This window comes from Candidatus Nitrospira neomarina, assembly GCF_032051675.1.
Taxonomy (GTDB): Bacteria; Nitrospirota; Nitrospiria; order Nitrospirales; family UBA8639; genus Nitrospira_E; species Nitrospira_E neomarina.
The window spans coordinates 1,786,633-1,844,303 of record NZ_CP116968.1; the positions used below are offsets into that span (position 1 = coordinate 1,786,633).

A 57,671-nucleotide genomic window follows, 5' to 3' on the forward strand; every position below is an offset into this window, starting at 1 on the left:
TTCGCAAGATCACTCTGTGCCCGCAGTCGCAGTGAGCGAAGCTCGACCAGATAGTCCTGATAAAAGACCTGATCCCACGAATAATGAGCCTGCGATTCCCCGGCATGGGTTTCGAGTCTGGTTAAAAAAGCATCCATTTTTTTTTGGAGCGAGGTTGCCGTCCGATCCATTTCCGGATCATAAGAAGAAATTAACGTGACGTGGCAACCAACCAACCCCAGTTGCAAACAAGCCAAAACCCAGAGAACCCATCGAACAGCAAAAGCGGAGGGAAATGTCATTATGTCAGATACCATTGATAATTCACCTTCTGTTGAGATTCCAGATGGGAATCGCCCGCCGAACAGATTTTTTTGGGCCCCGGTCCGTTCCTCTCAGATTCACGACCTTGTCAGGCCATGAACCAGTTGGATCTGAATCTATTGTACCCACATGTGTCCATTTGTCTAGCAGGCTCCGATGACAAAACCGACCCTCACTTAACTCTCGTCAACGACAACCCAGGGTTGGCGTGTTCGAGGCCACCGCAAATGCTATACATGATTCTGTCAATGATTGAGTGCTCTCCATGGCCCCGAATGGCTCCCTCCCCTTCGCACTGGCGACTCTATTCGAGTCGGATATTATCCACGTACAGGGAAAATTTTTCCGGTGGGCGTATGGCAAAAAGCATCACATTCTTGATCGCGCCGAGATTCAATTCCCGTCCAAGCGGGGCGTGGCGTATGTCATCCAAGAGGATATGAATATGGTTGAGGCCTGGCGAAATGAGGACGGCCCGATTAAACCGATCCGCATATTCGTGATTATGGTGAGCATCATGAATTCGAATGGTCAGCGATTGTGCGACGGGCAATTCGGAATACACCTCAACGCGGAAATGCGAAAACCCTCGCCAATCCGGATAGGGTTCGTCAATTCGAATGCCAGGATATTTCTCCGGGTAAAACATGACATGGCCCACTGTATCGTTCCGGGATTTGTCCCAGCCTACCGGCGGAGGAACAATCCGGAGTTCACTATCCGTCGCCTGAACGAACATCATTTCCCACACGGAAGAAAATTGACAGAGCGATGGGAAGCGCGCGGTTCGGTCCCAATACGCATAAGACCACGTGAACACAGGACTCAAGGCGATCACGATGAGCAACCCGACTCCGGCGTAGACCAGGTGTTTTCGTGGAGCCTGCTGCCACACGACCCATTTTCCAACGAGATGGCGATCGAGCGTGAGAAAAACCCCCAGCGCACACACGGCCCCCACCACATCACGAAGAAAATCCGCCAATTCTGAATGCCGACTCGGCATCCATGCTTGGATGCCTTCGCTCACCACACCCAGCAGCACCACTCCTATAACAGCGATGGTATATTGGCTGACCAGAGACCACCCCCGTGGTTCACCAAATTGCCGTGCAAGAAACAATAAGATGATAGCCACGCCGCCATACAGTGGAACATGGCCAAAGTCATTGAGGGCTTTCCAAAGACGAGTATCGGAGGGTACGGGAATCCAAGGGAGAGCCAGCAGTCCCAAGAGGACCAATACCAGACCCGGGACCAGGAACCGGGATACCATGGATCCCTGATTGAATTTCTGGTCTGTCTGGTCTGTCACAACACGCTCGATCAAGCCAGACTCACGACGGAGACGATATCGGCAGACGGCACACCGTTGCGGAAAACAATCGGTTTCGAGGTGTGGGCAGAGATTCGTTCGCCCGGCAAAATGATGCCGACCAGATTTAACGGATCGGCGGCCGATAGACGAATCTCTTGCGCCCCGGCTTGAATATCACGGCGTACCGCCCGCAACGATTCTACCGCCTCCGGCAATGCGAACTGTTCCCCCGTAAAACCATTGACAAACCGGCCACCCCGCATCTCACCCCGCCATTCCAGCTTTCGGTATTGGACTAACAGTTCCCGCCAGGTCACCGGCAATGATTCCCGTTTGAGCAGATCACGAAAGACCACGCCATAACGATGTGCCAATTGCCTGGCCCACTGCTCATGTGGATGAGGACGAACCTGCGGTTCCTCATCATGTGCCCCGGGATCGCCCTGGAACAGATCCCAACGCCCGACACTGTGCCCCGGCCGTCGCGCGCGATCCTTGCCCTCGGCCCGCCGACGTCGAGGATCAAGCAGAGCCCGCATGGGATCAAACCCGTCAGCGGTTACCAACCCTGTTGCCACAAGTTCCCACAGGGCCTGCTCCACTTCCGCGGCCAGGTGTCCCGTCCGACCGGTCAGATCCGCAAAAAAACACGCGCCACGACGATCCAGACAATCCCAAACGGCTTGTGCCACACCACTCAGATGCACCCCCCCTCCAAGCGCCCCTGCAGATGTTCCAGGTTTGGCCACACCCAAAATCCAACTTACATCCTGCCGTCGCAAAAAACTAATGGGAGCCAGTCTGGTCGGAGTCAGTGGCCGGAATGCCGGAACAGCCGCACCAGCATCTAGGGCCGAGGTGTCTGTTCCCTGTCGTGTCTCTATCACAGGTAAGAGGGGGCCCTTGCTTTCCGGAGGGGTCAGGCGTCCCCAGGCCACTTCCCCCCGCAGACACAAATGATCCAGCCATTCGGGTTTGTAGTGAGCCAGGCGGGTTGTGAAAAGTGAAGATTCCCACGTTGAAGCCGGCGCTTCAAATCCTGCCAACTGGTGAATCACTTCACGTAACCCGGCTTCTCCGTGCAATTGTGTTCCAGGAGCCCGATGCTGCCATCGAAAGAGAAACCGCATAAAATCCGATGCGGCGACCGGCTCGATTTCCCGGCGCAAAGACGTGACCGTACGCCGATGAATACGAGCCAGAAGACTGCGATCACACCATTCTTCTTCGACGACATGGTTACCAATCCTCTGCTCTTCTCTCGTCGAGGAGCCGGCCAAAGAATCCATCCGGGAGGAAGAACGAAAATGACCTCGAAGAACCTGACCTTCTCCTTCCAATTGCAAGAGAGCTTGCTGCACGAGTAGCGCAGGCACATTCAATTTCCTGGACAATTCATCAGCAGTCACCGGACCGACGTGCGGCATCCAGCCTTGCACGATATCACGTGCAGCAGATGCCGACGTGGCCGATTCCTCTCCCACAGATAAGGCACGTGAATCCATGAGACCCGCCACCACCTTTGCCTCCGGAAACAAGGCCTGAAGACGCGTCAGATGTTCTTTGGTGGTCCAACCCTCAACGGCTACCGTTTCTGGAAGTCCCTCAACCGGCACCCGCAACACCAGGAGACGGCCACACGACAGTAACGCATCCCCCATCTCATGCCACGACTCACCCATGGCGAATGGCAACCATCCCAGAACCTGAAGCACGTCGAACAGTTCATCGGCATCACGAACCAACGGCCAGGCTTCCTCAACCACCGCATCAATCGCTGCCGCATCCAATGTCCCGATATTCCCGTCAAAGGCAGAGGGCGAGGTCCGCCGAAGATTCACGGCACGCGCACGTCGTTCTTCCAGGGGCGCATCATCCAGGAATGCATAGGGATTGGCATTCAAAATCTCATGGGCGAACAACGAAGGCACAGGTGATTCCACCACCCGCACCTGGATCTCCTGATTCTCGATCCGCTCAAGCACCTGACGCAGGCCCGCCAGATCCATGGCCTCCGTCAAACAATCATGCAGCGTTTCCTGGACCAACTGATGATCCGGCACCGGAATATCCCCAACATGGTTATCGCCACAGGCGGCCGCCATCGGAAACGCGGCCGCCAATAAATCTTCCGCCCGCATACGTTGAAGATGCACCGGCACACGTTTGCCCTGTTGAAATCGCAACAGAGCCAACGCACGGGTCACATTCCATCGCCAGCGTGTGAGAAAAAGCGGAGTCGCCAGCGTGGCTTGGATGAGCACTTCCCGCACCGTGTTGGGATGCACAAATCCAAAAATGGCCTCCAGAGGAAAACTATGCTGCTCACCAAGCGACAGCACCAACCCGTCATCGGTAGCCGCCGCCTGCAATTCAAAATCAAAATTCACACAAAATCGTTTGCGTAATGCCAGCCCCCATGCTCGGTTGAGTCTGCCACCAAACGGCGCATGCAGCACCAGTTGCATCCCTCCGGCTTCATCAAAGAACCGTTCCGCAATCACACAGGTCTGCGTCGGGACACCTCCAAGAATCTGTGTCCCTCCGGCTACATAGGCCAGCAATTGATCGGCACCCGCCGCATCAACTCCGCATGCTTCATACAACCAAAGGCGCGCGTTCTCATCTCCGGGAGCGGCACCCTGTTTAAGTAACTGAAAGATCTGCTCTCGCACGTCGGCCACGGCCTGAGATAACTCCAGCGATCGGGACGGCGCTTCCCCTCGCCAGAAAGGAATGTTGGGCGGAGCACCATGGGCATCTTCCACACGAACCTTCCCCGTTTCAATTCCACGAATACGCCAGGAGGTCGTACCCAGCAGCATGATATCTCCAGCCAGACTCTCAATCGCGAAGTCTTCGTCTACCGTCCCCACCACGGTTCCATCAGGTTCTGCCACGACCTGATAGGTCGCCGTTTCCGGTATCGCTCCACCGGAGGTTAACGCAGCCAACCGGCCTCCACGTTTCGGCCTGAGCCGGCCTTCATGACGGTCATAGCTCATTAACGCATACAGCCGTCTGCGCCCCGGCACAAATCCTTCGGCCACCAACTGCAACAAGGACTCAAAGTTCTCCCACGTTAACTCCCGATACGGATAGGCCGACCGGCACAATGCAAAAAGATCACGTGCATCCCATTCCTGCGCCGCGACTTCCGCGATAATCTGTTGAATCAAAATATCCAGGGGGGCGAAAGGAATCTCAATGGTTTCCAATTGCCCCTGCCGGATCGCCCGGACCACCGCCGCACATTCGACTAATTCATCACGGGTCGTACAAAACAGTCGTCCCTGGGGAACCGCCCCCACCTGATGCCCTGCCCGCCCCACCCGCTGAAGACAGGTGGCAATCGCGCGAGGCGAGCCAATCTGGCACACCACATCAATACAACCGATATCGATCCCCAACTCTAAGGACGCGGTCGCCACCATCACCTTAATCCGACCCGTCTTTAATCGCTCCTCCACATCCAAACGGAGCTTGCGTGACAAACTGCCATGATGGGACGCGACCTGATTCTCGCCTAAACGTTCTTCCAGATGATGCGCGACACGTTCTGCCATCCGGCGCGTATTCACAAACACCAGGGTCGAACGATGCGGGCGGGCGATGTCGGCAATCCGATCATAGATCTCCGACCAAATGGCATTCGTGGCAATCGCACCCAATTCATCTTTCGGGACTTCCACTTGCAGATCCAACGTCCGACGATGGCCGATATCCACAATGTGGCAATGGGAGGAGTCAAAGAGAGAAGGTTGCTGAGCCTTCGCGCGATGCGCGGGTTCACCCAATAGAAATTGTGCCACGGTGTCCAATGGTCTCTGCGTAGCGGACAGGCCGATGCGCACCAACCGCCGGGAGGTCACGGCATCCAACCGCTCAAGAGACAACGTCAGATGCGCGCCGCGTTTATTGGGGGCGAGGGCATGGATTTCATCAACAATCACCGTATGCACGCCGGTCAACAGTTCGCGACTCCGCTTGGCCGTCACCAGGAGAAACAACGACTCCGGCGTGGTCACCAAAATGTGAGGCGGGTGCTTAAGCTGTTGCTGGCGTTGCGCGGGAGGCGTATCTCCGGTTCGGACCTCTACCCGAATCCTCGGCCCCAAAAATCCGGCAGAGAGAGCCAACTCGCTAATCTCAGCCAATGGCAGTTCTAAATTTTTGTGAATGTCATGACTCAGTGCCCGCAGGGGGGAAACATAGACGACCTGGATGCCGTCCTCCAATTCTCCGCCAATCGCCTGCCGCAGTAAATGGTCGATGCATGTGAGAAAGGCCGCCAGCGTTTTCCCGGAGCCGGTGGGTGCGGAAATCAACGCATGCTGTCCGGAATGAATGGCGGGCCAGCTGGCCCGTTGCACATCGGTCGGTGCCCCGAGCTTCGTCGTAAACCATTCTTGTACAACCGGATGAAAAGCCTTCAGCGGCATAGAGTCACCCATGTCCTTAAGCGGTGGACTTCACAGATTGAGTAGAAGGGAAAAGCATATTGTATCTAGGCATTTCCAGCAAGAACAAACATAAGCCGGGATGACGGAAGGCATAGGTGAGACGGGACCACGAAGCACATTATGTCACGTGCTAAACCTTCTTCCAAGGCGCAGTACGAAGGATCTCTCTCCCGCATTGGACACCCCAAGCTGAGCGAGATCCTTCGTTACTTTCAGAATGGCAAAGATTCGTAACGGGCAGGCATGTCGGAGATCGTTATCATCCGAAATTGCAATGATTACGGGTGCTCGGTCGATCCGGCCCACCCTCTCACATGAAGAATACTTGCATGAAAGAGGTTTTCATACGCTGTTTCGTACACCCAGGGAAGTCACCGATAGACAATCATCGGAGCAATGACAGTCTGGGTGCACAATCCACTCACCATCTATATGGGTAGTGAACCATCATCAAAGGGGTGAGCTGTGGTTCTGGAAATAATCATTTCAAGTCTGCGGCAAATGGGGATCATCCAGCTTCTGACCCAGGTGAGTCCTTTTTTATCAGGAAGGCGAACCCATCAGCCGTCAGGCTTGGAATATGGTTCCAAGACCGACTCCTTCGCGATTACACGGAACCATCTCGACGACGACAACCTTATGACATTTTCACACGTGCTTCATTTCCCCCCAAAAAGCCTGGAAAGCATTCAATCGCCCAGGTTCCGACTTGGTCTAGGCGTTACTCGCCGACGATATGGGGATTGGACATTTTCTCATGGTGTTTTGAGGAATACTCTTTATAATAAGGTAGATGGAAGTCCGGAAACATCAATGAAATAATGATCAAACAAAAATCTGTATTGCTATACATCCTTTTAGCATGTTTGGTGTATGGCAGCATTGAAGGCATTTCCTACATCGGCTTGTGGCTCCTCCAAGGCAAGGGAGTGAGCTATCAACCCCTAGCTTCCCGTCTTTCTCAGGAACAAAAGCAACTTATTCAACGACGCCTTGAGGACAACGTCCCTCTCAGTGGGCACCACCCCGTTTTGGGCTGGGCACCCAAACCGCATTCTCACTCGAAGGACGTCAGAATTAACTCCCAAGGCCTCAGAGCAGATCACGATTTTGCTCATGTTATTCGTCCGGGAGTCGTCAGAGCATCGGCATTCGGCGACTCCTTCACCTTCGGAGAGGAAGTCGCGAACGAGGATACATGGGAGCATCAATTAGAAGAGCAGGATCCTCGCATTGAGGTCCTGAATTTCGGCGTCGGCGCGTATGGGTTGGATCAGGCGTATATGCGGTATATGCAGGACGGAATCTCGTTTAATTCTGATATCGTCTTCATTGGGTTTATGTCTGAAAACATCTATCGCAATTTGAATGTGTTTCGTCCCTTCTACCATTCATCCTATGCGTCGAATTTCTATACCAAACCACGATTCATCCTTGCGAACGATAGCCTTGTACTTCTCGACAATCCCTTAATGACCACCAGCGATTATTGGCGCTTTGTCAGAAACGATGAGGCCGTGCTCCGAGAAATCGGGAACCATGATTATTTTTATCAAATAAAATATACGGCGGGACCAATGGATCTGCTGCCCTCCATACGCCTTCTAAAGATTGCCACACGGAGTGTGAAGGAAAAGCTCAACCCGGTGGTGACACCGGAAGGGTCTTACGCCGTCAATTCAGAAGGCTTTCGCCTCACCACAAGACTACTTGAGGAGTTTTATTGTGCGGCGCTCCAGCATGAATCCTTACCTATGATTATCATCTTTCCCGACCTGGGCGATTTCAGTCGGCATCGCAGCCACCGTGCGAAACGGTATGAACCACTGTTGGAGCAATTACACAGAAAAGGATTTCGTGTTCTAGACATCTTAGATGCATTGGTTGCCTTTGACTCTGCGCTGCCCACAGATCGACTCACGGTTGGAAAGTGGGGACACTTCTCCCGCCTCGGGAATTCGATTGTCGCCACCTCCATTAGAAATTATATGAACAATGAGGAAATAGTAAAAAGAAACCAGGTCAAGTCTCTCGTTCGCGCAGCCTGCACCACAAACCATTGCTGTCTGCACTCCGCTCCACGAAAATTCACTACAGCCGATTGACCAGCTTCTGAAACATCTACCAGTCTGATCTTGATAGGTCCGCTAAAAGCGGATTCATGTTTTGCAAATGTGACCCTTCTAGCCGGATAAAAACAAAAAAATATTCTCAAAGAGTCCTGTCGGCCGAAACAAGCCAAACATTCCTGGTGAACGTCATTTCGATCGCTGCGCTTCGCGGGCGATACCTCTTATCATTCCGCGAAAGACCAGTTCATGCACCGGCCAAATCCCATACCAATACAACAACCCGCTCAATCCAATGGGATCGAAACTGGCTGTTTGCGTAATTTTTGAGCCGGCGCCATGAGGTTCCACGAGAAATTCGAGCCAGGCACGTCCCGGCAACTTCATTTCGGCGAAGAGCCGGAGACGCACTCCCGGCTCAATGGCTTCCACCCGCCACCAATCCACCACATCGCCTACGCGCAACTCTTCCGGGTTACGCCGGCCACGACGAAGGCCTACCCCTCCTACCACTAGATCCAACCAGCCCCGGAGTGTCCACAGCCAATCGGCAAAGTACCAGCCGGTCCGCCCGCCGATCCGTTGAATCGGGCGAAACGCGTCAGGGGTGGAGACAGGCACCTGCACCGTACGCACATCATGCAGCCGATTGCCGAATCGCACCCCCCCATACTGCCGCACGTCCCCGGACGCGGAAAGCGCATCCGACCAACGCGATTCCGCAAGCTCCCGTTCTTCATTGCGTAACGCGTGCGCGATGGCCTCACGCACACTGATGGGTTCGATCGCAAACAAACGTCTCGCAGAAGGGTCGCGGACCACAGTAGGGTATTTGATGCTTTGGATGAGCTTACGCCCGACACGCGCATACAACGGTGTCACTAGGCCAAGCCATAGGCTCGACAGTCGCGGCGTGAGAACAGGCACCGGAATCATGATCCGCCGCAATGCACGCTGGCGAGCATACTCCCGCATCAAATCCCCATACGACACAATATCGTCCCCACCGATTTCTACAATCAGGCTTTCCATCAGCGGTACATCAAGAGAGGCGATCAGATAGGCCAGCACATCATCGATCGCGATGGGTTGGGCGGGAACATGAACCCAGCGAGGCGTCAGCATCACCGGCAACCGCTCAACCAGGGCGCGAATCATTTCAAATGACAAACTGCCGGAGCCGATCACGATCGACGCACGCAATTCGACCACAGGCACACCGGATTGACGAAGGATTTCCCCTACCTCATGCCGGCTCCGCAGATGAGGAGACAACGGTTCACTGTCGTCCCCAAGCCCCCCAAGATAAAGCAGGCGCTTCAGGCCGGCGGACCAAGCGGCTTCGCCGAAATTCCGCGCGGCGATACGGTCAGTTTCCTCGAAACCTCCGGACGCTCCCATGGAATGCACGAGGTAATAGGCCGCTTCCACGTCACTCATAGCGGTCGCTAAGCTGGCCGGGTCAAGCAGATCACCGGCAATGACCTCCGTGCCGGGACCGACCCCTTCTTTCAAAAACTCGGGCCGTCGCGCAAGGCACCGTACGTGCCGGCCATGCCGCTCCAGCTGACCTAGCAGTCTCCCGCCCACATACCCTGTCGCTCCTGTTAGAAGAATTTTCATTTTCCCCCGTTGAGCAGTCACTCTCATATCAGAAAATATGACATCTCATGATAAGAAGAATAAGGCACCAGCACAATCCTGCCATTAAAAGCATAAAACTGAGGTGAGGGGCGATCAAGAACAAGATGCTCTTCATGGCACGGCGAAAACCTTCGCTTCTCACATGGTCACAAAGCCGAGGATAAATCCTTGTCTACTATGGGACACGTCAGACCTTCTTCGACCGAAAAAGAATTCCGCCGTGCATAGGAGGAAGAAGCGAGCTATAATAGGAATATTCCACTGAGACAAATGGCACTTGGCCATTCAACGATAAAGAGGTTTGGAACATGGCAACCAAACTCTATTCGACGCAGGACACGATCTTTTCCCCCCATTCCGCCCGCCCGGTTGTGCACACCAAACCAGATCAGTTAGCGATCGAAGAACCGCTTGAAATTCGACTGGAGTATTGGGTCAACGAGCAGCCTCATCGGAAAAGTGTTTCGATAACCATGCGGACTCCCGGACAGGATAGGGAACTGGCCGCGGGATTTCTGTTTACCGAAGGGATTATTGCCGGATGGGACGACATTAAAGAAATTCGCCCATGTGGACCAATCGTCGAAGGGCAGAATTTTCACAATATTGTGCGAGTGAAGCTGCACCCTCACGTGTCGGTGAAGACCGCCACGATGGACCGGAATTTTTATACCACTTCCAGTTGCGGGATCTGCGGCAAAACGTCCATCGAGGCCCTTAAAATCAACAACCAATTCGGCCAAACGATTAAACATCTTGCCTCCCCTTCCGTCACCCAAGACATGTTATTCTGTCTGCCGGAACGCATGGCCGCCGAGCAACAACTCTTTCAGAAAACCGGGGGCTGTCATGCCTCAGGCCTGTTTGATGAAAGGGGCGCTCTGCTCTGTGTGCGGGAAGATGTCGGACGGCACAATGCGTTGGATAAAGTCTTGGGATGGGCCCTGATCAATAACCACCTTCCTCTGGATCATCATGTGGTGCTCGTCAGCGGTCGGGCCAGCTTCGAACTCATGCAGAAAGCCTCTATGGGCGGTATCCCGTTTGTTGCCGCCGTGGGCGCACCCTCCACACTCGCGGTGCAAATGGCACAAGAATTCAACATCACCCTGGTGGGGTTTTTAGACCATCAACGCATGACGGTCTATCACGACTCCGGACGAATTCAAGCTCACCAGGCTCAACAACTAGAGGACACAGGTGGACGAACAACGCGACATACCGGAAGCCCCGTCAACACCGACGTGGGAAATCCCGATCGAAGATTCTCACGACCTTCATCTTGACGCGCCCTCCAGGAGCGCCGGTGGCATTCCCGCCATTCTCACTTCCCTCAAACACACCACGCACGAACCCGGCATTCTGCGAGGTGGCCAGGCCCTTCTCACGGTCAATCAAAAGCAAGGGTTTGATTGCCCAGGGTGTGGCTGGCCTGATCCCGATGGCACGCGCGCCATCACTGAGTTTTGTGAAAACGGCGTCAAAGCTGTCGCCCATGAAGCCACCACCAACATCATCACCAAAGAATTCTTTCAACGCTATTCCCTGGAGCAACTGGGCAGACAATCGGATTTCTGGCTAGGACAGCAGGGACGCCTTATCCGGCCGATGATCAAGCGGAGCGAGGATACGCATTATCATCCCATTTCATGGGTCAAAGCCTTTGAAACCATCGCCGGTCACCTGAATGACCTCAACGATCCCAACGAAGCCATCTTCTATACATCCGGGCGCACCAGCAACGAAGCCGCCTTCCTCTATCAACTCTTCGCGCGACTCTACGGCACCAACAATCTGCCCGATTCCTCCAACATGTGCCACGAGTCCAGCAGCGTGGCGTTAAAAGAAGTCATTGGCATCGGCAAAGCCACCGTTACGCTCGACGATTTCGATAAGGCCGACGCCATCTTCATTCTGGGACAAAATCCGGGCACCAACCATCCGCGTATGCTCGCCACTCTTCAGCAGGCCGCACGGCGAGGCTGTCAAATTGTCAGCATTAATCCACTTCCGGAAGCCGGGACCACCCGGTTCATTCATCCCCGGGAAGTCACCACCTGGTTGGGCAAGGGGACCCCGATCGCCACGTTGTTTCTCCCAATCAAAATCAACGGCGACGTGGCCCTGCTCAAAGGCATTATGAAGGAACTGCTCATGCGGGAAGCCAGGCAGCCGGGCTCCATCCTCGACCTGCCGTTCATTCAACAATACACCGAAGGGTTCGACCACTTCGCCACCGTCCTCCTGAATATGTCATGGGAGAAAATTGAGGAAGGCAGCGGCATTTCCCGCGAAGACATTCAAAAAGCCGCGGATATTGCTGAACAAGCCAAAAGTATCATCTGTACCTGGGCCATGGGCATGACCCAACATAAAAACGCCGTGGCCAACATGCAGGAAATCATCAATTTCCTCCTGCTGCGGGGCAACATCGGAAAACCAGGCGCAGGCCCCTGCCCCGTCCGTGGGCATAGCAATGTGCAGGGCGATCGCACCATGGGCATCACCGAAAACCCCTCTCCTGAATTTCTGGATCGCCTCGAAAAGGTCTGCCACTTTCAGCCACCCACCAAAAGAGGTCATGACGCGGTGCGAGGCATCAAGGCCATGCATGCAGGAAAGGCGAAGGTCTTCATCGCCCTCGGCGGCAATTTCCTCTCGGCCACGCCGGATACAGCCTATACCGCGCAGGCGCTTTCCCGCTGCCGCCTCACCGTCCACATCTCCACCAAACTCAACCGGGCCCACCTTGTCACCGGAACCGAGGCCTTGATCCTGCCCGCGCTTGGACGCACCGACAAGGATCTTCAAGATGATATCCCCCAATATGTCACCACGGAAAACACCATGGGCGTCGTCCAGACCTCGCAGGGACGACTCGAGCCGGTATCTGAATTGCTCAAAAGTGAAGTCGATATTATCGCCAGCCTGGCGAAGGCCACCTTCGAGAATAAAGATGGGCCAGGGAATCACATCAACTGGGACGTACTTATTCACGATTACGACGAGATTCGTCATCTCATCAGCCAGGTCGTCCCCGGGCACGAAAACTATACAACACGGGTCAACAAACCGGGCGGCTTCTATCTCGCCAATCCGATCCGCGATGCCCGGCAATTTCCTACTCCGTCGGGTAAAGCGCGGTTCACCGTCCACCCGATGCCGGACATACACCTAGGACCGGATCAATTGCTCATGATGACCATTCGCAGTCACGATCAATACAATACGACCATCTATGGATTGAATGACCGCTACCGGGGCATTCAAGCCGGACGGCGGGTGGTGTTCATGAATGAGCGTGATATGGAGGAGCGTCACTTAGCGAAAGGCGACCTGGTGGATATCGTCAGTCACCACAAAGGTCAGACCCGAACAGCACCACAATTTGTCGTGGTCCCCTACCCCATTCCCCGAACCTGCACGGCGACCTATTTCCCCGAAGCCAATGTCCTCATCCCCATCGACAGCGTGGCAGACAAAAGCAACACGCCGACCTCCAAATCCATCGTCGTCACCATCCATCCCACCAGGCTCACTCCTCCTCCCCACACGTAAACGGTTAAATAAACAGAAGCATTTCAAAAGACTTTCATCCTGACCCATTCGGCAAAGCTCAGGGCAGGGGTTTCCGAAGGACCTGGCTCAGCCCTAAACGGTTCGCATTGTGCAAAGGTTTTTATAAGCCGGAAGTAGATCCGTTACGTGCGGCCGAACGGAGATGTATAATTTTGGTGACCTCATCGATCACGAAATCGACCTCGTCTACAAAACCCAAGAAAAAACTTCTGACTCGTACTGAAGGTCATCCTCCTCCTTGGTCACTTCCATGCGGGGGTATTCACGGAAGACCTGTTTCAGCACCGGTTTGGTTTCACTCAAGGGAGTGTTGAATAAAACAAATTTCCAAAGGCATATTGACCCACAGGCACGTTGCATATTAGAGGCCTCGGGGCGGTTCAAAAAAGTTCGTCCAGCAAGGCCGTAGTCATTTTTGCGCGCAGAGCGTACTTCCAGTACGTGAGCACGGAAAAATGGCGAGAACGCCGCTGGCGGATTTTTTCAACAGCCCCTCAAAGATGTGTGATTCCGATAGGGTGCTATCGCAATGATTTCCCCCGCAGCCTCCGTGGAGATGCTGGTAGGACGGCTTGAGCATGGGAGGAGAACCCTATTTCCTACCAGCAATGCTTCCTATCTCACCCCCTGGGCAATGACTGTCGGAACAAGGAGTAACAGGACCAGTATTTCTAGCGGAAGTGTGTCTTCGCCCGGCATGGTTGGACGGCGCGCAAGGGACTGATAAAAAATGTCCTTTGAGCCATGCGGTTAATCGCACCCATGTGGGGCGCTTCCTATTTCTTTTTCCTCGCCTTGGAATTCGTGGGTGAGCCGTTGTTGGAAGACAATCCCGCCTTCTCCATGAGTTGATCTTTCCGTTTCATGACCTGCTCGTACAATCGGTCCCAATTGATATCCCGCTTTTCTGCTTTGGGCAGCATTTCTTCCTCTTCTTCTTTAATATGATGTTTGCACAATTCACCGAGTACGGTTACCTTGGCGTCATAACGTTCGGCGGCGGGTTTCATTTTTTTAAGTTCTCCGATCACACTATGCACGACATGGTGCTCTTCGATGGCCTCATCCATTAGATCTTCGTCATTAATTTTCGGGCGAATGGCCGGATAGATGATTTTCTCTTCCAACTCCGCGTGGATTTCCAGCTCCGTCAATATCGTGTCGAGGATCTCTTGTTTCTCTTGAGCATTATCCGTTTTTTCAAATTTTTTAAAAAGCCCTTTGACTTTTTTGTGGTCCTTTCGAAGCATGTCGGTGATTTGTGCTGCCTGAGCTTTCAGAGTCTTTGTGGCCATGGACGACTTCTCCTTTTATGAATATTGTGAATTCATTGCTCCCGCTATCTTCCGTATTGATCTATAGCAGGAGAACGTCATCCGCCCAATGTATAAAACGCGCGAGGTTGCCTATCTTTTGTTCAAAGGCCTTTAGGTCTACAATTCCCGAAAGCGAATGCTTTGCGGGAGGTGGGTCTCTTTCGTCTGCGTGAGGTGGTGCATTGGGAAGAATAGCGCCTCTCCCCACCCTTCAATTTCTCTTCGAAATAAAACATCCTTTATAAGGGATGGGATCCAAGATTAAGGAATGCATTCACAATCACCATACCGTTTGTCTATACTGTGCGGATGGCGCTTCCTTCCGATTTATCCTTTTCCGATTCCCTGAAGAGTGATCGGCGACAGGCTTTCTACGAACACCATAAGCGTATCGCTCTGGCCATGATTCTTATCGTGTTTTTGCTCCCCTTGATCGGGGTGTTCATGAGCGGATTGTCCGGAGCCATTTCAGGGGTCGTGATTTCCGTGTTGTCCTTTTATCTGACACCCTACGCCTTATTGAAACTGGGGCAATGGTTCGTCCACTCCTGATGCCCGGTCCAACTGAATAGAGGTGCGGATTCTCAACAGTAAAAAAACTCGGCAGGGTCGGGCACAGTCGATGTTCTGCACCCGGATTGTTGATCTGGTGGTTTGAGAGGAGATTTTCAGTTTCCCCTTCCTGACCTTTACGCAGGAGGGGGGGTAGGAGACTTCAATGAGCCTGCGCCTGGGCTTTGCGTGCTGAGATAGCGCGTCGTTTCCTGTTTAATAATCTTTGCTAATAACAACAATCCGATGAGATTCGGAATGGCCATCAGGCCGTTCATGACATCGGACACATTCCAAACCAATTCCAACCTTGACGTGGCACCGAGCAGGACCACCGCCACAAAGATCACGCGGTAATACACGATCGCCTTCGTCCCCATCAAAAACTCAATGGCTTTCTCACCATAATAATTCCAGCCGATCAAGGTGGAAAAGGCAAAGAGAGTAATCGAGAGGGTGACAATGATTTCTCCTGTGTGGCCGAGGGTTTCCCCGAAACTGGCGCTGGTGAGTTGAGCCGCATCGACACCGTGTGTCCATGGAGTCGCGGTCAGGATAATCAACGCCGTCATACTGCAGACGACCAGGGTATCAATGAAGGTCTGCGTCATACTGACCAGGGCCTGCCGGACGGGATCGTCGGTCCGTGCCGCGGCGGCGGCAATGGGCGCGGAACCCAAACCCGATTCATTCGAAAACACTCCTCTGGCTAACCCATAGCGCATGGCGGCGGCCATCGTGGCACCCGCAAACCCGCCTCCTGCCGCAATCGGATTCCACGCATGATAGACGATGCTCATCAAAGCCTGTGGAATCTCCGTCACATGCAGAGCCAGGACAACCAAAGCTGACGTGACATACCCCACAATCATGAATGGCACCAGCACCGAAGTAAACCGGCCGATGGATGTGATGCCGCCCAATATCACAAGCCCGGTCATCCCCATCAACACCACGCCGGTGATCCAGGGTTGGATCTGAAAGGTCGACTCAAGAATGCCGGCCACCGCATTAGCCTGCGTCATGTTGCCGATGCCAAACGCCGCACAGGCCGTGAACAAGGCAAAGAGCCAGCCTAACCAGGGCAATCCGGCACCCTTGGCTAAATAATACATGGGCCCGCCACGCATGCCGTATGCCCCCTGCTCACGGTATTTCACCGCCAGCACGGCTTCGCCATATTTGGTGGCCATGCCCACCAGCCCGGTCATCCACATCCAAAAGACAGCTCCGGGCCCACCGAGCGTAATCGCGGCTGCCACGCCGACAATATTCCCGATGCCCACGGTGGCTGATAAGGCCGTCATGAGCGCGGCGAAATGACTGATGTCCCCATTGCCACCCGGTTCTTTGTGAAAAATTAATTTCAGAGCATGCGGGAGGACACGAAACTGCAAGCCCTTCAGCAAAATGGTCAGATACAACCCGGTGCCGATCAACAGAAGCAACATGGGCGGGCCCCACACCCATCCGGCTACGGTCGCTACGAAGGATTCAAAGGAGTCCATGGGGCCTGATTCTCCAATGACGAAAACTTCTGTAGGGGTTCGAAGGAATTCTCATCAACAATGGAATGTCCACCTCTGACACGACAAAGGCGGCGGAATGGTTTGCAGGAAATGAATGGTGAAACGTCGTGCGTCGAACAGCTGGAAAAGGGAAAGAGGATAATTGCGAGGCACCGCTTATTCTACCAATGAGGTGCATTATGTAAACAGGCCTGGTGCGAATCGACGTGGTATGGCTCTTCATGGGTCTGTTGAAAAAAGCCGCCAGTGGCGTTCTCGCCATTTTCCCGTGCTCACGTACTAAGAGTACGCTCCGCGCGTAAAAACGGCTGAGGCCTTTCCTTCGAGGGGCCTCAGGACAGGACTGGACGGACCCTTCGGGAAGACTCAGTGCATGCTTTTTTGAACCGACCCGTAGCCTTTGAGGAGTAATCTCATCCTGCGCAAATTTGCCCTTGAACATCCTTATCATTCAACACTCCCCTTCATAGAAATGAGACGTGACCCATGCAGGGTAAAACCTTCAAGGGGACATTCACACGTTTTGACACCCCCCACCAGGCAAGGCCCTCGCCAGCTTGACATGCTGAGCCCATGACGAAGCATCTGCGCAAAAATTGACGATGGCACGGCTCAGCGAGATCCTTCGTTCCATTCAGGATGATAACGCTCATGGAATATCGGGATGGTAGGTATGATCAGAACGGGTAGATCAACAATTATCTTCTATCGAATTCGTTTAGGGTTGGCGCAAAAGTTGGAGACGAACGAGAATGGGAATAGTTTTGAGAAGATGTGCACCATCATCCCTTTGGCTCCTAGTGAACGGCAGCCATCACATACAAAGCTTTGATATTTTGGGGTCGGCAAAATGCAGACCATGGCAAAAACAATTCATCCCCAAATTTTGTGTATAACCTGGTGAATACTGTCATGCATCGAGTGTTTTTCTAAGGAATAAAAAGGAAATGAGCAGATTGCCTCTGTTTTAAGCATTGTATAAAGATTTTTTTATGCCCCTACAGGAAGTGGTGTAGGTTTTTTGGCGTAGGAGTAAAGGTAGAAATAGGACTTTTTTTCTTGACATGCGTCTCCATACCGATGCCCATTGATGTCCGTGAAAAAAAATACGCTGTCAATGATTTTCTTATCCACAGAATTTCTTTAAAGATGTTGATAAGACGGCCATGAGGTCTGAAATTTCCAGGCCTTCGGTGAGAATTCCTGTCAATCAGAACAAATCCAAAACGGAGTCGAAGTCTGCACCCGACTCCGGGACACCGCCAGGTCGGCATGAGAAAGAATGAAGTCTTTGAATCCTCTGATGAAACTCGGTAAGGTATGCCTCCTCTCACTGAAAGCAGGAGATAGCACATACAGCCATTTTTGAACGCGGAGCGATCACCATGAAGGTCAGTGCCCTTGCAGGAAATCCCACCCAGCCGTCCATGCTCGCCAACATTCCCCGACTGGTCACCGCCTATTACACGGGACGGCCTGACCCTTCCGTGCCGGAACAACAGGTCGCCTTCGGCACATCGGGCCACCGCGGCTCCTCCTTGAAGCTGTCCTTTAATGAAGCCCATATCCTGGCGACCACACAGGCCATCTGCCTCTATCGGCAGCAACAGCATATTGACGGGCCTCTCTTTCTAGGCATGGATACGCACGCGCTTTCGGAACCTGCCCTGGCAAGCACGCTCGAAGTGCTCGCCGCCAATGATGTGGTCGTGATGGTAGACCGGGACAACGGATACACCCCGACGCCGGTTATTTCCCATGCCATCCTGACCTACAACCGTGATCGAAAAACGGGATTGGCCGATGGCATTGTTATCACGCCCTCGCATAATCCGCCTGAAGACGGTGGCTTCAAATACAATCCCCCCCATGGCGGGCCGGCTGATGCCGACGTGACCACCTGGATCGAGAAACAGGCGAACCAGTTGCTGACCCATGACCTGCGCGGGGTCCAGCGCATGTCTTATGAGAAGGCACGGCGTGCCTCAACCACACACAAGCATGATTATGTCGGCTCGTATGTTGGTGACCTTGGCGCGGTGATCGACATGGCGGCGATCCGCGACGCGAGGTTGTCCATTGGAGTGGATCCGCTCGGCGGAGCAGGCGTGGACTATTGGGGACCCATCGCCGAACGCTACGGATTCCCGGTCACGGTCGTGCATGAAGGCGTGGATCCGACCTTTCGCTTCATGAATCTGGATTGGGATGGAAAGATTCGCATGGACTGTTCCTCACCCTACGCTATGGCCGGACTGATTGCCTTAAAAGACCGTTTCGATATTGCCTTTGCCAACGATACCGACCATGACCGGCATGGAATCGTCACGCGCACATCTGGGCTGATGAATCCCAACCACTATCTCGCGGTGGCGATTTCGTATCTCTTTACCCAGCGCTCCGGCTGGCGGAAGGATGCCGCAGTCGGAAAGACGGTGGTAAGTAGCAGCATGATTGATCGGGTAGCCGCCAAGATAGGTCGGCGTCTGGTTGAAGTGCCGGTCGGGTTCAAATGGTTTGTGGATGGGCTGCTTGACGGGTCCGTCGGATTTGGGGGAGAGGAGAGTGCCGGCGCATCCTTTTTGCGTCATGACGGAACCGTGTGGACGACCGATAAAGACGGCATCATACTCGATCTGTTAGCCGCAGAAATGTTGGCCAAGACGGGACGTGATCCAAGCCAACTCTACCTCGACCTCACCAAGGAACTGGGCGTCCCGGTCTACCAGCGTATCGATGCCCCGGCCACATCCGCGCAGAAGGCCATTCTGAAAAAACTGGCACCACAGCAGATTCAGGCATCCGAACTCGCAGGAGAAAAGATTACTGGCATTCTGACCTCGGCCCCGGGAACAGGCAGTGCCATTGGGGGGCTGAAAGTCATGACGGAGAACGGGTGGTTTGCCGCCCGCCCGTCCGGAACAGAGGATGTCTATAAAATTTATGCGGAGAGTTTTCGAGGCGACACGCACCTTAAGCAAATCCAGGAAGAGGCGCAGGCCCTGATTACCAAGGTCCTAGGAGCGGCAACCTAGTCCAGCGGAATCCCAAAGGATAACCACAGCTTGGCCCAGGTTCCAGGCAACAATCGTTGTCATCCTGAGGGAACCGAAGGATCTCGCTGAGCGGTGGCACCGCCAACCCGGGCACAGATCCTTCGCCGAAGCGCTCAGGATGACCTCCTGGCGAGGGTTTCACCGTTTGAACTATTCTCGCATTTTGATGGTCTCTCACTGTCATCCCACCCGACTCACTTCCACTACTGTCCAATGAGCTGCATATTTTACTGGCGACCCATGATGACCGCACCCCTATGACAAGCAACCCCTCAGAATAAGCGATCCAATGACCAACCCGACGAACCAAGAGTCCCGCATTCAGGGACTGGCATTCTTTTCATACGGATTTCGACCCTTTTTTCTGTGTGCCGCCGTCTTTGCCGGCGTGGCACTCCCGATCTGGGCCATGATTCTTTCCGGAGCCGACAACACCCATTTCCTGTATGTCCCGCGAGAATGGCATGTGCATGAAATGATTTTCGGTTTTCTTCCGGCCGTGATCGCGGGATTTCTATTCACCGCCATGCCCAACTGGACGGACCGTCCTCCGATCAAAGGATTACCGCTGATGATGCTGTGGGCATTGTGGCTGGCAGGCCGCCTGGTCATCGCCATACCCTGGCCTCCACCCTCTGTCTGCGCCATCGTTGACGGAGCCTTTCTCATTGTCCTGGCCATTATTGTCTGGCGGGAAATTGCCATCGGGAACGCGTGGGAGCGTTCTCCAATTGGTGTATTGATCAGTCTCTATGCCATCGCCAATCTGCTTTTTCACGTCCGCGCTCTAAGCGACGCGGCGACGGATCTCCCCGAGCGGATGGCGCTCTCGATCATCATCATGTTGTTAGCGCTGATCGGTGGGCGGGTCATTCCCGGTTTTACACTCGATTATCTGAGCGAGGGCGGCATGCCCCAACAACCTTCATCCTTTTCCCGTTTCGACGGTGCGTCGATCCTTCTTGCAGCCATCGCGGCTATCGCCTGGACGGCCCAGCCGGAAGCTCTGGTCACCGGCTGGCTTTTGATCCTAGCCGGATTGGTACATCTCATACGTCTGTTGCGCTGGTACGGCTGGATCACCTGGCGTGAACCCTTGGTGCTCATCCTGCACGTGGGTTATGCGTGGCTGGCGATGTCGCTGCTTATCCTGGGTGCGGCGATTCTAGGATTTGGATTGCGCCAGGAGGAGGCGGTGCACGTACTCACGACCGGAGCCGTGGGTTCGATGACTCTGGCCATCATGACCCGCGCCAGCCTGGGTCATACCGGGCGCCCACGGCATGCGGGTCCTATGACGGTTTTGATCTACAGTCTCGTGAACCTGGGTGCAATGCTACGGGTTTTTGGTCCGGGCACCGATCTCTCGACATCTCTGGTGCTTGGCCTATCGGCGATGATCTGGAGCGGCGGGTATCTGCTATTCGCTGTTATTTATGGACCATTTCTTTTTCGCCCTAGTCTCGACGAGGAGTAAGGGCATACGTCGTAAAAACCTTCCTTTTGTGACAACGTGATGTTCCATGTTGCCGGGTTTCGCCCTGGCAGGCGAGGTCCTTTTGTTTCGGCAAAAGGACCCAAAACCATTGACACCCCGTCTGGCTTTATTAAAGTGTAGGGACGCAGGAGGGCGGACCAACTCGCCGGGCCTGTCCTGAGCTTTGTCGAAGGGCTCAAACAAGGCTCGCCAGCAGATGAGAGCGTCCCTCCGTTGGGCCAGCCGGCAGGCGTCGTAAGGTAGAAGAATGGTCACCAAAATTCGCTCTCATGGAAAAGGTTTGACCCTAAATACTCGCATAAATTTAGGTGTCTTTGCGGAGTTATCCAGCTTGACTAATTTCGTCAATTGACCAAGAATCACTGTTGGTTAATCCAATCCAGTGAAAGAACTTTGATGGCTAGGAAGAGGGAGTTATGCCGATCCGCATACGATGCCACAATAAATTGACCTTTAGACGCGACTCATTGAAGCGGCGACAATTGGCATTTTGCACGGAACATTCAAAGGTGTGTTATACGGACAAAAATTGGCAGATCCGGCGCTTTTGCGGATCCGCCTAAATATCGTTGGCCGGTTCTGAGATCAGGCATGCGCGATTTACTCACATTTACGCTCCTGATGGCGGTTGGGCCGTTGGCTTCCACTGCCGACGATGAAGGCGGTAGGCTTATGTCCCGCTTGCTGGATCTGTTGAAAAAAGAAGCTGCAACACCCTCAGAATTGGTACCAAGTATGACAGTGAGAGGCTCAGAGGTTGAGATCGCAGGACATCGCCTTCGTATTACACCTGTCTCAGAGCGAGTGCTTAGAACCGAGGGACAGTTCATATCTGCCGCTCGCTTTGAGATCGCCCTGGATAGTAGGAAGCAGAACGAGTTGATCGCCGGATCCATTGGCATAAGCAGCGATTCAGCCGACAACGCCACGAGCAATGCTGTTGTGGAATGGTATGTCGCGTTCGGATCGCCGATTCTCCGCAGTATTGCGGACCGCTCCCCCGATCTCACAGTAGGAAATTTTCGGGTGTACACCGGCGCTCTTCTTGTACGGGGACAGGCACCGGACGAACTTATTTCCGGACAGGTCATAACACCCGACAAGGTCCTCAAAGCAATCTCGGACACCCTTCCTCGCGTTAATGCAAAAGTCCATTCTGTTCAGATCATGGTAGTCGTCGCTCCAGATGGACCCATAACGGGTGAGTGCAGAGTTGATTCGCAGCTTTCGGCTATAGCCTTTGCTTCACTCCAACAGCTGAGCTGGCCGAAAGGTCTTACGCCCTACATGTACAAGCAATCATATGTCCTTAGGTGACACATCCACAGCTAACAAGTGGCTCGAGAGGAGCGCCCAACACCAGGCTCTTGCTGGCGCTTGGCTATCCTCCTCAATGCACTCGTCCGCCCCGCCTCAATCCCAGCCTTAGATTGCAAAGGAACGCTTGTGACTAGTGTTCGCAGTGCGATTAAGAGTTCTTTTGCGATTATAACCCGCTGAACCTGGGTGCGATGTTGTGGGTCTTTGGGGATTCTGGCCCTACAAATTGGCAATGTGTATCGGGAATCCATCTTGGAATTGGCCGAAGAAACGCACGGGCAGACTTGCACATCGCACTTGTGCACCAAACTTTGGTAGCAACATGATTTTCCGTGTTGCCGGGTTTCGCCCCGGCAGGCGAACTACTTTGGTTTCGACCAAAGTAGTCAAAACCATGGACGCCCCGTCTGGCCTCATTTAGAGCGGATGGACGCCAATTCCTAGGAGGGCGGACCAACTCGCCGGGCCTGTCCTGAGCTTTGTCAAAGGGCTCAAACAAGGCCCGCCAGCGGATGAGAGCGTCCCTACGTTGGGCCAGCCAGCAGGCGTCGAATCATGAGAGACGAATGCGTACCAGGGTTGGCTCCCATGGACAAAGCCTGGGCATCACCACTCTCCTCAAATTCAGGGACCTTTTGAAAGGTTGCCAAACTTGACTAATTTCGTCAATTGGCCAAAAATTATTCCGCCTAAATGGAAAGAAATGGGGGCAATAAAAGTTATTAATATCAAAACCTAAACAATATTGTTCGTTAGAGAGGAACGGACCATGAATCCAAACCAAGCACTTTGGGAAAAAGGGGACTTTACGCGCATTGCCGACACCATGCGAGAAAGTGGTGAGGCACTCGTCCAGCGATTCGGCATCACACAAGGGCTCAAGGTTCTGGACCTTGGATGCGGGGATGGCACGACGGCCTTGCCAGCGGCAAAACTCGGAGCGGAAGTGTTGGGCGTCGATATCGCGAGGAACCTGGTTGAGGCCGGAAACAAGCGGGCCAGGGAATATGGCCTCACCAATTGCACGTTTCAGGAAGGCGATGCGTCCAATCTACACCAGTTGCCGGATCAGACGTTTGACCTCGTCGTGAGTATCTTTGGTGCAATGTTTGCGCCGAATCCGTTTGAGGTGGCCAAGGAGAAAGTACGCGTGACCCGGCCGGGTGGTCGGATCGTGATGGGTAACTGGATTCCTAATGATCCGACCTTGGTCGCCCAGATTTTGAAAATCAGCTCCAGCTACACGCCGCCGCCACCGGAAGGCTTCGTTAGCCCGATGACCTGGGGAGTCGAGTCCCACGTGATCGAGCGATTTACCGGTGCCGGAATTCCAGCAGAGCAGATATCTTTTGCACGCGACACGTTCACGTTCAACTATCCCATGGCACCCTCAGCATTCGTCGATGAATTCAGAAAATACTACGGGCCAACTATGAATGCATTTGAAGCCGCAGAAAAAAATGGCCGAGCCGCTGACCTGCAAAAGGAACTGGAGGATTTATTCAATAGTCAAAACAAAAGCGGTCGCAAGGATTCCACATCGATTCCGGCAACTTTCTTGCGCGTGACAGTTGAACTCTGAAAAGTTTCGGCAGAGGAACGAAAGGGATGGTGATCCGGGCCTGAACCTAGGCAGTTTGATGATGTATATCGGGAATTCAATTTTGGGGCATGCCTGGGAAAAAGCGCTAGCAGGTTTGCACATCTTACTTATATAGCTAATTTTCGTGGCATTGTGATGTTTTGTGTTGCCGGGTTTCGCCCCGGCAGGCGAGGTCCTTTTGTTTCGGCAAAAGGACCCAAAACCATTGACGCCCCGTCTGGCTTTATTAAAGTGTAGGGACGCAGGAGGGCGGACCAACTCGCCGGGCTCAAACAAGGCCCGCCAGCAGATGAGAGCGTCCCTCCGTTGGGCCAGCCGGCAGGCGTCGGACAATGGAAGACCGATGTTCACGCATCCCACGCTCCTTTTGGAAATGAGCAATAGTCATCAACAAACACTCGACACCCCCCGCTCCCTTTTGTAGGCCCACAACTTGACTTCATTCGTCAATTGACGAAAAATTCGTCTGCATTATTCTGGCCCGGTTCATGGGCTTTGAGTGCTGAAAGACGGTTGTTATGGCGATCAGAATAAATTGTCACAATACGAAACCCCTTAGGCGAACGACTATAAAACGGCGCCAAAAATGGTATTATGCTTAGCAAATTCGATGGAGAGTTATAAGCACAGAAATTGGTAGATCCGACTCATTTGCGAACCTGCCTAAACATTGTTAGAGCAAGGAGAGAGAACATGGGATGGAACATCAAGTGCACAGATTCAAGTTGCGGTCAGCAGTCGTGGGCTAACAACATCGTTGACCTCATCGCAAATCACAGAGACGGCGCTGGCTGGTTTCTCTGCTCATGCGGAAAGCACGGCTTCATAAAAAGATCTTTAGGCTGCAAGAGATTGGCGAATTTTGGGAGCCGTACTTGCGCGGCGTTATACCGCTCGGCAAGACCAGTGACATTTATCAACCTTTCGTCTTTCTCGTTAGCTACGAGCCGAGCAGCGAAGCCACAGACATCTGGTTTTCTTACTACAAAGACCTCCGTAGCTCCGGTGGACGCTTGAAGCTCGGTTATGGCCCAGGTGGGCCACCTGTTCTGGGCAAAGTCAGTTTCCTGAATCTGCTGTCTCAGCTAGTAGCAACGCAATGCCTCACGAAGCAGGAGGTTGTAAGCGCCGTCAGTTAATCCGCGCTCTAACATGCTTGGGGGAAGGTCTTTCAATATGAAAGCAAATGGTCAGACCTTAGGATCTTGAGCGGAGCCGGGAACGGATTGCATGATTGCAAAACCCGACATCCACGACAAATCGAGGTTCATTTCTGACGGCAGCTAACATTCCCACTCCACCGGAACGCTTCTTTCCTCGCGCACTCTAAGCTAGCTTTTTAGATACCATGAAAATCGCTTCGACCAATGCCACAGTTGCAGCCCAATCAGATGCTCAAGGCTTCTGGCGCTTCGCGGCAAACTACCTTCTTGCTGCGCGCACAGTCGAAGTGAAGATACACGGGGAAGGTCAGCTATTCTATCCAACGCTCCAGCTCTATGGCATAACAATCGAGCTAATTCTCAAGGCATTTCTGCTCAAGCGCGGTTTAAAGCTAGACCAAATGCGTACCCTTTCGCATAACTTAGAAAAGACTCTCATATTGGCTCGGCGGCGGAAGCTCGGGCGAGAGGTAAAGCTTGATCCCAGGGAAATCGCCGCAATCCACGTCCTGAGCATAATTTACTCAGGGAACCAACTTCGATATATAGTCACCGGCAGCACGAAAGTACCGCAACTTGTATACATAGGGCGGGCGGCAAAGGAACTCGTCGTGGGGCTCGAGTATTTCTGCACAGGAACAAGTGGAAGACTTACCCATGCTGTCTAACAACAGCATGCAGGTTCCCAATGCCGATCATACTCTAAAGTCCGGTGAACGTGGGTACAATGATATGGGTCTCTGGGGATCAAAGAGAATTTATGGTTCTGGCCTCACGGATTGACAATTTATAAAAGGAATCCATCTTGGAGTTGGCCGGAACAAAGTCGCTGACAGGTTCGCACATCGCTTTTGTGCAACTAACTATCGTGTCAACGTGATATTCCGTGTTGCCGGGTTTCGCCCCGGCAGGCGAGGTCCTTCTCTTTCGGGAAAAGGACCCAAAACCATTGACGCCCCGTCTGGCTTCCTAGGATCGGAGGGCCGCCAATTCCTATGAGAGCGGACCAACTCGCCGGGCCTGTCCTGAGCTTTGTCGAAGGGCTCAAACAAGGCCAGCCAGCAGATGAGAGCGTCCCGCTGTTGGCCAGCCGGCAGGCCTCGGATAAAGGAAGAAGAATGTTCACCAGGATTCGCCCTTCTGAAAAAGGCCCGGCCATTTGAATATACGGGCAGAAATCTACAGATTCGGCTCTTGTGCGGATTCTTCTAAACCTTATTAGACCGCCTCAGTGAACCGGACAGACTTTTCAATGGAGATTGGACAATGAACATAACCGACAAGAGGGGAAATCCCGTTTCATACGGATCGCAGAAGGCGATCGAGCGTCTGGACGGAGTATGCGACATGATGCACGCCTATCAGGCAGACCCCTTGGCCGAGGTCGATGCCATCATCGCCGAGTATCCAGACTTTGCGCTGGCGCACGCGTTCCGCGCTGGTGCACTGGCGACCGCAACCGATAAAGCGTTCGAGCCGGAGCTGATCAAGAGTCTGAACGCGGCTGAAGCACTCGCCAGGAAGGCAAACGAACGTGAGCGCTTGCATATCGCCGCATGTCGCGCCTGGCTCGACGGCGAATGGGGGCGCGCTATCGAGGCATGGGGCCGAGCCTCGACCGAGTATCCGCGGGACTTGCTGGCGCTGCAGTTTGCGCACCTCGGCGATTTCTACCTGGGACACTCGCACTTACTCCGTGATCGCATTGCGCGCGTGTTGCAGCATTGGGATCGCAGCATTCCAGGTTATGGTTTCGTCGAGGGCATGTATGCCTTCGGGCTCGAAGAGTCCGGCGAATACGCAAAGGCTGAAGAGCGCGGTCGCAGGGCCGTTGCCCTGAACGGGCAGGATGGATGGGCCGTTCACGCAGTGACGCACGTGATGGAAATGCAGGGCCGCGCCGACGAGGGCGCCGACTATCTGGCTGCATCTGCCGAGGATTGGGCGCCGAACAGCATGTTTGCCTTCCATTTGTGGTGGCACCAGGCACTGTTCCGGATCGAGGCGAACGACACGGTTTCCGCATTGAAGCTGTTTGACGAAAGCGTATCTGCCGGCGGCTTCGGTCAGGCACTCGAGCTCGTCGATGGCTCGTCGCTACTGTGGCGGCTGTGGCTAATCGGGCAAGATGTCGGCGACCGGTGGACAGATCTTGCTGACAAGTGGGAGGCGCGAGCCGAAGATGCGTACTATGCTTTCAACGACGTGAACGCGATGATCGCATTTGTTGGTGCGGGCCGCGCCGACACTCAGTCGAGATTGATCTCAGCCGCCAAGCGTGCAGCTGCCGGTCAGGGCACGAATGCGATGATGAGCCGCGAGGTCGGGGTGCCCGCGTGCGAAGGCCTCGCAGCGTTCGGTCGAGGCGATTATGCGCAGGCGATCGAATATTTGCTGCCTGTTCGCGGTAAAGCCAACCGCATGGGCGGCAGCCATGCGCAACGCGACCTGTTCTCCTGGACGCTCACAGAAGCGGCGATCCGCCTTGGCGATCGCGAGCTGACCGACGCTTTCGTCGCTGAGCGACTGTCCTGGAAGCCGGAGAGCCGGATCAACCGAGCGTGGGCGACCCGGTCCGAGCAAATACAACGCAAGCGTTCCGTCTAACCCCCCGTTTCAGTCGATTGTCCTTTTCGTCTACCGAACGAGAACGTTAACCCCTATTACCCATACACGTAATTCTCGTTCCCACCAGGTACATAGATTTTCGATCATCTATGCACCGCCAGACTTGGCCATACAGAAGATTATCGTGTTCTGAGGTTCATGCAAGCGGTCTTGCGATCTCATTCGCTGTTCGACACATGGCATGCTCCAGAACCGGACGGGTCATGGGCGTGTGTGGCGTTGAGTCCAACAGGGGGATCTCTCTCCCCTGCTCGATGCCCTGCGGGACGTCATCCGGCCAGAATTGTTCTCTTCTGATTTCCCGGCCATTTTTATCCCGATAGACCAGCTCATCGGTAACCAGATCGTATTCCGGTATGTCGGTCTGTTCCCATCGTTGCATGAAATATTGATAACACAACGTATACAGCCCGTGGTCGTTTGCGTTGTGCCGCAGCACGTATTCCGGCATCTCCTGAATATCCAGGTCGGTATGGTAATGCTGCATCCAAAGATAGTCCCCAAGAATGACCAATTTCAGAAGGGGAGGATCCGAATAGAGTTTCAGTTTGACGGATTTTCCGACCCCTTGAAGCCTTTTGAGCAATTCAATGCTTTGCCTTACGCCCGCTCGATATTTCTCAATCGACATCAATGGATCCGCAATCGCCCGGATACGTGCACTGGCACCCTGGCTAAAGGGGTTCACCAGCATGATGTTGGCTCCCAGGCATTTATCCAGAATGGTCGATAAGTCCCCCACCTGATCACGCAAGGTGTCATACCCGCTTGACCCGATGACCAGGACGGTCCGGCCACGCCCCTGGGTCTGCCGAAGTTTGCGAATTCCATCCTCAGCCCGCCGGGCCCGTTTGGGGAAAAATGACACGAAGCCGGCATCGATCGCCATTTTGGCCAGCTTCCGGTCCTGCCAACTCCGCCGGATATAGGTCATCACCACAATCAGTAACGCCGCGACACCTATTTCCAACGCCACGATCGACATTTTTTCCTTCTCCACCCTTGTCCAATAGGTCAGAAAACTTCTGGCCACGGTAGGGAGCGATATCGCAATCCCCGCACTCAGACACAGGATTACAATATGATAGCCAATGTCGGAGGCATTCTTGATACCCTCACCAATTTTGGCCACAATTTTTTTTACTATCTTTACCATCACGTATTCTTCTTTCTTTTCACGAGAACACCACAAATAATTTACGCACACGATTCAACCTATTCAGGTATCGGCTCAATCGGACAACCTTGGCTGCCCTATCACACAACTCCTGGATCCTTGTGGGATTGTTCCTGCTTGCAGGAGGCCACGGAAGGTTCGCACAAAAAAATCGTGCAAGTCTCTGTTTCCATCTCGAGGGGTCTGTCGCCCCGGAAAAAGAGGTCTTACACGATAGGCTTTACGGTATCATACCGTTTTCACTCCGACAAGCGAGGCATGGGAATGCCTGCCTTATTTTTTCTCCTACGATCACTCCTTCGAATGATGAACATTACTGAGATTCCCCGGCTCATCTACCGAAGCTGCAAGTGACGACAACCACTCACAGCCACTCTGTTTTCACTTTTTTTAATTTGGTGGTACCAGATTAAAACGAGGTAACGCCAGATACTCTATCGGAGCAACAGCGTCGGAACTTTAGCGGAACGCAACAAATCGGAGGTTTTGCTGCCGAATACCAAACTGCGAAGCGGAGAATGGCTATACGCGCCCATGATCAGCATATCGATGCCCTGCTCATGGACAGCTTTGGCAATGACGCGTTCCGCGTCGCCGGGAATGAGTGAAGGAGAAACATCAAAGCTTGCCGCCTCCAATGTGGTCTTGGCCCATTCAAGCTGTTTGGGGGCACTCTGACTTTCTTTGCCTGACATCAGAAGGTACACCGGCAGGCCACGGAAGAGAGGGCTGGCTGCCACCATTTCTACCCCTCGTCGGGTGACGATCCCCCCATCGAAGGCGATCATGACCCGGCGGGGCTCGGTGAAGCTATCGGTGACCGCGAGAATCGGTTTGTGCAGGGCGCGCACCACCCGCTCAACATTGCGTCCCAAATCACGCTGGGTCGCCTCAGCCGAGACACCCCGGCGACCCAATACAAACAGACGCACCCCTTCTTCCTGCTCCACCAAAGCCTCTTCCAACACGCCGTAGCGCTGGCGAACATCAGGAGCTTCAACCCCCGCCACAATGGCCCGCTCCCGTAAATCGTTCAAGAAGATCCGGCCACGCTCACGGGCCGCCTTACTGCGGGACTCATCCTCATTGGACAGTTCGTTCAACAAGACTTCCTGGGCATCAAACCCGATGGCACCACTATGATCGTAGCCGGTCGCAATCTCAGGATGCCGATCGATCACATGCAGAAATTCCAGTGGTGCCGCCATGCGGCATGCCGCCCAGGCCGCATAGTCGGCCACGTAATCGGCAAAATGCGATTGATCGACACAGGCCAGCACCTTATTCTCGTTCTTGATGACCCGCAATTTTTTCACGTTTTTCACCAGATGTGTTTCTCTCAGTGGCCCATCACTTGTTCCACGGCATCGGGTTTGTCGTGGACGGCGAAGCGATCCACCATCGTGGCGCTGGCTTCGTTCAGACCAATGACGTCGACCTCCGTTCCCTCGCGGCGGAACTTGAGGATGACTTTGTCCAACGCGCTGACCGCGGTTATGTCCCAGAAATGCGCACGGCTCACGTCGATTCGAACCTTTTCGATCACTTCCTTGAAATCAAAAGAATTGACAAACCGCTCAGCCGAGGCGAAGAAGACCTGGCCCGTGACGGTGTACGTGCGTAGGCGGCCGCTGTCTTCAGACTTCCCACCGACATGCAAAATTTTCCCGACCTTGTGCGCAAAAAAGAATCCCGACAACAGCACGCCAACCAGTACGCCTTTTGCTAGATCATGCGTGGCCACGACGACGACGACGGTCGCGAGCATCTCCACAGTGGAACTTTTCGGATGTTCCCGCAGGTTACGGATCGAGGCCCAATTGAAGGTACCGATCGACACCATGATCATGACGGCCACCAATGCGGCCATCGGGATACGGCCCACCCAGTCACCGATATATACCACCATCAATAGCAGAAACACTCCGGCCGCGAGGGTCGAGAGCCGTCCTCGTCCGCCCGATTTCACGTTAATGACCGACTGTCCGATCATGCCACATCCAGCCATGCCGCCGATGAAACCTGAGGCAATATTGGCGATGCCCTGTCCCACACACTCGCGATTTTTGTTGCTCGAGGAATCTGTCAGATCATCAACGATGGAGGCCGTCATCATGGATTCCAACAGTCCCACTACAGCCAGTGTGGCTGACACCGGGAAAATGATCCACAAGGTTTCCCAACTCAACGGCACATCCGGGATCAGGAATATCGGAAGGCTGTCAGGAAGTTGGCCCATGTCGCCCACCGTGCGAATGTCCAATCCCAGAACGACGGAGATCCCTGTCAGGACCACGATGGCCACCAGTGGGGACGGCACGGCCTTTGTGAGATATGGAAACAGGTAAATAATGGCCAAGCCCCCTGCGACCATTGCATAGACCTCCCAGTTCGCACCGTTCAGCTCTGGTAATTGCGTCACAAAAATCAAAATGGCCAGCGCATTCACAAAGCCGGTGATGACGGAACGCGCGACAAAGCGCATCAGGGAACCAAGCCGGAGCCAGCCCGCCACAACTTGCAGGACTCCAGTGAGCACCGTGGCCGCCAGCAGGTATTGCAACCCATGGTCTTTGACCAACGTCACCATCAGGAGCGCCATCGCTCCCGTGGCAGCCGAGATCATGCCCGGCCGACCGCCGGAAATGGCAATAACGGTGGCGAGGCAGAATGAGGCGTACAGGCCGACCTTGGGATCAAGCCCGGCAATCAGGGAAAAGGCAATCGCTTCGGGGATGAGTGCCAGTGCGACGACAAGACCTGCAAGCAGATCGTTCCGGATATTCATCCCTTCACGGATTTTGGCCACTATCTCTTGTATCATCAATGATCCTTGTTTTGATTCAGTCAGACATGTTTCCTGAAAAACACACGCCAAGGGGCCCTAGGAGTGACGGCACCAGCCGACACCCTTTCTGTCCCATCACACAACTCCCGGATGCTTGTTGGAATGTTCCTGCTTTCAGGAGACCAAGGAGGGTTCGAACAAAAAAAATCGTGTAAGGCCTTACTTCGCTTTTGAGGGGTCTGTTGCCCCGGAAGAAGAGGTCTTACACGATGCAAGCGACAATATCATAGACTCTTCACACGCACAAGCGGCATGATTGGAAGAGTGGGAAAACGATGATGGCGAACACGCCTCCCGATCACGGAGGGGCGGAAAGTTCATCCTGGGCTACATGGCCGCGCATGGACTTCTCCGTAATATTGTCCTGGATTTCCCGGGCAATGACCCGTGTCAAGATTTCAACCGGCAGGGCACCCATGGGGAGCCCTCTCGTCTTTTCAAAAAAAGGATCATCAGGCGAGGCCGATCGGTGAATATTGATCAACACCGTGGCCGGTTGAATTGTTTTGTTTTGTTCGCCTAATGTGATGGACTGCTCTTTGGGGACCACCCTGGTTCGCGTGGCCCAATCCCGATTATGAATGTCCGCGAACGCGACATTCCAGATTTTGCCATTAAGGAGACTCCTCACCGCCTTCGGAGTCTGTTCCTGAAAGTGTGGCTCCCGCACAATGTTTTGCAGGGCTTCACGCACCCGAATGTCATACAACTTGGTGGTGGAATCCGGTTGGGCGGGGGGAATCCGTGTGGTGGAACCGGTTTCATAATAGGATTGCCCCTCCAAACTGTTATACCGGTCGGTGGTGGTTAAATAGGTGCGAAACAATGCTTGAAGCAAATGTTCACGGTCCTCTCCTGCCAACTCTGCAATCTCCTGATTGGTCTTGATCGGGACCTGTTTGAGGTCGCTGGGGAGCACCTTCGCCTGACGTTTCGGCGTCGTGTCGCTTTTGCTCACCACCCACTGAAATTCTCTGGCCAGGACCGGCACCAGTTGTTCCGGATGATTGAGATAGCCTTGTTCTTCGAGCCCGGATGCGCTGATGAGGAGGTTGACCTGATTGGGTTGTGAAGTGCGGGCCACCAGCAATAAAAACTCTTTCCCCTCCCGGTTTGCGACCTTCGGTTCAATGATGACTTTTTGGAGCGCCTCTTTGGCCAGGGCTTCTTCAAATCTGGCATAGTCAGTCCGATGTTCCATCATGTAATTGAACGCCCCAATAACCGTCTGGAGCGCGTCATCGGCTCTGGTTTGTTCCCGGCTGCCTTGTTCATCCGTCCCGGCTCCCTCGGAAAGATAAATCTGAAACGGCGCACCCGCAATAGCATGTCCAACGGATTTTTCGGTTCCGGAATCCGAAACCACGTGGTGCTCTTCGGAACCTTTATGGTTGCCCATGGCCAACGGAACGACCGCTCCCATCCATAGCAATCCCAGGAAAACACCTGCAAGGCTACTTGCCCGGGATCGTCTAATGGCGTGGGATCCGATTCGGTGAATAGGTCGTAGACCACAAAAGAGCTCTTGCCCCATGCCAGCCGACCGATATGCTTGTGAATCGAGGGGGGGTCCGAGAAATTCGCTATGGTGCTTCACTGCCTTTTCCTCCCTTTGTGTTGTCTTGACTGGAATGACAGACCAACTCTTTATTGATACTTTACACCCTCAAGATGGGGTTAGGCTTTTCTCCCGTTCCATCAATCATGAAGACCCTTTAGGTTTTTTGATTCGGGGGTGACCTCTCCCCCCTTGAGGAAACCAGGATGGTACCATCCCGCCAGAACCAAGGGAGACGTTTTTGTCTGACCTCTCAAATCCGTTGAATCTGAGATTCGTCCGCAACCACCTCAACCGGGGTCCTCAACATGCTATGGCAAGTCCTGGCTGAATTGGTCCTTCTCATCCACTTCGCCTTCATTGTCTTTGTCTTGTTCGGGGGAATTCTCACTATTTGGTGGCGTTGGATCCCCTGGGTTCATCTTCCTGCCGCACTGTGGGCGGCAGCCTTGGAATTCGGGGGGTGGATCTGCCCTCTTACCCCCCTGGAAAACCAGCTACGACAGGCCAGCGGTGAGGCGGGATATACTGGAGGCTTTCTTGAGCATTATGTCCTGCCCGTCATTTACCCCCATGGCCTTACCCCGGATATGCAATTCTGGCTGGGCTTCGTCGTCGTCCTTTTTACGCTCGTGACCTATGGGTTTGTAGGATGGCGAAAAGCCTCAGGTATTTAATTTCTCTCAGCCAATCCTCAGCGTTTACGTTGAAACATTCATAATCCCATCATCATATTTCTTTAAACATTTAGGATCTATCTCAAGCCCATTTCGACTGAGATAAAAATTAAAGCTATTCATTATTTTTGACTTTAACTACCTAGAATTAAAAATGGTTATTTGCCGCTTCCATAAAGGTGAATGTACATTTCCATGATATAATAATTTAAGTCATTTGTATGAGTACTCAATCGTGTGCACCCACACGGCAATTTTCGTTCAAAGAGATCTCCAGCAAAACAACTTAAAGTTAAAACTAAACCATTACATTATATTCATGGAGACAAAAACTGACCGTGGCCTTCTGTCCTTCTGTCCTGCCCCCCTGTTTTTATGGCGTCCCCCTCCCCGTTAAGCAGTCTGTTCGATGTGTGGCAGAAATTTTCCATTCCAAGTCATGACGACACGGTCCTCTCCTTTGTCACCCTTTATCTTTTCAACCGTGAGCTTAAAATCAATCGCCGACATAATCCCATCACCGAACTGCTCGTGCATGATATCCAGAATGGACTCCCCATAATGGGCGCAAACCTCTGTCATGCGATAAATATGTGGCTCCTGCAGGACCGACGGATCATAGGATCGCATGGGAAACTCCCGCATCGCTTCAAGCAAATCCCCGGTGAGTCCTGGAACCAGTTTGACTAGCTTTACTTCTGCCTCCTTCTTGAGTTGCGCCTGCAATCGGAATAACTGGGCAACATAGACATTACACAGCCCGAGGGCTGCTGCTAGCTGATCGTAGGTCTTTCCTGAGGCTTTTTTCGCTGCAAGCAACTGGGCAACAAGTTCCTTTTTATTCATTTTCACTCTCTCCTCCTTTCAAGCCTCCGAATGATTGATATTCGCAGGATTCTCCTTGAGTTGGGACACTCTTTTCTGGCTCATGTTCGACAATACGACAATACGTTAGGCGGCGAATATGGACCTGTCAATCCAACATTCCCGCATGAGTATGGTTTTGTACGTGCCAGAGAGACCATGAAGCCTGGCCGGATTTCCTTCTTAAGGGGGAAACTCTCCAACAGCGGTTCAAGGAGTTTCCGTCTACCATTTCCCATTACCATCCCCGATGCCCTGCTCATGTTTTAGGCAATCCATGAATTCATTCATCTCACATCCCCATTTGCCCCGAAATCCTTCCCTCCGCTACCCCACGGTCTATATAAGGAAAAAAGAGCATAAATACAGAATTTATAGCACCCTGACCCCTCCCTATTTGACCAAGGTTCTGGTAGGTTAGGATCTTCTTTTTGGAGCAATCTATGGCAGCGCGCGTGGTCATTACCGGGCTTGGCATCGTCTCCCCTATCGGGGTTGGCGTTCCTACGTTTTGGAAGTCCGCCCTTCAGGGCAAAACAGGGATCACGGCGATCTCATCTTTTGGGGACTTCCCCATGGAGTCCTATCGCTCCAGGGTTGGGGGGCAGGTTTCCGATTTTCGCCTTCCGGATCCTTCAGAAGATAAATTCTCATCGCGCGTGGACCGCTATGCACAATTTGCTCTTGCCGCCACACGGGAAGCCATACAGGATAGTGGACTGGACCTTGAGAAGGAGCCGGCTGAACGGATGGGAGTCATGGCCGGGGTTGGCATGGGGGGCATGATGATGGGGGAACGTGAACTCACTACCCTCTATCAGTCCCGTAAGCCACATCGGGTCCATCCGAACTTTATTCCGACCATTACGCTCAACTCCGCCTCAGGCATTCTGGCGTTGGCTTTTGGGGCAAGGGGCCCGAACCTCACTATTTCTACGGCCTGCTCCTCCAGCATTCATTCTATTGGACAAGCCATGCAGGCCATTCGCCTGAACCAGGCAGATGTGGTCATTGCCTCAGGAGCGGATGCCAGCATTACTCCGTTAGTGTTTGCCGGCTTTTGCTCATTACGCGCCTTATCCACCAAATATAATGACCACCCGGACCAGGCCTCCAGGCCATTCGATCGAGGGCGGGACGGATTTGTGATGGGGGAAGGGGCCGGCACATTGATCTTAGAATCCCTCCGCCATGCGACCCGTCGAAAAGCGAAAATATATGGGGAACTGGCCGGTTATGCCGCCACCAATGAGGCGTATCATATGGTGATTCCGAGAGAGGATGGTTCCGATATTGCGCGAACCGTCACCCTGGCATTGAAAGACGCGGGGATTTCGCCCGCACAGGTTGACTATGTGAATGCCCATGCGACATCCACGGTGGTCGGAGACGATGTCGAGGTCAAAGGGTTACGAGCGGTCTTCGGAAAACGCCTGAATACCATCATGGTCAATGCCACCAAATCCCTCATTGGCCATACACTGGGAGCGGCCGGTGCGATCGGGACAATTGTCTCGGCCTTATCCATTCAAACTGGTATAATACATCCCACGGTGAACTATGATGACCCGGATCCCCATTGTGCCTTGCCGGGACTTTCTACTAAGGTACAAAAAAAATCGGTTCGGGTGGGTTTGGTAAATGCCTTCGGATTCGGAAGTAACAATGCGGTCCTGGTTTTAAAAAAGTTTTCATGAAATCTTCCGTCAACAAATCCTCTCAACTCAGTCAACAGGTGTACCACACCCTCGGCAAATACCTTCAACGCGATCCGAAAGATCTGCATCCGGAAGATTCGCTCCGTGACGATTTGGGGTTGGACTCTCTGCAAACCATTGAATTAGTCTATGACGTCGAATCGGCTTTTGATCTTCAAATACCGGATGAGGACTTCGGGCGATTAACAACCATCGGCGCGGTCATCCTTTATCTGGATGAACGCATTCATGGTAAAGGGAGCACGCTCTCCGGCCCTCAAGCCACACCGTTGGCCAAGAATTCACGCCCGACCCCACTTGGCAAAAAAGCCAAAAGTCGTACCACTCCAAAAAAATCGCGCCCATGACGATATCGTCTTCCTCACGAACCGTGAATATTCCTCTTCAGGAATTAGCCCACGCCATTCACGCCACCATTCACGGATCCCCTGACATTCTGATATCCGGTCTCTCCCATCTTGAAGGAGCCTCTTCCGGAGATGTCTCCTTTGTCTTGAAGCCTTCGTTTCAAAAAGCGGCGCGCCAATCACAGGCTGCAGCCTTAATTGTCACAGAGCCGATACCGGACGACCCTCGACCACAACTACTTGTTCCGAACCCGCTGGTCGCCATCACGACATTGGCCCAGAAATTTTTCCTGCCCCCTCTTCCAGCACGCGGCATTCATCCCAGTGCCGTCTCCGGACTCGATGTGCGCATTGGGCCGGATGTCTCAATTGGCGCCCTCGTCACAATTGGAGACCGCGTGCTCATCGGGTCCGGTGTCACCATCCATGCCGGGGTTCATGTTGGCGACGATGCTATTATCGGGGACGAGTGCATCCTGTATCCCCATGTCTCGCTGCTGACCAAGTGTGTCATCGGCAATCGTGTCATCGTACACAGCGGCACCGTTATCGGAAGCGATGGGTTCGGCTATGTGCAACACGAAGGCCGCCACCACAAAATCCCCCAATTGGGCCATGTGATCATTGAAGATGACGTTGAGCTTGGGGCTAATGTGACCGTGGATCGTGCAACATTTGGGAGCACCGTTATTAAGCGCGGCACAAAAATCGACAACCAGGTGCAGATCGCCCATAACGTGGTGATCGGGGAAGACTGTATTCTCGTCGCACAGGTAGGGATTGCGGGCAGTACCACATTAGGCCGCCACGTCATGGTGGGTGGCCAGGCCGGCCTGGTCGATCATGTCACCATCGGTGATCAAGTGAAAATTGCGGCCGGCTCGGGGGTAACCAATAATGTAAAATCCGGTCAGATAGTGGGTGGTCGGCCGGCGGTCGAACATGGCATCTGGCGACGGTCACAGGTCCTTCAATACCAACTCCCCGAATTACGCAAGGAACTCCGGGCTCTTCAAAAACAGGTCCAACATCTTGAATCGCTGCTCACGGACCAATCTGCATCCAAGTCCACACCTGTCAAACGTCGTTCAACCTCAAAGCCCTAATCCGCCAGATCGGATCCAGGACCCAACAGCGGTAAGCCTTCATCTCTTTTTGCGTGCTGGCAGCAATACCACCCCTTTCCAAAAAAACAACTTCGCCCAAAAATAGCCTGCCCAGGGGAGGGCAAACGCGGCGACCGGCTCCATATACCCCGTGGCCACGGTTAATCCGGAAAGCGCAAAAAACATCACGATCCCCAGAAAGTACCAGAGCGGAACCAATCCACGACCTCGATGCTCAATGTCATGCTCCGTGATGGCCTTCTTGGCCTTACGAACCGACCGTTGGCTATAGGCTTTCATGCGACTGGCAAAATGTCCGGGAAACTCCCGCAAAAGATACTGTTGGTATTTTGTCTGAACGATCCCCACAAGCACGCCGGCGATGATGAGTGCCGAGCTGTAGGTAAAGGTTTCCCATCCATACGTTCCTGCCCAGAATTGAAAGCCTAAGGCAATCACTCCGACGACGACCGAAATCAATCCCAACAAACTGGCAGGAAGCAGGATATTAGTGCGGACAAACTCCTGGGCTCTTTCCGTATCGTCCTCATGACGTTTAGCCGTGATCATTTTTGGCATACGTGGGTCTCCATATACAATCTAGTCAGAAGATGTCGGGCTTGCCTCAGAATTCGTCTCATCCAACCCATCTTCTTCCGCATCGGGAATGCGATAGCGCTCACTCAACCATCCCTCCAAATCCAGCAATTGACATCGCTTGGAACAAAAGGGTCGAAAGACATTTCCTTCCCATGGTTCCACGTTGCCACACATCGGACATTTCACGGTCATGTCGTTCCTCCAGAGGGAGTGAGGAAAACACGTGTTGAATCCTTGAGGGGACTTCTATCGATGCCTTCTCGCCCTTTGCCCGTGTTCACGGCCTCCTCCGTAGGCTTAGCCCGCCCCAAGCAGCGGCCACCCTTCCGTCGAGAGTCTTCAGGACAATACGGGACAAGCCTTTTTGTACCCTCACTTATGAGTTCCCCTACGGGATTCTGTCACTCATCTAGCCATGAAAAGAAAAAATTCGAAAAATATTCAGCAGTCCTTCCGATACACCCGGCCTCTTCGTTTATGCCTGCACTCAAAGGCCGATAGACCACAGGCCTGGGCAAGCCAGGTTGGTGCGGTGCCATGTTAGACATGAAATTGGGCTTCATACAAACCGGCGTACAATCCTCCTCTCGCCAGTAAGGTGGCATGATCGCCTTCTTCAACGATCTGTCCATGCTCCAGGACCACAATCCGATCCACGGTTTGCAGCGTCGACAACCGATGGGCCACGATAAAGGTCGTCCGCCCCCGCATCAACTCATCCATCGCAATGCGAATCTCGACTTCGGTTTCGGTGTCAATATTGGAGGTGGCTTCATCCATGACCACAATGGGAGGATTTTTGAGCAGCACCCGGGCAATGGCAATACGCTGTTTTTGCCCTACGGACAATTTCACCCCGCGTTCCCCGATCCAGGTGTCATACCCGTCAGGAAGTGCTTGAATAAATTCATGCGCTTGCGCAGCGCGCGCCACGGCTTCGATTTGATCGTGTGACGCCGACAAGTCTCCATAGGCCAGATTGGCCCGCACGGTGCCATTGAATAAAAATGGCTCTTGCTGCACAAAGCCGATTTGCTCTCGAAGGTAGAATAATGGGAGATGACGAATATCGTATCCATCCAATTCAATCGCTCCCGCCCCTACATCGTAATACCTGAAAAGCAGTTTCATGAGCGTGCTTTTTCCCACCCCGCTCGGCCCGACCAAAGCCACATGCTCCCCCGCCTCCACCGTCAGTGAAAGATGTTCATAGACCGGCATCTCCGGCCGATAGGCAAATGCCATATCCTTCCATTCGACTTTTCCCGACAACCGGGGTTGAACGGGACGAAGCTGTCCCTGGTCCGGCACGGCCGGCTCTGCATCTAAGATATCGAACACCCGTTCACTGGCCGCCAAGGCATGCTGCAATAAATGATTCACCGAATGGATTTGGTTGACCGGGGTATAAAACAACACCAGGTAGGATAAAAACATGACTAGCTCACCGGTGGAGAGACGACCCGCAACCACCTCGCCCGCCCCATACCAGACAATCAAGACGGTTCCCAGGCTTCCGATGAAAATCATTCCCGGAGAATAAATCGACCATAAATACATCGCTTTCAAATTCGCCTGGCTGTATTTGTGGCTCATGTCACGGAAACGCGTTTGTTCGTAGGGTTGCCGATTGAATCCCATGGTTTCCCGAATCCCGGACAAGGAATCCTGCAGATAGCCATTGAGTTCAGCCGCCTGCTGACGGATTTCGTGATAATACCGATGGACCCGGCGGGTAAATCCCACGCCTCCGATAATTAAAATTGGAATCGGCAGCAGCACGAGAACGGCCATTTTCCAGTTCAGCATAAATAAAATAGTGGTAATGCCAACCAGGGTCAACGTCGCCGTTAACATGCCCTCAAGCCCGTCAATAAAAATTCGTTGCACATGCTCCGTATCGTTCACGACACGCGACATGATTTCACCCGTCGAGCGGTTTTCATAATAGGTCAACGACAGGCGTTGCAGAGCCGCAAACACTTGTTGTCGAAGCCGATGCACCACCCGTTGCTCAAGCGTGTTGTTGAAACGGATCCGGAGAGAATTACAGAGATTCTTCAATCCATAGGCCAGGAACAATCCGACCAGCACCCAGGTCAGGACATCCATATTTTTTGCCGGGATGACGTCATCAATCACGATTTTGATGAGCCAGGGTGGCAGCAGTTCCAGTGCCGTCGTGACCCCGGCAAAGAAGAAGGTGACGCACACGAGCCCGCAATAGGGGGCCAGGTACGACAGAACTCGGAGGAGTGATTTCACGGGAAGTCTGGAAACCTTTTTTCGTCGACAGATGGCGTGATCCTGATAGGAATCACGGAAATACACTCGTAGAATTGATGAGCAGAAAACGCTCGACGGTTAGCTCTATCAAGCAGGGATTAAATCACCGGGGCGGATTCTTCACGCCAATAGGCATCAAACTCTTCCAATTGGGTCAGGGTCGACATATCAGCCATTCGATCAATGAACAATTTCCCGATGAGATGGTCCATTTCATGTTGGATACACACCGCATAGAGCCCGTTGGCTTCGAAGTCCTGGAGTACCCCTTGTCGATCATAGGCCTGCACACGGATCATGGACGGCCGAACCACCTTCCCTCGCATATTATCAATACTGAGACATCCTTCCCACATTTCACCCTGTGAGGGACTATAAAACACAATTTTAGGATTTATGAGAACGGTCTTGGGAAAACCACCCTTCCCCTCACATTCCATGACGACAATCTGTTCCGAATGTGCGACCTGCGGGGCTGCCAATCCGATCCCCTCATACTGAACCATCGTCTCGAACATATCATCGAGGAATGCCTGAACCCGTCGACTCCCGATTGATGCAGGGTCCACAGGCGTTGCCTGTTGCCGGAGAACCGGGTTGCCGATTTTTGCTATAGGTAATACTGCCATACACCTTACTCCTTTTCGCGATCGTCTAAATCTGTAATCTCATATGCATGCCACTCCTTCGACCACCGTCCGGCGACGAGCCCAAACTACTCTCTTTGAAGGATCGGTGTTAACTCACATTCTGGTCTGCCGGTGATCGGGGGGGGGTTGCGGATGACGGTGTCACACCCAATCGGTCTTTATTCTCCTCCCACCAAGCCCACCATTCCTTCACCCATTCCTTTCTGTCTTCGGGTGTCGAAACTTCCCAATCATGGATTGAGCCACTGAATTTGGTGAGAACCCAGAAAGAATCCCGCGCGGTGATCGACACATATTGCTCTGGATCTGAAATGGCACTGATAATAACCGGCAGCACTTCTTTTCGAGGCACCCTCCGTGATTCAAACACAGCCGTGTTTCGAATCGTGGAATTGGGGTCTTTCACCATCACCTCGATGGCCGGAATGACTTGGTTGGGGTCCAATCGTGTTGCCACACGCAAGGCATGGGACCGGATTCGTGATTCTTCATCCGGATTCATGGCCACTTCCAGTAAGCCCGGGATTGCAGAAGCATCATTCACCATGGAGAGGGTTTCCACGGCGTTGAACCGGACTCTGGGCACCGGCACCTTGAGCGCTTTCACTAAATACGGGATCGAATGTTTGCCAAAAAAGACAAACTCTCCCATGGCCCAGAATTCCTGCCGGCCCTCAAGCATGGGGATAAGCGCTTCCAGACGCTCATGATCCTGGGGCGTGAGAGTTTCAGGGGATTCCGTCGCCTCAACCCCCGTGGATTCTGGGGGAGGAGGAGCATCATAGGGCATTTGCGTCAGATAGACGGGAAAAGAACTTCTTCCTGGTTCTTGAGCCCACAGCGGGGCGCCGCACAGGAAAAAAGCCCCAACCACCCAACATATTGTCTGTGACCAATTGGTGATTTGCTTCGTCATGACCATCCCTTTCGTGAAACCGCGTATATGAAACTTCGCAATCAGATAGTCTAGTAGCAGATGGCTAAAAGGGTCAAGCCAAACTAGTGTACTTTCAGCTCTGTCCAGGCTCGATCATAATAGCGAATGGCCTCCTGCACATCCTCCAACCACTCCATTCGGGCAAGCATATCACTTGGCGGATAGACAGCTGTATTCGTGCGAATGTCTGCCGGCAGACGATCCCGAACATGGCGATTGGCTGAGGCAAATAATAGTCGCTGCGATGTGGCAAGCGCCACATCTTCATCTAAAAGATAATTGATAAAGTCCATCGCCAGGGCTTGTTGACGGGAACTGGCCAAGACCGCCAGACAATCCGTCCACATCATTCCGCCTTCCTGGGGGAGGGCATACCGGATTGACGGGTGCTCACGCATCGCCCTGGCGATTGGCCCGCCCCAGGCATGCGCTAACACCACTTCACCGGCCACGAGAAGTTGGTCGAACTGTTCACTCGTATAGGCCTTGACCAATGGCTTTTGCCTCATCAACTTGTGTTTGGCTTGTTGAATGGCCTGGGGATCGACACTATTGAGCGAGTAGCCTAACGTCTGAAGTGCCATCCCAAAGACTTCCCGTTCATCATTCAGCAAGCTGATTCGACCGGAAAATTTCGGATCCCATAAAGCCTCCCAACTGGTTGGCGGCTCCGTCACTACATCAGCATTATACCCCATTCCAACCGTGCCCCATAAATAGGGAATGGCAAACCGGTTTGTGGGATCAAACGAGAGCTGTCGGAGGTGAGGCTCCAGGTCCTGCACATGAGGAATTTTTGCCGGATCCAACTCAGCCAGCAATCCCAACCGTCCCATGATGCCCGCCATAAAATCAGATGGCACCACGACATCATACCCGGTCATGCCGCTCTGCACTTTGGCTAGTAACTCTTCATTGCTACTAAAGGTATCAATCACCACCCGAACCCCTCGGGTCGCTTCAAATTTGGCCACCACACCAGGATCCACATAATCGGACCACGTGAAATAATACAGTGTAGAATGCCGGGAAGATGGGGATTCCGGGGATGTCGAAGATTCCGAACATCCTCCCGCCACCAGGAGGGCCAAGAGGACGACATACAGGGATATCAGATGACTCACATGCACCCTTTCATCGATACGAAGATTCAGCCGAGGCCGGTGTGGACCGCTGCTGAACAAACCAGGACAACCCCACGCACAGCATGGAGACCACCACCATGACCGCCGACAAGGCATTAATCTCCGGGGTCATCCCTGTTCTGATCATCGAAAACACTTTGAGTGGTAACGTCGTCGACCCGGGACCGGACACAAAGAATGTCACCACAAAGTCATCCAAAGATACGGTAAAGCCCAATAGGCCTGCCCCCCAGATGGCCGGGCGTAATAAGGGAAGCGTAATCCGGGTGAGCACCTCCCATGAGGTGGCACCCAAATCACGTGCCGCGTCTTCCCAGGCAGGGTCCAGCTTACGGAGTCGTGCCCTGACGATGACGATGGTCAATGGGAGATTAAAGACCATGTGTCCGATAATAATGGTACCAAACCCCAAGTGAACCTGACACAAGACAAACACCATCAATAAGGCCACACCCAATAAAATTTCCGGTATGACCAGGGGCAATACCAGGATCATATTGACCCAGGATTTTTCCGGTCCTTGACGGGTTTCCAGACCAATGGCGGTCCCCACTCCAAGGATGAGCGCCATACCGGTTGAGAGCAAGGCAATGACCACACTATTGACCGTGGCCTCGAGAATCGCCTGGTCCATCGCCAGCTTTTCATACCACTGAAACGTGAACCCTTTCCACGCTACTCCCATCGTGGAGGCGTTAAAGGATAGTCCGATCAGAATGAACACCGGCAAATATAAAAACACCATGACCAGCAGGCTCATCACAATGAAGCTGGACGGCATCCGATTCATGACGGATCCTTCTCAACGGACGTACGACCCAACAGAAACCAGAGGAGAAGGACCGTTCCCATTAATCCGAAAGAAAGCGCGGATCCAAACGGCCAGTCTCGTGCGACCAGAAACTCTTGTTGAATGAAAGTCCCCAGCATCATGTTTTGTCCTCCCCCCAACAGATAGGGCGTAATAAAGGCCCCGAGGGAAGGAATAAAGACCAATACCCCACCGGCCAGAAAACCCGGAGCACTGAGGGGAAGCAGCACATGTCGAAACATCCCGGCCATGGACGCATATAAGTCAAACGCCGCATCCTCCAATTGCGGAGAAATACGTTCTATGGCCACCACCAGAGGAAGCACCATGAAGGGCAGATAGCCATAAACCAGTCCCACGAATACCGACAGATTGGTGAATAATAGAGAAAGTGGCTCATCCACCAATCCCAACCTGATTAACAGGCCATTCAGAATACCGTCCGCTCGAAGGATTAGCACCCACGCATAGGTGCGAACCAAAAAATTGGTCCAAAATGGAACCATCACAAGAGTCAGTAATATGAGTTGCCAGGGCCGGGAGGCCCTGGCCAGACAATACGCCAAGGGAAACCCCACCACCGCACAGATGAAAGTCGTCAATCCCGCCAAGAAAAGAGAACGGAAAAATATCACTCCCACAAGCGGATCGAAGACACGTTGATAATTTTCCCAGGTGGGGATCCAGGTAATTCCCCCATACATTCCCCGACTCGCCAGACTGACACCAAAGACCAATATCAGCGGGAGAAAAAAGAACAGGCCTAAAAAGAGACTTGCCGATAGGAGGGACAGTTTGACAGGAAAAGCGGAAGGTGTGTCGGAACGATTGTTCAGCATGGTGCCGGATGGGCGGGCAAGACCAGTCCCTCCTGTGCCCGCCATTGTACATATACCGGCTGACCAACGGCCAATGGCCTGGCCTGCGCTTCGGCGATTGGCACACGAGCCATCCAGATCGCCTCGTCTCGAAGCCGGACATGATAGACCACTTCATTCCCGGAAAAAGCCACTTGGTGCACAATCGCCGGAAGCCTATTCTCATATCCGTTGGGCGACATGTCAGAGGACACATGGAGGCGCTCTGGGCGAATCATAACCGTGACAGCCCCCTGGAGAGATTTATGCGGTGAACACGTGACCTTCACGGGTGCCAAGACGTCATGATCAACCCGACACCATCCACCTTCACAGGAGGCAATCGTACCGGATAAGACATTGGAAAGACCGATAAACTGAGCCACCATCGAAGATACGGGACGATCATAGATCTCCTGCGGCGTCCCCACTTGCAAGACCTTCCCACCCTGCATGACCGCAATTCGATCAGACAGCATGAGGGCCTCATCCTGCTGATGAGTCACGCAAATAAATGTGGCTTTCACCTCCCTTTGTAACCGCTTCAGCTCTCCTTGCATCTCCTGACGTAACTGCTGGTCCAAAGCAGCCAAGGGCTCATCCAATAGCAGGACCACGGGACGATTCACTAGGGCTCGTGCGAGCGCCACCCGTTGCTGTTCCCCTCCCGACAATTGCCCTGGCAGGCGCTTCTCCTTTCCTTGCAGACGCACCAGAGCCAACATGTGACTCACCGCCGTGTGAATATTGGCTTGACCTTCCCCTTTCATGTGTAAACCGAAAGCCACATTCTCAAACACTGACAGATGCGGAAAGAGGGCATAGTGCTGAAACACCATATTTACCGGTCGCTTATGAGGAGGATCTAAGGTGACAACACGTTGCTGAATAACAATGTCCCCTTGGTCGGGTCGATCTAATCCGGCAATTAATCGAAGGATGGTGGTTTTCCCTGACCCGCTCGGACCCAATATAGAAAAAAACTCTCCGCTTTGGATAGACAATGACACATGATCCACCGCCCGCACGAGGCCATGAGTTTTGATAACCTTATCGAGTACGACGCTTTCATTCACGAGCCAGAGATCCCTTCGGGAGGAATGGACAAATCACCAGGGTGACGATTCTAGGAAGGGAGGAAAATGGAAGTCAATGCAGGGACAGCAGCCTTGCCATGGTAACGGCAATCACTTGAAGGGGAGCGATGAGCTAGAAAAATCTATGCCGATTGTCGGTATGGCTGAAGATCCCCTTTTGGCATTTGAGGCGGACATATGCATCAGGGACGGCATGCCACCGTATGTTCGGAGCTTTCGACGGTAAGTTACCTTGTTTTTACAGACATGCCCCACTTCCATTGGGAAAGGAGCACTACTTCCGGCCAACGAGTGTTCAGGCACCTCATTCCCTCGTCTTGCCTAATTACCACACACCCCATTTTTCAACCGAGATATCGTGGCCCCCTAATACACACTTTTTCACCCGGGTCGCTGTGGAAGGGCGGAAGATTCCATGTGTCGTTGCTCAAAGGCCACCACGGCATCGACCGAATCATAGATAGGCACGATCTGCGGAAAATTGACAAATGCTAACATTTCACGGACTGCCGGCTTTGGATTGACCATACTGAGTCGAATGTGCTTCCGATTGAGGTGATGATAGGTGAGAAATAGTTTGCCTAAGGCACGACTATTCAGGGTGGTCAAAGCTTCCATATTCAGAATGATGTGCTTGCCCTGTATTTCCTGCACTTGTAAGACAGCCGCCTCTAAAGCAGGTTCCGCAGACCCATCAAAGCATGCCCCGAATGTAATAACATGCATATCGTCAATGGGAGTCGGTTGGGTAGGCATCGTAGACATCACGGTTGGATAATTTCCATTTCGGTTTTTCTCTTTGGCAACTTAAAAAAATTCATTTCTCATTTCCGGAGGATCAGGCAACCGATCGGACTTCAGGCTTTTCCTGCATAATCGGAATAATGGTGGCTAAACCCGCCAGATCCAAAAGTGCCCTCACAGAAGGCTTTGGATTGATCACCGTCAAGGCCATGGCTTTCCTTCGAAGCGAATGATAGAGCAACAACAGTCTTCCAATGCCTGCACTATCCATAGACGATACTCGTGAAAAATCCATGACGACGCGCTGGCAAGGTCGTCCCTCTCCCGCCGCCAACGCCGTTTCCACCGGGACCCGTCCAAATTTATCGAACCGACCAGAAAGCATTAAGATTCTCGTTCCGTTCTCCCACCGTGCTCGTACCAACATGTACCTGTCCCTCCTTTATTGTCCCTGACACATTTTGGTATTGAATAGCCTCTGTTTTGGTATCCTTCAAACCAGATAATCAGCAACAGATGTGCCACGCTCACATTTGAGATATTCGGGGCTCCGCATTTTTCATATCGAAATTTTCCTTCAAAAAACAGGTGTGTATAAAACCAAGCATGACACCAGGCTCTCGACCTCCTACCAACCGTCAAGCAGACCTTACCCAATGGGTAAAAACGTTCTATGGGAGTGTTGAATAATAAGGATGTTCAAGGGCAAATTTGCCCAGGATTAGATTATTCAGCAAAGGCTCCGGGTCGGTTCAAAAAAGTCCGTCCAGCAAGGCCGCAGCCGTTTTTTCGCGCGGAGCGTACGGCTTAGTACGTGAGCACGGAAAAATGGCGAGAACGCCGCTGGCGGCTTTTTTCAACAGACCCTCTATGGGAAATCTAATGGACAGTGCAGTTTCCTGCCCCCCCACATGTCACACTACAGTGGAATAAGGGGGCCCCAACAGACAAGAAAGGCGATGACGGGCCTGAAGACGCGCTAATAGTTGGGAAATCTGAGGGAAAGCCAAAAAAGTGGCAATCTACTCCCCCTCCTACAAACATCCTGGAATGTTTTTTTCCGAATTCTTTCGCCCTCCCCTGGGTTCATCGGTTTTGGCCCTCTTCTCACACCTAAAAACGAATTTCATTCTCCTCCTTTGAGAGACCGAAAGAGGAGGACATCCTGAATCTGTCCTCGTCATCAAACTAGCTTCCCTGTGTATGTGTGTGTGTGTGTGAATAAGATACGGTCTGTATTAATTCCGATACTTGGGTTTGCAAGGTTAGATCGAAACTTCCCTTTCGCAGCTTTCCCTGTTTCTTTTAATAAAACAATTAGTTAGTCGCGTGACAGCCGGTCAGCTTGATAGGCGGAAATGTGTGGCATTAAGGTTGCTTTTTTCATAAACCAAGAAGAAAACGGAGGAATAAGGAGGACACCATCATGGACTGGACAACATTATGGATAATCGAAACGGTATTAGCGTTTTTGGGAGTTTTCTCCCTTCACTGGTTCCGGGGTTAGCCAAACACATCTCTCAATTTAGAGGGGTGATCATTAAGACCAATTATTGAGAAAGGATTTGTAGGCGATGCTGAATCAAGCACTCTCCTGGTGTCCAGTAGAAGCAGTTAATTGGGGGAAGCTTTCCCCCACCTATCCTTTTCGATTCAATGGGCCAGGATACCTTTACTGTATGTGGTGTGCACATTACATTCGATTGGTTGCGGTCTCGAAAGAAGGGGCTAAGTGTTCAGACTGCCACCGTGACTTGGCTGTTGCCCTTAGTTAATTCCGGCAGAACTTCAAGGTAGGATCTACACCCTCAACCGTTCTTTTTTGTATCCAATGAAACAAATTACAGAAATTTAGAAAATCCGATTGGGAAGGATTCAGTCAAATGGCTTCTTGCTAAGAGAGAAAGCCCTCAAGGAGAATGGTTAATTAACGATAATGCGAAACACTGAAAAATTACATACCAGCTTACACCGGAAAAGAAACACGAAAACAATATAATCTGCAAATTTACGATACAAGGTGAATCATTCCCTCTGTCATGATCAAAACCTTCCACTAAACTTCATCCTCCCTGCAGATATCATCCTCGGTTTACTATCACATCTTGCATCTGTTGTGAAGATTTCCATGCGGATGCGTGACAGCCTAAACCCGGGACATACGATAAATACCCTACCTGAGGTAGCCCCAAGACGACATATTTCCTAAAACAAATGAAGAGTTTGCTTTTTGTTGATCCTCGGGGCCTGGATTAGAGGATCATAGACCTTGGTCATTCGGATGGCTGAAGGAAGAAGCAAAGAACATTCTAACTGTAGATTTTCTGTCGCACCGCCTCGTGCTCGGAGGCATAGACAGGAATGCAGTCGGGAAGGTGGCAGCCTTCCAGTGCGGCTCGGACGTTAGGAGAAGGCCCCACGATACTTAGCCCAATGCGTTCGGGTTGTAGTTTATGGTACCAGAGATATAAGAGCCCGAGACCCACTGAGTCAATTCCGGTGATGCCCATGAAATCCAGGATGATGTGTTGACATCTCATGCCTTTGGTGCCGAGTATCAGGTCCCCGATACCAATTGTTGATTGTCGATCAAACCGTCCCGTGAAGATGATAACGGTGGATTGGTGATTCATTTTTTCGCAGACTTGGAGCATCTAATTTACCTCTTAATTTGTAAAGCACCAAAATGGGAAGTTTTAATGCGTAGAACTGTATTCAATCTTTTCCGGATGGGCCTAACAATTACCCGTTAAGACTAGAGTTAGGTATCCGCGATCTTCTTGAACCACTTACACACAAAAGAGAAACGACTCATGGAATTGCAAAAAATGACGGGGGGAAAGGGGGTATTTCCTGGCGTGGGTAAATGAGAGTTTCTAGGAATTAGTGGGGTATGACAACCGGAACAAAGCTCAAGCGCTCGAAAACTCTCACCACGCACCGACCGGGGGGGTAAGCGAAATAGCTCAATACTAAAAATGGTTTTATGATGGAGAAAATTGGCCCTGAGCGGATCAAGGGTCCAACGACTTTTCAAGCCTCAACCCTCTGATATTTCGGACCACAAATTTTAATGCTGGTATCCTTAGGCAGGGATATTCAATTCGATGCAGCGGAAAGGCATACAAGACTGCTTCTTCAGAATAATCGCATTCCAGGACCCCGGCTTCATGATTTCCGGTTAACGGCCATCACCATTAGGCAACGTGGGTGGATAGATCATTTGACTCTCTTGCGCATCCCCGGACATGAGACCATGGCCAACCTTACCCGGTTCAACAGCTACCGCGCGCCTGACCTTCAACTGTAGATTCAAATGGTGCCGGAGACCGGGGTCGAACCGGTACGAGCTGGTAAGCCCGAGGGATTTTAAGTCCCTTGCGTCTGCCTATTCCGCCACTCCGGCATCGCAGAGATTGGCGACGAGACTCTACCACTCCTTAAAAACCGGTGCAAGATTTTCAGGCAGAAACATCGGTAGGGTATAACCTCATGCATCCCTCAGTTAATTCCTTTTTTCTTTTGGTTTGATGCCAGGCGTACAGGTCAAAAAACAAGAGGATGCGAATGTGTCGCATCCTCTTGTTCGAGGACCACTGAGGGTCCTATGAAAGTCAAATCCTTAATTGACTCGAACAACCATATGATTCCGCCGATTCTCCTGAAAACAATCTTCACTGTCGTTTTGACAAAACGGTCGCTCTTTGCCGTAGGAAACAATCTTTATCCGGTCCGGTTGCACACCCAGATTCACTAAATACTCCCGTGCTGCATCGGCCCGCTTTTGACCAAGCACCAGATTATAATCCTGTGTCCCCCTTTGGTCACAGTGACCCTCAATCGTCAAGGCCTTTCCAGGATTCGCTTGTAACCATTGCGCTCCTTCTTCAAGATACTTGGCGGCGCTACTGGAAATATTCCAACTGTCGAAGGCAAAGTAAATATCCTGGACCTGCCCATGTTGGATCCCCACGGAACCACTAAAATTCGACTCAATTATCGAGCCATTCGTATCGGCTCTCCCTATTCCCACTGAAGCCCGCCCTGGGTGACTACGGCCATTGACAATGTTTGAGTCAGGATCGACATACTCCGGAGAAGGTCCGCCATGTTCCTTCTTATATGTTTCACCCCAGGTCGCAGGATTTACTCCTGCTTGAGAAGAGCCATCATTGAGAGCCGCGGACTTTGACGGATCACCATAAAAATCCCGGCTATTCTTGCCGTTTCCCAAATAGGCATTTGCCCAAGCTTCTGGATCAGGATTTTGACTGGACGCCATTCCATTTTCAAATCCAGACACAGATCCATGTTTAGGACCAGATCCATTCACGCCAGGGTATTGGTGTCCATAGCTTGAACCACCTTGTCCCAATGTTCGTTCCGCTCCCCGAATGGTTTCTGGATTCGAATTTGGATCTGCCCCATTGACTCTGTCTTGAGAATCGGACCCATTTGGATGCTGAGAAGCCTTGACTCCATTAACCCATCCACCGTTTTTTCCACTCCCCTCAACTGATCCGTTGGCCTGACTCATCCTTCTATTGGGATCGAATGAATTTTCATCTTCACTTGAAGCCATCCCATCCCCTTCCGAGTTAGCCCCAGTTCGGACCGAATGGCTACTACATCCTGAAGCCATAAGGACCCCCAGCATGACAACGACTATTAAGTTGCTACGATTTGGACAAACCCACATGAGATCCTCCTGGTGCAATGGTGACTGTTTGTATCATGAGGTAAAGGGGAAGATTAGTCCTTCATCCTCCTATACGGAATAATTTCTAAAAAAATCCGCTTAAATTTTGTTCATTCTTCTGCAATAGACACGTGCAATTCCTTATCGGTTGCTTTGCAGAAAAGTTAAGGATGCCCCATAACATATGAGATATGGCCCTATTGAGCACTGTACCGGGAGCACCACCTATCAGTTCCACCTCACCAACATGTAAAAATGAGAACAACCCTTCCCTCGCTGTTTCTGAAGGAAGAATAAAAGGGTAAATTCCCCGGTCCGGTTGAACCGGGGAATAGGGAAAGATATTTTATGGTTAAAGAAGAAAAAACGCTGGAATGAGAAATACGGGGTCAGAGCTTTGAGGCTGGGTCCTGTAAAATCTCCGATTGATACCAGACCCAGAATTTACCGACTCCCTCCGGCACGGATGTTTGCGGATCATACCCCAATAGCCTGCGAGTCTTGGAGATATCGGCAAAAGTGTAGGCGATATCGGCATCTAACATAGGGGCGGGAACGAGCTGTGCCTGGCGTCCGGTCAATTGTTCAATGCCTTTGACAAAGTCAACAAGAAGAACCGGCTCGCCTCGTCCAAGATTCAAAATTTCATACCCCATCGGATGGTCAACCGCCGCAACCAGGCCACTGACAATATCTTCGACATACGTCCAATCTCGATGCATGTTTCCATTGTTATAGAGGGGGACTTCACAGCCGGTGAATATGTTATCTAAGACTTTATAGGCCATCATATCGGGACGACCACGAGGGCCATACACGGTAAAAAATCGAAAAACGGTGCAATCCAGACCATACAAGTGGTGATAGGTATACCCTAGCAATTCACTTGCTCGTTTACTCGCCGCATAGGGGGCAAGCGGTTTATCACACGAATCTTCCGGAACAAAGGGAATTATCTTTGTATTGCCATACACCGAAGATGTTGATGCAAACACAAACGTTGGGGAAGGCGAATTTTTGCCCTGTGAACCAATCCGCCCCACACACGCATCCAATAAGGCCATCGTTCCCATCACATTGACATCGTAATACAGCGCAGGATCATCAATAGACACGCGAACACCAGCCATCGCCGCTAAATGGATGACAGCGTCAAAATGATGATCAGAGAAAAGATGTGCAACCAACTCTCGATCACGAATATCTCCTTTGAGAAACTGAAACGTGCCAGGCCATTTGCCGGTTTTGGCATGTTCGGTTACCTCTCGAAGGTTTTTCTCTTTACGGACAGGATCATAGTAATCATTGAGATTATCAAGACCAATTACTTGATCTCCACGTCTGACCAATGCTTCCACTGCATGGCTTCCAATAAATCCCGCAGCACCGGTTACCAATATCGTTTTACCCACGGACACTCCTTTATGTTTCTTAAAGGGTTCATATTTGGCACATCTCCTCGCTGACTTTCAAATTGATACACTTCTGCATTAATTTTTTTCGGCAACTACCGTGTGCTGCTTGATAAGCAAGGGCAATCATAGGTCGACTATCTCTAACTCTTGATCACTTCATTGACCTGAATCAGACTTTCGTGAAAATGACGACAGACTCCACATTCACTTGAGGGACCTTTACTCCATTGCTACAATGCGGAATGCTTGATCTTATTGTGTGTGGGATCGTAAAAGATCCCGAAACCCTAGAAATCACCGACCTAGGAACCGGAAAAGATTTCGAAGCCGAAGTCGTGGTCTACAATTGTGATTGTCATACCTACCAACAAGTCGTCAGTCTTTTTTGCCAAGTGATTCCCGGGATGACCCCGAAAAAAGCCTTTGAATTAGCCTGGCAGATTGATCACCACGGAAGTGCAATTGTCTTTCAAGGTGACATAAAAAACGCTGATGTAATTGGAAAGCAGCTGGCAGCAGGTGGCTTGCGAGTTGAAGTCCGCTACTGAATTCTGACACCACACGACAGAATCGTCTACTTCCCCAAGTTATTTTTTCTTCACGCGGGCCGGTCTCGCAGACAAGGTAGATGTTTTTTTGGCTTTGGCGACTGGAACAGATTTTTTATTTTTACCAACTTTGGGAGCAGTTTGTACGGGCTTTCCGTCTGAGGGCTTTGACCCTTTGACCTTTCCAATTTTCTTGGGGGGCAATCCGGACTTCATTTTTGACTCTTGCACTGAATTGTGGGGTGAGGAGACAGGCGTCATGTCTGCTGGAGAAGCTCTAGAGTTTTTACCCAATTTCTTCACGCCTTTGCCCGTGCCTTTCCCTGATGACCCTGTTGGCGTGGGCAAGGGGAACGATGGGAGTTTCTTTTTTTTCAGGGCGTCACCTGAAAAAACACGAACTTGATACAATTCGAATAACGATTCAACCGCCTTTTGATCCCCTTTCCGTGCAAGCGTGAGAAGGCGACGGCGTTGATTCATTTCTTCTTCTTCCGTATGGGAAGTGACTCGCCGCTCCATGCTCAACTCCTTTCCTTATCGCTAAATCGAACTTCTGACATTCCACTGCAGACCGCATCTTACACTAAACCCCATGACATTGGCAATATTCCCTAATGAACATTTCTAGGCCTTAGGAAGTAAATTTTTAAAAGAAAATTCACATGAATTTTGTTCAATACCGACGTTTGGAAAAATCACCATCAAGAGGCCAAGATAAAAAATTAAACCGGACACAATAGCCTTTGATTTTTCGTGAATAAATATTTGTGGCCTTCTCACGTCGAATAAGGGGTGCCCATTATTCTGAGTTGTCCCTGATGTAAAAAACTTCAGACATGATTCCCGTTCTCACCAGAGAATATTTGCAAATCGAATCGTTCCCCTAAAGACAAACCTTCAGACAACCTTCGCTTACCCCTTTCTATTCTGAACAAGAGCTGCTTGATTGACAGTCCAAAGAAACCACCGATATAGTGTTTTGACTTTCCCCATTGAATTTTCAAAGAAATTCCCATTTTGTGCTGCTTCGTTCATTCTTATCCAAAGGCTATTCTGATGACCCAACGCACCACCCCCTATGACATTGAACAAATTGGATATACCCTTGTGCGATTCAATAGTACAGGAATATTTGAAACGCACAAAGACCACATGGTAGATCCCTATGCCGATACACGACCCCCTAAAGGTCCGCAGGTGGAGGGCATTCAATTCGCCCCACAAGAGGCTAACAAAATTTTACCGGCTATGGTCCTCCTGCATGACCGCTATGGACTCACCTCCCACATTCAGGAATTAGCGAAAGGTCTCTCCTGTCAAGGGTATGTCGTCTTAGTTCCCAATTTGTATGTGAGACAAGGTGGGATGGTGACGGCCAATGCTGAAGTGGCCGATGCCTTAATGGAGCGAGTCAATGAACAACAAGCCTTGCAGGATATCAACGCCAGCTTTGAATTTCTCAACGCCAACCTCACAGAAGATTCCTTATTGGAAAGAACCACCCGCAACGCCCATGCAGTGATCGGTTTTGGCATGGGGGGAACCCTGGCAATAAAAACTGCGGCGCATCGGCGTCGCCTCCAGGCCGCAGTGGCAATCTGTGGAACTCTGCCTACCGATCTTCAATTGGCTCAACGCTTGTATTGCCCTCTCTTACTCCAGACACCAGGACAAAGTGATCTCAATTCGGCAGAAGAACGTGACCAGTTTTGCCAAATGGCCAAAGAAGCTGGAAAAAAGATCGAAGTTCGATCTTATCCTGAAGCCTCTGATGAATTCTGGCAAAGTAGCACTCCGAGCTACCGGGCATCAGATATGGAAGAAGCCTTGCAGACCTCAATAGACTTCATCAATGCGATCATCAACAAAACGATATAAGCTTCAATTTGATTTTCGAATACCATGGCCGACTCGTTTCATCAATTCTTTCCGACCGAGCACTAACGATTACTTTGAGAAATCTCATGGCTTGGCGGGGCAATCGAAATAGAGGGTTGATTCTCTGGCTTATTGGCGCCCACATTTATATTTTCAGTTCTCTTTCCCCTGCATTTGCCGATCAGGAATCAACCGGACTCCCCTGGTCCTTTCTTAAAGAACACCGTACACAAATTCTTCAGCTTGCCTCTGATGATGAAGCCCTAACCTTCTTTACATCCACAATCCACCGTGAGGCTAAAGGCTCTCGTATTAACAAGAAATCCCCATCAGCCCCTACGCAGTTGAACCTGCCAGCAGAGATCATCGAGACCATTATTAGCTACTTAAAATCTCTGGCAGTCTCCAATCATGCGCAATTATTTCGAGAGATCCTTGTAAAGCCAACAACAGGCATCCCGCCACTTTCCGATGTGATCCCCGGCGAAGCGCACCTGCAATGGATCATGACCCACTCCACCCTTCAAGGCTTGAAACCCATAATTGATGGCTATAGACAAGTATCAGCCTGGTCTCACATGACGACTTCCCAGCCAGACCCCCCTGACGAAGAGTTTGCTAAATTTGCTTCATATTACGACCAAACTTATCAGGAGTGGGATGAAAGCCCACAATCCTGGACAAGCCTTTTTACACAGCACGGCCAAAAAGGTATCGAGAATCGATTACTCGAGTATTGGCAAACATCGAATCACCCGGCCAATACGCACCAGCCCTTCCTTCCCATTCAAGATGCCTATACCCAACATTACATCGAAACCCGCCTTTTACCGATGTTTAGAATGAACCTACTCACCAAAACCAGCGAATTGGAGGCCACGGCGTATGGGAAAGCCTGGGAGGGCTGGCAAAAAATTCAGCAGTGGCAACAACAGGAACAAACCAATTCTGCCAGCACTCGGCTCTGCGGAACCTGGCGATGGATAGTTCATAACCACCAAAACCATGGGGACCGCAAAATGACCGTCACCTTTTCGCCTCCTGACCAATCCTCACCCTCTCAAATTGCCCCATCCGCCATTGAGATTCACGGGGATACGGTCTATCTCAAATGGACATTTCCCCAAGGAGTTCAGGAGGATAGTTTGCTCCTCAGCAACAATGACTCCCATCTTGAAGGCACTTTTAAAAACTCCCTCGGCCCTTATGGCAGTATTTCGGGTAAACGTTTGTCAACCTGCCAACCCTAGACTTTCTGCCCGGTCCGTTTGTTCTTTATCTCTCTTCCCCATTCTCCGAAAAGGTGTAAAATATCTTTAGGAGGAAAAAGAGGATGATCGCCCAGGATTCATTAGAATCTGACATTCGACGTATCGGGCAGACATTCGCGAAAAATGCTCGTCACCATACGCCAGGATTCTGGGATCACCGCTGGTGGACGTCACTTCTTTTAGATTGGGGAACCCGTGATGAACAGTTCAAGATACAGCTGTTTCGCTTTATTGACGTCCTTCCCTCCCTTCAGACCGACGCACAATTTGTGCGTATCCTGAAGGAATACTTTCAAGACCTGCCGTCTCTCCCTGGTCCCCTGAAGTGGATCCTGAGTCGCTTTTCAAACAATTCCCTTACGGCCCAAATGGGCACACGGATATTGCGGCGCCA

The 57,671-nt window shown here is 52.1% G+C and carries 46 protein-coding genes, 1 tRNA gene and 1 pseudogene (2 of these 48 only partly in view); 20 read left to right on the forward strand and 28 right to left on the reverse strand.

Annotated elements, in window-relative coordinates; genetic code table 11:
* The 3 genes from PQG83_RS07965 to PQG83_RS07975 form a co-directional block, all read right to left on the reverse strand.
* Positions 1 to 296: the 5' portion of a hypothetical protein gene (locus tag PQG83_RS07965; protein WP_312748368.1), read on the reverse strand. Its footprint begins 184 nt before the window's first position; 296 of the gene's 480 nt are visible here — the first part of the coding sequence; its start codon is at positions 294 to 296; the stop codon falls past the left edge of the window.
* 311 nt (positions 297 to 607) lie between these two features.
* Positions 608 to 1,618, reverse strand: a complete 1,011-nt coding sequence (locus PQG83_RS07970; RefSeq protein WP_312748369.1) for a VanZ family protein — start codon at positions 1,616 to 1,618, stop codon at positions 608 to 610.
* Positions 1,619 to 1,629: 11 nt separating this feature from the next.
* Positions 1,630 to 6,075 carry a DEAD/DEAH box helicase gene (locus PQG83_RS07975; RefSeq protein ID WP_312748370.1) on the reverse strand — a complete coding sequence of 1,482 codons (4,446 nt, stop codon included), beginning with the start codon at positions 6,073 to 6,075 and terminating at the stop codon, positions 1,630 to 1,632.
* Positions 6,076 to 6,905: 830 nt separating this feature from the next.
* Here PQG83_RS07975 and PQG83_RS07980 point away from each other — a divergent pair.
* Entirely contained in the window at positions 6,906 to 8,189 is a 1,284-nt protein-coding gene (locus tag PQG83_RS07980; RefSeq protein ID WP_312748371.1) for an SGNH/GDSL hydrolase family protein, read from the forward strand.
* Between the two features lie 153 nt (positions 8,190 to 8,342).
* On the opposite strand, the gene PQG83_RS07985 is transcribed toward PQG83_RS07980, so the two are convergent.
* On the reverse strand, positions 8,343 to 9,776 hold the full coding sequence (locus PQG83_RS07985; RefSeq protein ID WP_312748372.1) for an SDR family oxidoreductase: 1,434 nt from the start codon (positions 9,774 to 9,776) through the stop codon (positions 8,343 to 8,345).
* Positions 9,777 to 10,105: 329 nt separating this feature from the next.
* Between PQG83_RS07985 and fdhD the strand changes: the two genes are divergently transcribed.
* Positions 10,106 to 11,083 (forward strand): formate dehydrogenase accessory sulfurtransferase FdhD, encoded by a 978-nt coding sequence (gene fdhD, locus PQG83_RS07990; protein WP_312748373.1) that lies wholly within the window; start codon positions 10,106 to 10,108, stop codon positions 11,081 to 11,083.
* The gene (locus PQG83_RS07995; RefSeq protein WP_312748374.1) at positions 10,998 to 13,355 is read left to right on the forward strand and encodes an FdhF/YdeP family oxidoreductase; all 2,358 of its coding nucleotides are present in this window, start codon (positions 10,998 to 11,000) and stop codon (positions 13,353 to 13,355) included. Before fdhD ends, PQG83_RS07995 begins: the two co-directional genes overlap by 86 nt.
* 121 nt (positions 13,356 to 13,476) lie before the next feature.
* Here PQG83_RS07995 and PQG83_RS20915 read toward each other — a convergent pair.
* Both PQG83_RS20915 and PQG83_RS08000 read right to left on the reverse strand, forming a co-directional pair.
* Positions 13,477 to 13,584: pseudogene (locus tag PQG83_RS20915) on the reverse strand (DUF1499 domain-containing protein); the annotation flags it as partial.
* Positions 13,585 to 14,152: 568 nt separating this feature from the next.
* On the reverse strand, positions 14,153 to 14,671 hold the full coding sequence (locus PQG83_RS08000; RefSeq protein WP_312748375.1) for a hemerythrin domain-containing protein: 519 nt from the start codon (positions 14,669 to 14,671) through the stop codon (positions 14,153 to 14,155).
* A 330-nt stretch (positions 14,672 to 15,001) separates the two neighbouring features.
* Between PQG83_RS08000 and PQG83_RS08005 the strand changes: the two genes are divergently transcribed.
* Positions 15,002 to 15,244 (forward strand): hypothetical protein, encoded by a 243-nt coding sequence (locus tag PQG83_RS08005; protein ID WP_312642363.1) that lies wholly within the window; start codon positions 15,002 to 15,004, stop codon positions 15,242 to 15,244.
* Between the two features lie 137 nt (positions 15,245 to 15,381).
* Here PQG83_RS08005 and PQG83_RS08010 read toward each other — a convergent pair whose 3' ends face one another.
* A complete protein-coding gene (locus PQG83_RS08010; RefSeq protein WP_312748376.1) occupies positions 15,382 to 16,752 on the reverse strand; it encodes an alanine/glycine:cation symporter family protein in 1,371 nt (456 codons plus the stop codon).
* A gap of 1,406 nt (positions 16,753 to 18,158) precedes the next feature.
* Here PQG83_RS08010 and pgm point away from each other — a divergent pair.
* The 7 genes from pgm (at position 18,159) to PQG83_RS08045 (ending at position 28,020) form a co-directional block, all read left to right on the forward strand.
* A complete protein-coding gene (pgm, locus tag PQG83_RS08015) occupies positions 18,159 to 19,808 on the forward strand; it encodes a phosphoglucomutase (alpha-D-glucose-1,6-bisphosphate-dependent) (RefSeq protein ID WP_312748377.1) in 1,650 nt (549 codons plus the stop codon).
* A 310-nt stretch (positions 19,809 to 20,118) separates the two neighbouring features.
* Positions 20,119 to 21,306, forward strand: a complete 1,188-nt coding sequence (locus tag PQG83_RS08020) for an NnrS family protein (protein ID WP_312748378.1) — start codon at positions 20,119 to 20,121, stop codon at positions 21,304 to 21,306.
* A gap of 612 nt (positions 21,307 to 21,918) precedes the next feature.
* A complete protein-coding gene (locus tag PQG83_RS08025; RefSeq protein ID WP_312748379.1) occupies positions 21,919 to 22,644 on the forward strand; it encodes a DUF6348 family protein in 726 nt (241 codons plus the stop codon).
* A gap of 772 nt (positions 22,645 to 23,416) precedes the next feature.
* Positions 23,417 to 24,229 (forward strand): class I SAM-dependent methyltransferase, encoded by an 813-nt coding sequence (locus PQG83_RS08030; RefSeq protein ID WP_312748380.1) that lies wholly within the window; start codon positions 23,417 to 23,419, stop codon positions 24,227 to 24,229.
* Between the two features lie 1,369 nt (positions 24,230 to 25,598).
* Positions 25,599 to 26,081 carry a hypothetical protein gene (locus tag PQG83_RS08035; protein ID WP_312748381.1) on the forward strand — a complete coding sequence of 161 codons (483 nt, stop codon included), beginning with the start codon at positions 25,599 to 25,601 and terminating at the stop codon, positions 26,079 to 26,081.
* A 327-nt stretch (positions 26,082 to 26,408) separates the two neighbouring features.
* Positions 26,409 to 26,576, forward strand: coding sequence for a hypothetical protein (locus tag PQG83_RS08040; protein ID WP_312748382.1), 168 nt, complete (start codon positions 26,409 to 26,411; stop codon positions 26,574 to 26,576).
* Positions 26,577 to 26,679: 103 nt separating this feature from the next.
* Positions 26,680 to 28,020, forward strand: a complete 1,341-nt coding sequence (locus PQG83_RS08045) for a tetratricopeptide repeat protein (RefSeq protein ID WP_312748383.1) — start codon at positions 26,680 to 26,682, stop codon at positions 28,018 to 28,020.
* 157 nt (positions 28,021 to 28,177) lie between these two features.
* On the opposite strand, the gene PQG83_RS08050 is transcribed toward PQG83_RS08045, so the two are convergent.
* The 4 genes from PQG83_RS08050 to PQG83_RS08065 form a co-directional block, all read right to left on the reverse strand.
* Positions 28,178 to 29,197, reverse strand: a complete 1,020-nt coding sequence (locus tag PQG83_RS08050; protein ID WP_312748384.1) for a hypothetical protein — start codon at positions 29,195 to 29,197, stop codon at positions 28,178 to 28,180.
* Between the two features lie 455 nt (positions 29,198 to 29,652).
* Positions 29,653 to 30,516: a universal stress protein gene (locus PQG83_RS08055; RefSeq protein WP_376753584.1), complete on the reverse strand. Its 864-nt coding sequence runs from the start codon at positions 30,514 to 30,516 to the stop codon at positions 29,653 to 29,655.
* A gap of 41 nt (positions 30,517 to 30,557) precedes the next feature.
* Complete coding sequence (locus PQG83_RS08060; RefSeq protein WP_376753585.1) at positions 30,558 to 32,006, reverse strand: SulP family inorganic anion transporter; 1,449 nt, start codon at positions 32,004 to 32,006, stop codon at positions 30,558 to 30,560.
* 358 nt (positions 32,007 to 32,364) lie between these two features.
* Positions 32,365 to 33,489, reverse strand: coding sequence for a hypothetical protein (locus PQG83_RS08065; RefSeq protein WP_312748387.1), 1,125 nt, complete (start codon positions 33,487 to 33,489; stop codon positions 32,365 to 32,367).
* 443 nt (positions 33,490 to 33,932) lie between these two features.
* Here PQG83_RS08065 and PQG83_RS08070 point away from each other — a divergent pair, with 443 nt between their 5' ends.
* The gene (locus tag PQG83_RS08070; protein ID WP_312748388.1) at positions 33,933 to 34,301 is read left to right on the forward strand and encodes a DUF2784 domain-containing protein; all 369 of its coding nucleotides are present in this window, start codon (positions 33,933 to 33,935) and stop codon (positions 34,299 to 34,301) included.
* Positions 34,302 to 34,694: 393 nt separating this feature from the next.
* Here PQG83_RS08070 and cynS read toward each other — a convergent pair whose 3' ends face one another.
* Positions 34,695 to 35,147 carry a cyanase gene (gene cynS, locus PQG83_RS08075; protein WP_312748389.1) on the reverse strand — a complete coding sequence of 151 codons (453 nt, stop codon included), beginning with the start codon at positions 35,145 to 35,147 and terminating at the stop codon, positions 34,695 to 34,697.
* Between the two features lie 461 nt (positions 35,148 to 35,608).
* On the opposite strand from cynS, the gene fabF reads away from it, so the two are divergent.
* Genes fabF through lpxD form a run of 3 tightly spaced genes read left to right on the forward strand, consistent with a single transcriptional unit; the run spans position 35,609 to position 38,336 of the window.
* Positions 35,609 to 36,862: a beta-ketoacyl-ACP synthase II gene (fabF, locus tag PQG83_RS08080; RefSeq protein ID WP_312748390.1), complete on the forward strand. Its 1,254-nt coding sequence runs from the start codon at positions 35,609 to 35,611 to the stop codon at positions 36,860 to 36,862.
* Positions 36,859 to 37,230 (forward strand): acyl carrier protein, encoded by a 372-nt coding sequence (locus PQG83_RS08085; protein ID WP_312748391.1) that lies wholly within the window; start codon positions 36,859 to 36,861, stop codon positions 37,228 to 37,230. The genes fabF and PQG83_RS08085 overlap by 4 nt, the downstream gene beginning before the upstream one ends.
* Positions 37,227 to 38,336: a UDP-3-O-(3-hydroxymyristoyl)glucosamine N-acyltransferase gene (lpxD, locus tag PQG83_RS08090; protein WP_312748392.1), complete on the forward strand. Its 1,110-nt coding sequence runs from the start codon at positions 37,227 to 37,229 to the stop codon at positions 38,334 to 38,336. Before PQG83_RS08085 ends, lpxD begins: the two co-directional genes overlap by 4 nt.
* Positions 38,337 to 38,375: 39 nt before the next feature.
* On the opposite strand, the gene PQG83_RS08095 is transcribed toward lpxD, so the two are convergent.
* The 12 genes from PQG83_RS08095 to PQG83_RS08150 all read right to left on the reverse strand — a co-directional run bounded on the left by PQG83_RS08095 (position 38,376) and on the right by PQG83_RS08150 (position 50,117).
* The gene (locus tag PQG83_RS08095) at positions 38,376 to 38,915 is read right to left on the reverse strand and encodes a hypothetical protein (RefSeq protein ID WP_312748393.1); all 540 of its coding nucleotides are present in this window, start codon (positions 38,913 to 38,915) and stop codon (positions 38,376 to 38,378) included.
* A 21-nt stretch (positions 38,916 to 38,936) separates the two neighbouring features.
* The gene (locus tag PQG83_RS08100) at positions 38,937 to 39,128 is read right to left on the reverse strand and encodes a DNA gyrase inhibitor YacG (protein WP_312748394.1); all 192 of its coding nucleotides are present in this window, start codon (positions 39,126 to 39,128) and stop codon (positions 38,937 to 38,939) included.
* A gap of 348 nt (positions 39,129 to 39,476) precedes the next feature.
* The gene (locus PQG83_RS08105) at positions 39,477 to 41,201 is read right to left on the reverse strand and encodes an ABC transporter ATP-binding protein (RefSeq protein WP_312748395.1); all 1,725 of its coding nucleotides are present in this window, start codon (positions 41,199 to 41,201) and stop codon (positions 39,477 to 39,479) included.
* A gap of 119 nt (positions 41,202 to 41,320) precedes the next feature.
* A complete protein-coding gene (gene def, locus PQG83_RS08110; RefSeq protein WP_312748396.1) occupies positions 41,321 to 41,851 on the reverse strand; it encodes a peptide deformylase in 531 nt (176 codons plus the stop codon).
* Positions 41,852 to 41,960: 109 nt separating this feature from the next.
* Positions 41,961 to 42,788 carry a HEAT repeat domain-containing protein gene (locus PQG83_RS08115; protein WP_312748397.1) on the reverse strand — a complete coding sequence of 276 codons (828 nt, stop codon included), beginning with the start codon at positions 42,786 to 42,788 and terminating at the stop codon, positions 41,961 to 41,963.
* Positions 42,789 to 42,871: 83 nt separating this feature from the next.
* Positions 42,872 to 43,933 carry a polyamine ABC transporter substrate-binding protein gene (locus PQG83_RS08120; RefSeq protein WP_312748398.1) on the reverse strand — a complete coding sequence of 354 codons (1,062 nt, stop codon included), beginning with the start codon at positions 43,931 to 43,933 and terminating at the stop codon, positions 42,872 to 42,874.
* 10 nt (positions 43,934 to 43,943) lie between these two features.
* Positions 43,944 to 44,744, reverse strand: coding sequence for an ABC transporter permease (locus PQG83_RS08125; protein ID WP_312748399.1), 801 nt, complete (start codon positions 44,742 to 44,744; stop codon positions 43,944 to 43,946).
* The gene (locus tag PQG83_RS08130) at positions 44,741 to 45,649 is read right to left on the reverse strand and encodes an ABC transporter permease (RefSeq protein ID WP_312748400.1); all 909 of its coding nucleotides are present in this window, start codon (positions 45,647 to 45,649) and stop codon (positions 44,741 to 44,743) included. Before PQG83_RS08130 ends, PQG83_RS08125 begins: the two co-directional genes overlap by 4 nt.
* The gene (locus tag PQG83_RS08135; RefSeq protein ID WP_312748401.1) at positions 45,598 to 46,698 is read right to left on the reverse strand and encodes an ABC transporter ATP-binding protein; all 1,101 of its coding nucleotides are present in this window, start codon (positions 46,696 to 46,698) and stop codon (positions 45,598 to 45,600) included. The genes PQG83_RS08130 and PQG83_RS08135 overlap by 52 nt, the downstream gene beginning before the upstream one ends.
* 402 nt (positions 46,699 to 47,100) lie before the next feature.
* The gene (locus PQG83_RS08140) at positions 47,101 to 47,484 is read right to left on the reverse strand and encodes an STAS domain-containing protein (protein ID WP_312748402.1); all 384 of its coding nucleotides are present in this window, start codon (positions 47,482 to 47,484) and stop codon (positions 47,101 to 47,103) included.
* A 73-nt stretch (positions 47,485 to 47,557) separates the two neighbouring features.
* Complete coding sequence (locus tag PQG83_RS08145; RefSeq protein ID WP_312748403.1) at positions 47,558 to 47,890, reverse strand: STAS domain-containing protein; 333 nt, start codon at positions 47,888 to 47,890, stop codon at positions 47,558 to 47,560.
* Positions 47,891 to 49,772: 1,882 nt separating this feature from the next.
* The gene (locus PQG83_RS08150; protein ID WP_312748404.1) at positions 49,773 to 50,117 is read right to left on the reverse strand and encodes an STAS domain-containing protein; all 345 of its coding nucleotides are present in this window, start codon (positions 50,115 to 50,117) and stop codon (positions 49,773 to 49,775) included.
* 419 nt (positions 50,118 to 50,536) lie between these two features.
* Here PQG83_RS08150 and PQG83_RS08155 point away from each other — a divergent pair, with 419 nt between their 5' ends.
* Positions 50,537 to 50,773 (forward strand): hypothetical protein, encoded by a 237-nt coding sequence (locus PQG83_RS08155; protein ID WP_312748405.1) that lies wholly within the window; start codon positions 50,537 to 50,539, stop codon positions 50,771 to 50,773.
* Between the two features lie 7 nt (positions 50,774 to 50,780).
* On the opposite strand, the gene PQG83_RS08160 is transcribed toward PQG83_RS08155, so the two are convergent.
* The 3 genes from PQG83_RS08160 to PQG83_RS08170 form a co-directional block, all read right to left on the reverse strand.
* Positions 50,781 to 50,869 (reverse strand) — tRNA-Leu (locus tag PQG83_RS08160).
* Between the two features lie 216 nt (positions 50,870 to 51,085).
* On the reverse strand, positions 51,086 to 52,045 hold the full coding sequence (locus PQG83_RS08165) for an OmpA family protein (protein ID WP_312748406.1): 960 nt from the start codon (positions 52,043 to 52,045) through the stop codon (positions 51,086 to 51,088).
* Between the two features lie 506 nt (positions 52,046 to 52,551).
* Positions 52,552 to 53,574 carry a GDP-mannose 4,6-dehydratase gene (locus tag PQG83_RS08170; RefSeq protein WP_312748407.1) on the reverse strand — a complete coding sequence of 341 codons (1,023 nt, stop codon included), beginning with the start codon at positions 53,572 to 53,574 and terminating at the stop codon, positions 52,552 to 52,554.
* Between the two features lie 245 nt (positions 53,575 to 53,819).
* Between PQG83_RS08170 and PQG83_RS08175 the strand changes: the two genes are divergently transcribed.
* Positions 53,820 to 54,125 carry an ATP-dependent Clp protease adaptor ClpS gene (locus tag PQG83_RS08175; protein ID WP_312748408.1) on the forward strand — a complete coding sequence of 102 codons (306 nt, stop codon included), beginning with the start codon at positions 53,820 to 53,822 and terminating at the stop codon, positions 54,123 to 54,125.
* Positions 54,126 to 54,164: 39 nt separating this feature from the next.
* Here PQG83_RS08175 and PQG83_RS08180 read toward each other — a convergent pair whose 3' ends face one another.
* Positions 54,165 to 54,647 (reverse strand): hypothetical protein, encoded by a 483-nt coding sequence (locus PQG83_RS08180; protein WP_312748409.1) that lies wholly within the window; start codon positions 54,645 to 54,647, stop codon positions 54,165 to 54,167.
* Positions 54,648 to 55,184: 537 nt separating this feature from the next.
* On the opposite strand from PQG83_RS08180, the gene PQG83_RS08185 reads away from it, so the two are divergent.
* The 3 genes from PQG83_RS08185 to PQG83_RS08195 form a co-directional block, all read left to right on the forward strand.
* A complete protein-coding gene (locus PQG83_RS08185) occupies positions 55,185 to 56,006 on the forward strand; it encodes a dienelactone hydrolase family protein (protein WP_312748410.1) in 822 nt (273 codons plus the stop codon).
* An 86-nt stretch (positions 56,007 to 56,092) separates the two neighbouring features.
* Entirely contained in the window at positions 56,093 to 57,256 is a 1,164-nt protein-coding gene (locus PQG83_RS08190) for a hypothetical protein (protein WP_312748411.1), read from the forward strand.
* 83 nt (positions 57,257 to 57,339) lie between these two features.
* Positions 57,340 to 57,671 carry the 5' end (the start) of a proline dehydrogenase family protein gene (locus PQG83_RS08195; RefSeq protein ID WP_312748412.1) on the forward strand. It continues 2,659 nt past the right edge of the window, so 332 of the gene's 2,991 nt are visible here — the first part of the coding sequence; the start codon lies at positions 57,340 to 57,342; its stop codon lies beyond the right edge, outside the window.

Excerpts from the sequence above, each read along its gene's own strand:
- PQG83_RS07975 (WP_312748370.1), bottom strand. The coding sequence starts at position 6,075 with ATGGGTGACTCTATGCCGCTGAAGGCTTTTCATCCGGTTGTACAAGAA.
- PQG83_RS07980 (WP_312748371.1), top strand. The coding sequence starts at position 6,906 with ATGATCAAACAAAAATCTGTATTGCTATACATCCTTTTAGCATGTTTG.
- PQG83_RS07985 (WP_312748372.1), bottom strand. The coding sequence starts at position 9,776 with ATGAAAATTCTTCTAACAGGAGCGACAGGGTATGTGGGCGGGAGACTG.
- fdhD (WP_312748373.1), top strand. The coding sequence starts at position 10,106 with ATGGCAACCAAACTCTATTCGACGCAGGACACGATCTTTTCCCCCCAT.
- PQG83_RS08000 (WP_312748375.1), bottom strand. The coding sequence starts at position 14,671 with ATGGCCACAAAGACTCTGAAAGCTCAGGCAGCACAAATCACCGACATG.
- PQG83_RS08005 (WP_312642363.1), top strand. The coding sequence starts at position 15,002 with ATGGCGCTTCCTTCCGATTTATCCTTTTCCGATTCCCTGAAGAGTGAT.
- PQG83_RS08010 (WP_312748376.1), bottom strand. The coding sequence starts at position 16,752 with ATGGACTCCTTTGAATCCTTCGTAGCGACCGTAGCCGGATGGGTGTGG.
- pgm (WP_312748377.1), top strand. The coding sequence starts at position 18,159 with ATGAAGGTCAGTGCCCTTGCAGGAAATCCCACCCAGCCGTCCATGCTC.
- PQG83_RS08020 (WP_312748378.1), top strand. The coding sequence starts at position 20,119 with ATGACCAACCCGACGAACCAAGAGTCCCGCATTCAGGGACTGGCATTC.
- PQG83_RS08025 (WP_312748379.1), top strand. The coding sequence starts at position 21,919 with ATGCGCGATTTACTCACATTTACGCTCCTGATGGCGGTTGGGCCGTTG.
- PQG83_RS08030 (WP_312748380.1), top strand. The coding sequence starts at position 23,417 with ATGAATCCAAACCAAGCACTTTGGGAAAAAGGGGACTTTACGCGCATT.
- PQG83_RS08035 (WP_312748381.1), top strand. The coding sequence starts at position 25,599 with ATGAAAATCGCTTCGACCAATGCCACAGTTGCAGCCCAATCAGATGCT.
- PQG83_RS08040 (WP_312748382.1), top strand. The coding sequence starts at position 26,409 with ATGAGAGCGGACCAACTCGCCGGGCCTGTCCTGAGCTTTGTCGAAGGG.
- PQG83_RS08045 (WP_312748383.1), top strand. The coding sequence starts at position 26,680 with ATGAACATAACCGACAAGAGGGGAAATCCCGTTTCATACGGATCGCAG.
- PQG83_RS08050 (WP_312748384.1), bottom strand. The coding sequence starts at position 29,197 with ATGGTAAAGATAGTAAAAAAAATTGTGGCCAAAATTGGTGAGGGTATC.
- PQG83_RS08060 (WP_376753585.1), bottom strand. The coding sequence starts at position 32,006 with ATGAATATCCGGAACGATCTGCTTGCAGGTCTTGTCGTCGCACTGGCA.
- PQG83_RS08065 (WP_312748387.1), bottom strand. The coding sequence starts at position 33,489 with ATGGGAGCGGTCGTTCCGTTGGCCATGGGCAACCATAAAGGTTCCGAA.
- PQG83_RS08070 (WP_312748388.1), top strand. The coding sequence starts at position 33,933 with ATGCTATGGCAAGTCCTGGCTGAATTGGTCCTTCTCATCCACTTCGCC.
- cynS (WP_312748389.1), bottom strand. The coding sequence starts at position 35,147 with ATGAATAAAAAGGAACTTGTTGCCCAGTTGCTTGCAGCGAAAAAAGCC.
- fabF (WP_312748390.1), top strand. The coding sequence starts at position 35,609 with ATGGCAGCGCGCGTGGTCATTACCGGGCTTGGCATCGTCTCCCCTATC.
- PQG83_RS08085 (WP_312748391.1), top strand. The coding sequence starts at position 36,859 with ATGAAATCTTCCGTCAACAAATCCTCTCAACTCAGTCAACAGGTGTAC.
- lpxD (WP_312748392.1), top strand. The coding sequence starts at position 37,227 with ATGACGATATCGTCTTCCTCACGAACCGTGAATATTCCTCTTCAGGAA.
- PQG83_RS08095 (WP_312748393.1), bottom strand. The coding sequence starts at position 38,915 with ATGCCAAAAATGATCACGGCTAAACGTCATGAGGACGATACGGAAAGA.
- PQG83_RS08100 (WP_312748394.1), bottom strand. The coding sequence starts at position 39,128 with ATGACCGTGAAATGTCCGATGTGTGGCAACGTGGAACCATGGGAAGGA.
- def (WP_312748396.1), bottom strand. The coding sequence starts at position 41,851 with ATGGCAGTATTACCTATAGCAAAAATCGGCAACCCGGTTCTCCGGCAA.
- PQG83_RS08115 (WP_312748397.1), bottom strand. The coding sequence starts at position 42,788 with ATGACGAAGCAAATCACCAATTGGTCACAGACAATATGTTGGGTGGTT.
- PQG83_RS08125 (WP_312748399.1), bottom strand. The coding sequence starts at position 44,744 with ATGAATCGGATGCCGTCCAGCTTCATTGTGATGAGCCTGCTGGTCATG.
- PQG83_RS08130 (WP_312748400.1), bottom strand. The coding sequence starts at position 45,649 with ATGGCGGGCACAGGAGGGACTGGTCTTGCCCGCCCATCCGGCACCATG.
- PQG83_RS08140 (WP_312748402.1), bottom strand. The coding sequence starts at position 47,484 with ATGTCTACGATGCCTACCCAACCGACTCCCATTGACGATATGCATGTT.
- PQG83_RS08145 (WP_312748403.1), bottom strand. The coding sequence starts at position 47,890 with ATGTTGGTACGAGCACGGTGGGAGAACGGAACGAGAATCTTAATGCTT.
- PQG83_RS08150 (WP_312748404.1), bottom strand. The coding sequence starts at position 50,117 with ATGCTCCAAGTCTGCGAAAAAATGAATCACCAATCCACCGTTATCATC.
- PQG83_RS08155 (WP_312748405.1), top strand. The coding sequence starts at position 50,537 with ATGCTGGTATCCTTAGGCAGGGATATTCAATTCGATGCAGCGGAAAGG.
- PQG83_RS08165 (WP_312748406.1), bottom strand. The coding sequence starts at position 52,045 with ATGGCTTCAAGTGAAGATGAAAATTCATTCGATCCCAATAGAAGGATG.
- PQG83_RS08175 (WP_312748408.1), top strand. The coding sequence starts at position 53,820 with ATGCTTGATCTTATTGTGTGTGGGATCGTAAAAGATCCCGAAACCCTA.
- PQG83_RS08180 (WP_312748409.1), bottom strand. The coding sequence starts at position 54,647 with ATGGAGCGGCGAGTCACTTCCCATACGGAAGAAGAAGAAATGAATCAA.
- PQG83_RS08185 (WP_312748410.1), top strand. The coding sequence starts at position 55,185 with ATGACCCAACGCACCACCCCCTATGACATTGAACAAATTGGATATACC.
- PQG83_RS08190 (WP_312748411.1), top strand. The coding sequence starts at position 56,093 with ATGGCTTGGCGGGGCAATCGAAATAGAGGGTTGATTCTCTGGCTTATT.